At 41.7% G+C, this 57671-nt stretch carries 53 protein-coding genes (1 of these 53 running past the window's edge); 11 read left to right on the top strand and 42 right to left on the bottom strand.

The genetic code is table 11. From position 1 onward, the window contains the following. From IRB43_RS14930 to IRB43_RS14975, 10 genes are all read right to left on the bottom strand, one after another. Nucleotides 1-849: LysM peptidoglycan-binding domain-containing protein (locus IRB43_RS14930; protein ID WP_203364285.1), on the bottom strand; the 849-nt coding region annotated here is incomplete at its 3' end. Nucleotides 850-1293: 444 nt separating this feature from the next. Continuing rightward, a complete protein-coding gene (locus IRB43_RS14935; protein WP_203364286.1) occupies nucleotides 1294-1608 on the bottom strand; it encodes a hypothetical protein in 315 nt (104 codons plus the stop codon). Nucleotides 1609-1748: 140 nt separating this feature from the next. Further along, nucleotides 1749-1937 (bottom strand): hypothetical protein, encoded by a 189-nt coding sequence (locus tag IRB43_RS14940; protein WP_203364287.1) that lies wholly within the window; start codon nucleotides 1935-1937, stop codon nucleotides 1749-1751. 47 nt (nucleotides 1938-1984) lie between these two features. Next, the gene (locus IRB43_RS14945) at nucleotides 1985-3691 is read right to left on the bottom strand and encodes an ABC transporter ATP-binding protein (RefSeq protein WP_203364288.1); all 1707 of its coding nucleotides are present in this window, start codon (nucleotides 3689-3691) and stop codon (nucleotides 1985-1987) included. Continuing rightward, the gene (locus IRB43_RS14950) at nucleotides 3672-5414 is read right to left on the bottom strand and encodes an ABC transporter ATP-binding protein (RefSeq protein ID WP_203364289.1); all 1743 of its coding nucleotides are present in this window, start codon (nucleotides 5412-5414) and stop codon (nucleotides 3672-3674) included. The genes IRB43_RS14945 and IRB43_RS14950 overlap by 20 nt, the downstream gene beginning before the upstream one ends. 31 nt (nucleotides 5415-5445) lie before the next feature. Next, nucleotides 5446-6675: an MFS transporter gene (locus tag IRB43_RS14955; RefSeq protein ID WP_203364290.1), complete on the bottom strand. Its 1230-nt coding sequence runs from the start codon at nucleotides 6673-6675 to the stop codon at nucleotides 5446-5448. Next, nucleotides 6668-7111, bottom strand: a complete 444-nt coding sequence (locus IRB43_RS14960) for a MarR family winged helix-turn-helix transcriptional regulator (protein WP_203364291.1) — start codon at nucleotides 7109-7111, stop codon at nucleotides 6668-6670. The genes IRB43_RS14955 and IRB43_RS14960 overlap by 8 nt, the downstream gene beginning before the upstream one ends. 120 nt (nucleotides 7112-7231) lie before the next feature. Continuing rightward, nucleotides 7232-8149: a diacylglycerol kinase gene (locus IRB43_RS14965; RefSeq protein WP_203364292.1), complete on the bottom strand. Its 918-nt coding sequence runs from the start codon at nucleotides 8147-8149 to the stop codon at nucleotides 7232-7234. Nucleotides 8150-8240: 91 nt separating this feature from the next. Then, nucleotides 8241-9041, bottom strand: coding sequence for an arylamine N-acetyltransferase (locus tag IRB43_RS14970; RefSeq protein ID WP_203364293.1), 801 nt, complete (start codon nucleotides 9039-9041; stop codon nucleotides 8241-8243). A gap of 110 nt (nucleotides 9042-9151) precedes the next feature. After that, nucleotides 9152-9715 (bottom strand): thioredoxin family protein, encoded by a 564-nt coding sequence (locus IRB43_RS14975; RefSeq protein WP_203364294.1) that lies wholly within the window; start codon nucleotides 9713-9715, stop codon nucleotides 9152-9154. Between the two features lie 189 nt (nucleotides 9716-9904). Here IRB43_RS14975 and argC point away from each other — a divergent pair, with 189 nt between their 5' ends. The 7 genes from argC (at nucleotide 9905) to IRB43_RS15010 (ending at nucleotide 15351) form a co-directional block, all read left to right on the top strand. Further along, nucleotides 9905-10942 (top strand): N-acetyl-gamma-glutamyl-phosphate reductase, encoded by a 1038-nt coding sequence (argC, locus tag IRB43_RS14980; protein WP_203364295.1) that lies wholly within the window; start codon nucleotides 9905-9907, stop codon nucleotides 10940-10942. 12 nt (nucleotides 10943-10954) lie between these two features. Then, complete coding sequence (argJ, locus tag IRB43_RS14985; protein WP_203364296.1) at nucleotides 10955-12169, top strand: bifunctional ornithine acetyltransferase/N-acetylglutamate synthase; 1215 nt, start codon at nucleotides 10955-10957, stop codon at nucleotides 12167-12169. A 68-nt stretch (nucleotides 12170-12237) separates the two neighbouring features. Continuing rightward, complete coding sequence (locus IRB43_RS14990) at nucleotides 12238-12411, top strand: hypothetical protein (RefSeq protein ID WP_203364297.1); 174 nt, start codon at nucleotides 12238-12240, stop codon at nucleotides 12409-12411. Nucleotides 12412-12509: 98 nt separating this feature from the next. After that, nucleotides 12510-12656: a hypothetical protein gene (locus IRB43_RS14995; RefSeq protein ID WP_203364298.1), complete on the top strand. Its 147-nt coding sequence runs from the start codon at nucleotides 12510-12512 to the stop codon at nucleotides 12654-12656. Nucleotides 12657-12716: 60 nt separating this feature from the next. Continuing rightward, nucleotides 12717-13487, top strand: coding sequence for an acetylglutamate kinase (gene argB / locus IRB43_RS15000; RefSeq protein WP_203364299.1), 771 nt, complete (start codon nucleotides 12717-12719; stop codon nucleotides 13485-13487). After that, complete coding sequence (locus tag IRB43_RS15005; RefSeq protein WP_203364300.1) at nucleotides 13484-14620, top strand: acetylornithine transaminase; 1137 nt, start codon at nucleotides 13484-13486, stop codon at nucleotides 14618-14620. The genes argB and IRB43_RS15005 overlap by 4 nt, the downstream gene beginning before the upstream one ends. Nucleotides 14621-14799: 179 nt before the next feature. After that, entirely contained in the window at nucleotides 14800-15351 is a 552-nt protein-coding gene (locus IRB43_RS15010) for a hypothetical protein (protein WP_203364301.1), read from the top strand. Here the strand turns inward: IRB43_RS15010 and IRB43_RS15015 are convergent. The 5 genes from IRB43_RS15015 to IRB43_RS15035 are packed head-to-tail and all read right to left on the bottom strand — an operon-like array spanning nucleotide 15348 to nucleotide 21230. Further along, nucleotides 15348-15581 (bottom strand): hypothetical protein, encoded by a 234-nt coding sequence (locus tag IRB43_RS15015; RefSeq protein WP_203364302.1) that lies wholly within the window; start codon nucleotides 15579-15581, stop codon nucleotides 15348-15350. The genes IRB43_RS15010 and IRB43_RS15015 overlap by 4 nt on opposite strands. A 37-nt stretch (nucleotides 15582-15618) precedes the next feature. Further along, a complete protein-coding gene (locus tag IRB43_RS15020; RefSeq protein WP_203364303.1) occupies nucleotides 15619-17076 on the bottom strand; it encodes an NCS1 family transporter in 1458 nt (485 codons plus the stop codon). A gap of 25 nt (nucleotides 17077-17101) precedes the next feature. Continuing rightward, nucleotides 17102-18517, bottom strand: a complete 1416-nt coding sequence (hydA, locus tag IRB43_RS15025; RefSeq protein ID WP_203364304.1) for a dihydropyrimidinase — start codon at nucleotides 18515-18517, stop codon at nucleotides 17102-17104. 38 nt (nucleotides 18518-18555) lie between these two features. Further along, nucleotides 18556-19824 (bottom strand): NAD-dependent dihydropyrimidine dehydrogenase subunit PreA, encoded by a 1269-nt coding sequence (gene preA / locus IRB43_RS15030; protein ID WP_203364305.1) that lies wholly within the window; start codon nucleotides 19822-19824, stop codon nucleotides 18556-18558. 20 nt (nucleotides 19825-19844) lie between these two features. Beyond that, a complete protein-coding gene (locus IRB43_RS15035; protein WP_238942043.1) occupies nucleotides 19845-21230 on the bottom strand; it encodes an NAD(P)-dependent oxidoreductase in 1386 nt (461 codons plus the stop codon). 262 nt (nucleotides 21231-21492) lie between these two features. Between IRB43_RS15035 and IRB43_RS15040 the strand changes: the two genes are divergently transcribed. The 3 genes from IRB43_RS15040 (at nucleotide 21493) to IRB43_RS15050 (ending at nucleotide 23773) form a co-directional block, all read left to right on the top strand. Continuing rightward, entirely contained in the window at nucleotides 21493-22032 is a 540-nt protein-coding gene (locus IRB43_RS15040; RefSeq protein ID WP_203364306.1) for a hypothetical protein, read from the top strand. After that, nucleotides 22033-22422 carry a hypothetical protein gene (locus IRB43_RS15045; RefSeq protein ID WP_203364307.1) on the top strand — a complete coding sequence of 130 codons (390 nt, stop codon included), beginning with the start codon at nucleotides 22033-22035 and terminating at the stop codon, nucleotides 22420-22422. Nucleotides 22423-22540: 118 nt separating this feature from the next. Beyond that, the gene (locus IRB43_RS15050; protein ID WP_203364308.1) at nucleotides 22541-23773 is read left to right on the top strand and encodes a Zn-dependent hydrolase; all 1233 of its coding nucleotides are present in this window, start codon (nucleotides 22541-22543) and stop codon (nucleotides 23771-23773) included. Between the two features lie 170 nt (nucleotides 23774-23943). Here IRB43_RS15050 and IRB43_RS15055 read toward each other — a convergent pair whose 3' ends face one another. The 17 genes from IRB43_RS15055 to IRB43_RS15135 form a co-directional block, all read right to left on the bottom strand. Next, entirely contained in the window at nucleotides 23944-24717 is a 774-nt protein-coding gene (locus IRB43_RS15055; RefSeq protein ID WP_203364309.1) for an alpha/beta hydrolase, read from the bottom strand. A gap of 312 nt (nucleotides 24718-25029) precedes the next feature. After that, the gene (locus IRB43_RS15060; RefSeq protein WP_203364310.1) at nucleotides 25030-25788 is read right to left on the bottom strand and encodes an ABC transporter ATP-binding protein; all 759 of its coding nucleotides are present in this window, start codon (nucleotides 25786-25788) and stop codon (nucleotides 25030-25032) included. A gap of 3 nt (nucleotides 25789-25791) precedes the next feature. Beyond that, nucleotides 25792-28110 carry an ABC transporter permease gene (locus IRB43_RS15065; protein WP_203364311.1) on the bottom strand — a complete coding sequence of 773 codons (2319 nt, stop codon included), beginning with the start codon at nucleotides 28108-28110 and terminating at the stop codon, nucleotides 25792-25794. After that, nucleotides 28095-29405 carry an MFS transporter gene (locus IRB43_RS15070; RefSeq protein ID WP_238942044.1) on the bottom strand — a complete coding sequence of 437 codons (1311 nt, stop codon included), beginning with the start codon at nucleotides 29403-29405 and terminating at the stop codon, nucleotides 28095-28097. The genes IRB43_RS15065 and IRB43_RS15070 overlap by 16 nt, the downstream gene beginning before the upstream one ends. Next, nucleotides 29386-30048 (bottom strand): TetR/AcrR family transcriptional regulator, encoded by a 663-nt coding sequence (locus tag IRB43_RS15075; RefSeq protein WP_203364312.1) that lies wholly within the window; start codon nucleotides 30046-30048, stop codon nucleotides 29386-29388. The genes IRB43_RS15070 and IRB43_RS15075 overlap by 20 nt, the downstream gene beginning before the upstream one ends. Nucleotides 30049-30306: 258 nt before the next feature. Then, on the bottom strand, nucleotides 30307-31734 hold the full coding sequence (gene gatB / locus IRB43_RS15080; protein WP_203364313.1) for an Asp-tRNA(Asn)/Glu-tRNA(Gln) amidotransferase subunit GatB: 1428 nt from the start codon (nucleotides 31732-31734) through the stop codon (nucleotides 30307-30309). A 12-nt stretch (nucleotides 31735-31746) separates the two neighbouring features. Next, nucleotides 31747-33204, bottom strand: coding sequence for an Asp-tRNA(Asn)/Glu-tRNA(Gln) amidotransferase subunit GatA (gatA, locus tag IRB43_RS15085; protein WP_203364314.1), 1458 nt, complete (start codon nucleotides 33202-33204; stop codon nucleotides 31747-31749). A 14-nt stretch (nucleotides 33205-33218) separates the two neighbouring features. Next, on the bottom strand, nucleotides 33219-33509 hold the full coding sequence (gene gatC / locus IRB43_RS15090; protein WP_203364315.1) for an Asp-tRNA(Asn)/Glu-tRNA(Gln) amidotransferase subunit GatC: 291 nt from the start codon (nucleotides 33507-33509) through the stop codon (nucleotides 33219-33221). A 188-nt stretch (nucleotides 33510-33697) separates the two neighbouring features. Next, nucleotides 33698-34978 (bottom strand): isocitrate lyase, encoded by a 1281-nt coding sequence (gene aceA / locus IRB43_RS15095; protein ID WP_203364316.1) that lies wholly within the window; start codon nucleotides 34976-34978, stop codon nucleotides 33698-33700. Nucleotides 34979-35005: 27 nt separating this feature from the next. Further along, on the bottom strand, nucleotides 35006-36598 hold the full coding sequence (gene aceB, locus IRB43_RS15100; protein WP_203364317.1) for a malate synthase A: 1593 nt from the start codon (nucleotides 36596-36598) through the stop codon (nucleotides 35006-35008). A gap of 151 nt (nucleotides 36599-36749) precedes the next feature. Next, on the bottom strand, nucleotides 36750-37919 hold the full coding sequence (locus tag IRB43_RS15105) for a CamS family sex pheromone protein (protein WP_203364318.1): 1170 nt from the start codon (nucleotides 37917-37919) through the stop codon (nucleotides 36750-36752). A 16-nt stretch (nucleotides 37920-37935) separates the two neighbouring features. Then, nucleotides 37936-39942 carry an NAD-dependent DNA ligase LigA gene (gene ligA / locus IRB43_RS15110; RefSeq protein ID WP_203364319.1) on the bottom strand — a complete coding sequence of 669 codons (2007 nt, stop codon included), beginning with the start codon at nucleotides 39940-39942 and terminating at the stop codon, nucleotides 37936-37938. 17 nt (nucleotides 39943-39959) lie between these two features. Then, nucleotides 39960-42167, bottom strand: a complete 2208-nt coding sequence (gene pcrA / locus IRB43_RS15115; RefSeq protein ID WP_203364320.1) for a DNA helicase PcrA — start codon at nucleotides 42165-42167, stop codon at nucleotides 39960-39962. A gap of 30 nt (nucleotides 42168-42197) precedes the next feature. Further along, nucleotides 42198-42890 (bottom strand): heptaprenylglyceryl phosphate synthase, encoded by a 693-nt coding sequence (gene pcrB / locus IRB43_RS15120; RefSeq protein WP_203364321.1) that lies wholly within the window; start codon nucleotides 42888-42890, stop codon nucleotides 42198-42200. A gap of 123 nt (nucleotides 42891-43013) precedes the next feature. Then, nucleotides 43014-43319 carry a YerC/YecD family TrpR-related protein gene (locus IRB43_RS15125; RefSeq protein ID WP_203364322.1) on the bottom strand — a complete coding sequence of 102 codons (306 nt, stop codon included), beginning with the start codon at nucleotides 43317-43319 and terminating at the stop codon, nucleotides 43014-43016. A 25-nt stretch (nucleotides 43320-43344) separates the two neighbouring features. After that, complete coding sequence (locus tag IRB43_RS15130; RefSeq protein WP_203364323.1) at nucleotides 43345-44373, bottom strand: DUF3048 domain-containing protein; 1029 nt, start codon at nucleotides 44371-44373, stop codon at nucleotides 43345-43347. Between the two features lie 37 nt (nucleotides 44374-44410). Further along, nucleotides 44411-46153 (bottom strand): adenine deaminase C-terminal domain-containing protein, encoded by a 1743-nt coding sequence (locus IRB43_RS15135; RefSeq protein WP_203364324.1) that lies wholly within the window; start codon nucleotides 46151-46153, stop codon nucleotides 44411-44413. Nucleotides 46154-46506: 353 nt separating this feature from the next. On the opposite strand from IRB43_RS15135, the gene IRB43_RS18100 reads away from it, so the two are divergent. Then, nucleotides 46507-46578, top strand: coding sequence for an EYxxD motif small membrane protein (locus IRB43_RS18100; protein ID WP_343070892.1), 72 nt, complete (start codon nucleotides 46507-46509; stop codon nucleotides 46576-46578). On the opposite strand, the gene purD is transcribed toward IRB43_RS18100, so the two are convergent. The 10 genes from purD to purB all read right to left on the bottom strand — a co-directional run. Then, nucleotides 46547-47824 carry a phosphoribosylamine--glycine ligase gene (gene purD, locus IRB43_RS15140; RefSeq protein ID WP_203364338.1) on the bottom strand — a complete coding sequence of 426 codons (1278 nt, stop codon included), beginning with the start codon at nucleotides 47822-47824 and terminating at the stop codon, nucleotides 46547-46549. The genes IRB43_RS18100 and purD overlap by 32 nt on opposite strands. A gap of 22 nt (nucleotides 47825-47846) precedes the next feature. Beyond that, nucleotides 47847-49382 (bottom strand): bifunctional phosphoribosylaminoimidazolecarboxamide formyltransferase/IMP cyclohydrolase, encoded by a 1536-nt coding sequence (gene purH / locus IRB43_RS15145; protein ID WP_203364325.1) that lies wholly within the window; start codon nucleotides 49380-49382, stop codon nucleotides 47847-47849. After that, nucleotides 49382-49969, bottom strand: coding sequence for a phosphoribosylglycinamide formyltransferase (gene purN / locus IRB43_RS15150; RefSeq protein WP_203364339.1), 588 nt, complete (start codon nucleotides 49967-49969; stop codon nucleotides 49382-49384). The genes purH and purN overlap by 1 nt, the downstream gene beginning before the upstream one ends. An 11-nt stretch (nucleotides 49970-49980) precedes the next feature. Further along, nucleotides 49981-51009 carry a phosphoribosylformylglycinamidine cyclo-ligase gene (gene purM / locus IRB43_RS15155; protein ID WP_203364326.1) on the bottom strand — a complete coding sequence of 343 codons (1029 nt, stop codon included), beginning with the start codon at nucleotides 51007-51009 and terminating at the stop codon, nucleotides 49981-49983. A 60-nt stretch (nucleotides 51010-51069) separates the two neighbouring features. Beyond that, the gene (gene purF / locus IRB43_RS15160; RefSeq protein ID WP_203364327.1) at nucleotides 51070-52491 is read right to left on the bottom strand and encodes an amidophosphoribosyltransferase; all 1422 of its coding nucleotides are present in this window, start codon (nucleotides 52489-52491) and stop codon (nucleotides 51070-51072) included. Continuing rightward, on the bottom strand, nucleotides 52467-54695 hold the full coding sequence (gene purL, locus IRB43_RS15165; RefSeq protein ID WP_203364328.1) for a phosphoribosylformylglycinamidine synthase subunit PurL: 2229 nt from the start codon (nucleotides 54693-54695) through the stop codon (nucleotides 52467-52469). The genes purF and purL overlap by 25 nt, the downstream gene beginning before the upstream one ends. Next, complete coding sequence (purQ, locus tag IRB43_RS15170) at nucleotides 54679-55362, bottom strand: phosphoribosylformylglycinamidine synthase subunit PurQ (RefSeq protein ID WP_203364329.1); 684 nt, start codon at nucleotides 55360-55362, stop codon at nucleotides 54679-54681. Before purQ ends, purL begins: the two co-directional genes overlap by 17 nt. Beyond that, nucleotides 55359-55613, bottom strand: coding sequence for a phosphoribosylformylglycinamidine synthase subunit PurS (purS, locus tag IRB43_RS15175; protein ID WP_100403664.1), 255 nt, complete (start codon nucleotides 55611-55613; stop codon nucleotides 55359-55361). The genes purQ and purS overlap by 4 nt, the downstream gene beginning before the upstream one ends. Beyond that, nucleotides 55601-56326, bottom strand: a complete 726-nt coding sequence (purC, locus tag IRB43_RS15180) for a phosphoribosylaminoimidazolesuccinocarboxamide synthase (protein WP_203364330.1) — start codon at nucleotides 56324-56326, stop codon at nucleotides 55601-55603. Before purC ends, purS begins: the two co-directional genes overlap by 13 nt. Nucleotides 56327-56413: 87 nt before the next feature. Then, on the bottom strand, nucleotides 56414-57671 hold the 3' portion of the coding sequence (gene purB / locus IRB43_RS15185) for an adenylosuccinate lyase (protein WP_203364331.1). It continues 41 nt past the right edge of the window; only the last 1258 of its 1299 coding nucleotides appear in the window; its start codon lies beyond the right edge, outside the window — the gene reads right to left on this strand; the stop codon is at nucleotides 56414-56416.

Consider the following 57671-nt stretch of genomic DNA (forward strand, 5'->3'; position numbering starts at 1 on the left):
ATACTGATTGGCGATTTTCCACAGACTGTCCCCAGATTGGACGATATGCGTCACTTTCGAACTCGAACTCACTGGTGGTTTTGGTTTTTCCACTGGTTTTGGTTTTTCGACTGGCTTTGGAGCCGGAGTCGGTTTCGTTGTAGACCCTTTTGGTGTAATGATCAGCTTTTGACCGATCGTTAACGCATCCGTTTTTAATTGATTGTCTTTGCGAATTTGTTCGATCGTTGTGCCGTATTTGTTCGCAATCTTCCATAAGCTGTCCCCTGTTTGGACAATATGAGTCACTGAACCGCTCTTTCCTACTGTTTTAGGCGTACCTTGATCGACTAGTTTCCCGCCTATCTTTGTAACTGCTGCAGTGACTTCTTTTTCTGTTGGGCTTACTGTATTTACTTGAGGTGATGCGGAACTTGTTTCAACACCTTCTAATTTAATTGATTGTTCGGTCTTTTTATTAACTTCCTTATTTGTGACATCATTTTCTAGGGACTCGTCCTTCTCTTCCACTGTGGTCAAGTGCTGCGGTCGACCACTTTCATCAAGAGTTGGGACGATCATTTGCTGGCCCATGTATAAGTCATCAGAGGTAAAGCCATTTTTGCTTTTCAGTTGTTCAACTGATACTTGAAATTTTTTTGCAAGTGAATAAATCGTATCACCCGGCTTCACTGTATAAGAAGCGGCACAATCGCAAGCCTTCGCTTCCTCTGGCTGAGCAAACATCGATACAGCAGTTAGTGAAACAGCTAAAGTCGCACCAATCCATTTAGAATTTCGCTCATAAGCTTTTGCCTTTTTTAACCTAGCAATTCTCTCTTGGCGAGTTCCCATTTTCTCGTGTTCCATACTCTTCTCCCCGTGTATTCTTTTTTTTTCAAAAAAAGAGAACATTGAAATATTTGTCTTTGTATCAATATTCTCCACAATAGGAAATATTACATCTAAATTAAAAAAACGACAAACTCATAAAAATAATGTCATGACGATAAAATATATATCTAAAATACTACAAATCTAATTCGTTATGAGTCTATGTTTCTAATCGTTTCACAAACTCTTTAAACGACGAAATCGATATAAAACAAGGGATTGATCAAATCGAGTAGGTAAAAAGGGGGATTTAGTAAAATTTATCCAGTTAGGAACAATTTTAATATTTAGGAAAAAGATATTAATTTCAACACGTCCGTTCTTCTCACTGGATGTAACATAATTAATTACCTTATGATTAAACTAAAAAGACCAATATATCCACCATTTAAATAGTAGATATGTTGGTTTTAACTTGATTTAAAACTCTACCTTTTTACTATGTTTCCAAAAATAAATCACTACATTAGCTACACTTAAGCTTACTACACTAATAAACAGATAAAAAGTGACTTCATCACCGCCTAAATTCAACTCATCTACAATGATCCCTTCCAAGTAAAGAAGAAGAGCGGAGCTGAAAACGCTAATGGCACATATGCTTATCACAAACAATCCATTGACTGCTTTCTCAGTGTATTTGTGAAAAATCACGGTTAACAACAATAGAGATAAAATCACAATAAATGAAAAGAACACGGGTCTTAAATACGCAAACGTTGCAAACTGATCCATAGTATCTCTCCTTTTACAAGCACTGTTCACTTCCTTATTTTAACATGTGATTAGTAATAAAATGTTCATTTCTTTGTATTATCAAAAAAAGAAACCCACATAGATATTTAGCATCCATGCAGGTTTCCTTGGTCTTTCTGTTATTTCTGTCCTTGTTTTCGAAGCTTTACCGTCAGAGCAAGCATGACAACAGTAATGATCATAAAAGCAATCACGCTCCAAAAAACCCATGAAGTGGCTCCTTCAATTTGATAAGCGACATACGCCGCGAATCCAAGAACAAATAAGTATAAAAAACGACCGAAAATTAAAAAATAATGTTTTTCCATGTCTTGACTATAGCAAAAGCATACCGAAACGGCAATCGTTTCTAGCCTCACGCGTTCATAGGCCGAGGCTCTGATCCTAAATCAAGGATGTGATGGGCCCTGGCGATCGTATTGAGGCGATGAGCAATTGTGATCGTCGTTCGTCCTTTCATTAGGCGGTCTAGCGCTTGCTGGATATGCAGTTCAGTGATCGTGTCGATGCTGCTTGTCGCTTCGTCTAAAATTAAAATGGCTGGGTTGGCTAAAATCGCTCGAGCAATGGCAAGCAGTTGCTTTTGCCCTTGGCTGATACCGCTCCCTTCATGCTTTAGCTTCGTATCATAGCCATCAGGCAGCTTCATAATAAACGAATGGGCATTCGCTTCCTTTGCCGCCTGCTCTACCTCTTCATCTGTCGCATTTAGCCTTCCGTAACGAATATTTTCACGGATCGTTCCTTCAAATAAAAACGTATCTTGTAGCACAAATCCCATATGCTTTCGTAAATCTTGCCGCGAGATGTTTGTGCTTTCTTTCCCATCGATCAAAATCTTCCCCTCATCTGGGTCATAAAAACGAGCGAGCAAGTTAATAATCGTTGTTTTCCCTGCTCCAGTCGGTCCAATAAGAGCTAACATTTCACCAGGACGCACAGAAAAATTAATATCGCGGATCGTCTTCTGCCCTTCCACATAAGAAAACGATACATTTTGAAATTCAATCTCCCCGCGAATCGTCTCCACCTTTTCTAGTGTCTTATCATCTTGTTCTTCTGGCTTCGTATCCATAATATCAAAGACACGTTCTGCTCCGGCAATGGCAGACAATAACGTATTAAATTGATTCGCTAAATCATTGAGCGGGCGGGTAAACTGCCGAGCATACTCCGCGAATATGACGATCGTTCCAACAGAGATCATTCCTTTGAAAGCGAGCCAGCCTCCTGCGCCGGCGATTAACGCAAAGCTTAAATTATTCAGCACATTCATCAGCTTCGGAATAAACCCTGAATACGTTTGCGCCCAATACCCTGTTTGCTTTAATTGGGCATTTCGCCGAGCAAATTCCACTTCAATTTTCTCTTCTTGCGAAAACATTTTGACAATATGTTTGCTTGAAACAGCCTCTTCAATATAGCCGTTTAATTCCCCTAAATGGCGCTGCTGCTCTTTAAATAGCTTGCGCGTCCGAGTAGTGATCCACTTCATTCCAATATACATGAGAGGCACAATGAATAATGTGATTGCAGTCAGCAAAGGACTGAGCGACAACATCACAATCACCGCTCCCGTCAGCGTTAATACACTAGAAACAACTTGAATAACCGAGCTATTGAGTGTGCTGCTGACATTTTCAATATCATTGGTCACTCGGCTCATCAGCTCTCCATGTTGCCGCCGATCGAAAAAGGATAACGGCAGTTGATGCAGATGATCAAACAGCCCTGTTCTCATTTCAAATACGGTCTTTTGAGCGATTCCGGCCATCCAATAATTTTGCAAAAAGATCGTCAATGAATACAGAAAGTAGACAAGCCCTAATTGAAAGAGTAAAGAAAGTAATCCCTCTTGATTGCCAGTGACGATAAACTCATCAATCGCTACCCCGACGAAATACGGCCCAAGCAGCCCAAGTGCCGAACTGGCAACGACCATTATGACCACGAGAAAGAGCAAACCTTTTCTTTTCGCTAAATAGCTCGAAAGCCTTTTTAATGTGTGCGTCATATCTTTAATTTGCGGCTTCGGTCCGCCTCTAGCGATGTGTCTTGGCATATGGCAGCTCCTCCTCTCTCGATTGGGACGCATTCAGCTGCTGATATAATTCCTGATGTTGTAACAGCTCGTCATGAGTACCTTTTGCGAGCAGGCGGCCATTTTCTAATAACAGAATTTGATCCGCTTGCTGAGCAGTGCTAATTTTTTGCGTAATAATAAGTGTTGTACATGTTTCTTTTTTCAACGCGTCCAGCATGTTCGCTTCCGTGCGAAGATCGAGCGCGCTTGTGCTGTCATCTAACAAAAGGATGAGCGGCTTGCGAATTAACGCTCGAGCAACGGATAGCCGCTGCTTTTGCCCTCCGGATAAATTCACACCCTTTTGACCAATCATCGTATCAAACTGATCCGGCAATCCTTGAATCATGTCATAAATTTGCGCTTTCTTCGCCGCTTCGATCATTTCATCCATGGTTGCGTCCTCTTTACCCCAAGCAATATTTTCCCGAATCGTTCCGGTAAATAAATGAGCTTCCTGCGGGACAAAGCCGATTTGTTCTCGCAAGGATGCTGACTGTACCTCAGCAATATCTTGACCATCGATCTGAATCGTGCCATGATCAGGCTCATATAATCTTGGAATTAAATAAAACAACGTCGACTTCCCTGAGCCTGTAGCGCCCATAATAGCGGTTGTTTCTCCTGGCTGAACAGTAAAGGTGAGATCCTTTAACACCGGCTCCTCGCTTCCCGGGAAAGAGAATGACACGTGATCCAATTCAATTTTCCCGCCTTTTGCTTGAAAAGGACTTCCTTTTAAACGTTGGTCCGCCTGCTCTTCTGGTTCCTCCAGCAGCTCGCCAATCCGTTCCGCTGAAGCCTTTCCTCTAGAGAAGATCATTATAATAAATGTGAAAATGGATAACGAAGAAATGATTCTCGTTGCGTAATTAATGACTGCCACAATGTCTCCAGTTGTCGCCGTTCCCGCTTGAAACTCAGCAAACCCAAACCATAATATAAATAGTAAACTACTATTCATCACAAATAGCAAAACAGGCGTCGTTGTTTCCACCATTCGCACGACACGAATCGTTTGCTTCATCAATTGTTCACTCGCTTCTGTAAAGCGTGCACTTTCATGCTTCCAACGAAGAAACGCTTTAATTAAACGAATCCCTGCTAAGTTTTCTTGCATCACATTATTCACATGATCAAGCCGTTGCTGTACTGAACGAAATAAGTTTGAGCTTTTTTTCATTCTTGTTAATAAAAAAGCGACCATCAACGGAACGGTCACGAGCAAAATAAGCGTCAATTTCACATGAACGAGCAGAGCCATCACCGTTCCAAAAAGAATCATCAACGGCGCACGAAGCATAATCCGCAAGCTCATAAACACCGCATTTTGCAAAAGAGTCACATCGGTTGTCATGCGAGTAATCAGCGAGGAAGAGGCAAAACGATTGTAACTAGCAAATGAGAAGGATTGCACTTTCTCAATCATTTTCCCCCTTAAATCAAAGCCAAAGTTTTGGCCGACGTGAGCCGCGACGAAGGAATTAATAATGCCTGATGCAAAAGCGAACAACGTCGTCCCTAGCATCAATGCTCCCCACTTATAAATAGCTGTGAGATCTCCCTTCACTACGCCCTCGTCAATGATTTTGGCCATCAACAACGGATGAGTAAGCTCGACAGCTAATTCTACTAACATGAGCAGCCAGGCAAGCATCATCAAATATTTATAAGGTTTTAAATAGGAAAATACCGATCGCAAGGTAGCACCACCCTTCATTTGAAAAAAATTCTCAATTATATTTTTTCCCAGTATAGTTCACCGGTTCGTTTTTTTCAAATTCGAGCATGTTCACATTCCTTTGTTGCGTTAATACATAATAGACAACCATTCCTACTAAAATATAAAAGCAGCCATAAAAATAAAGTGTGCTAAAGCTCATCTTCGTCACAGTAAGCCCAATTACAAAAGAGCCAAGTCCAATTCCTAAATCAAATAGCGATAAAAATGTCGCCGTCGCGAGTGCCTTTTTCTGCGGCGGTGCCTGTTGAATCGCAATTGTTTGAAAGCTTGGAAATAACGTTCCCCAGCCTAGTCCAATTAATCCGGCCGCTGTCAAAAAAGCCCAGACAGTCGATACTTGGCTCAACAATAACATTCCCACAGCAAATAAAAAGATCGCTGGATAAACGATGACATGCGCTCCGTGTTGGTCAAACCATTTTCCCGTAAACGGACGTGATAACAATAATATAACGGCATAAACAACAAAGAAATAACTCGCTACTTCACCTAGCTGCAACTCTTCTGCATAGACCGATACGAAGGATAAAATGGAGGCATAAACCGCTGAGAAAAACATGCCAACAATCGCAATCGGCAACGCTGAAAATTCAAATAAATCGCGGGCGCGCAATTGGACATCAAAAATCGACAGCACTCCCTGACCAGATCGCTGTTCACGACGATCAATCAGCCCCCCTGCCATTAGAGCAAGTCCAGAAATGATGACACATAGAACAATCATCGTAAAGCTGCCCCATTTTTGCATCGCTGTCAATCCAAGAAACGGTCCAATAACCATCGCTAAATTGGTGGACATTACATAATACCCCATGCCTTCTCCGCGTCGAGAATCCGGAATAATATCAGCGACCATCGCTCCAGTTGCCGTTGTCGCCATCCCAAAACCAATCCCATGAAAAAATCGCAATGCAAGCAAGCTCCATAAAGAATCGGGCACAAAGTAGAGCACCGATGCAAGCAGAAAGACGAATTGTGAAGCGATCAATATTTTCTTTTTCCCAAACCGTTCAATCCACTGTCCTGTGAACGGTCGAACAAGAATCGCTGATAATAAGAAGAGCGTCGTCACTAAACCGGCCTCACTTGGCGAGCTGCCCATGTCTTGCAGTGCATACACCGGCATCGTCACTAACAGCATATAAAAAACGATAAATAACAAAAAATTACTTCCCGACACACTAAGAAAATCTTTTGTCCATAAAGCAGGCTTATTCATCTCCATCCCCTTCTTTCTGTTCACTCGTTAATACGAGAAGCCAATCGGACACAAGAAGATACAATTGCTGTTGCAGCTCTTGCGGAAAATGGGCTAACAGCTCTTTATTAGCCGCAAGAATCTCTTTTTCCCACACTGGGTATTCTTTCTCTGCTTGTTCCGTCAATTGAATAATTTTGACACGCTTATCCCGGCCTGGTACTTGCTTCACATATCCTTGCTTCACAAGCCGCTGAATCGTCCGTGTCATCGGCGGTGCTTCCACAGCCAAATAATCGCACAACTCAGTCTGCGTTAAACTGCCTTTCTGCTTTAAGACATACAGCACAGACCATTGTGCACTATACAGCCCATACGGCTGCAACACCGTATTCACCCGCTTCGTCAATTGCCTTGACAGCTGATGAAGCGCATGAAACAAAACATGCGAATCCATGAAAACACCCCTTTTATTTACCTAGGTAACTATTAACCATCTCTAAATTGTAGCATATTTTTCGAATGACGAAATAATGAATAATAAAAAAGCCGACCCATAAAGAGTCGAGCTTTCTAATTAATATATTCGATCTTGCGGACGTAATTGGTCAACTGGAGCAAATACCTCTAGATGACGATATAAATTTTCAAAGTCAACCGGTGACGCTCCGCCCAATTCTCCATCAAGATTAATTAATATTTTCTCCGGCGAATGAACTTTAATTCGATTAGCCTTCGTATAAATGACGTGTTCATCTTGAAGATGCTCTCCCCGTAAAGCAAGGCTGGCGATGCGAATGAATTCCGCTAAATTCGTCTTTTTCAAAATGAGCAAAGAAAATAAGCCATCGTTGACCGAGGAATCTGGTGCTAATTTCTCAAAGCCGCCGACAGAATTCGTCAAAGCGATCAAGAAGAGCATCACTTCTCCTTCGAATAGCTTGCCATCATATTCAATCGTCACTTCCGATGCTTTAATGGACGGAAGCATTTCGATGCCTTTTAAATAATACGCCATTTGACCAAGCATCGTCTTTAACTTGCTAGGCACTTCATACGTCAGCTCCGTTAAACGGCCGCCGCCTGCGATATTAATAAAATAGCGGTCATTCATGCGACCGATATCAACAGGAATCGTATCTCCATTGATGATCACATCTACTGCGGATTGAATATTATCTCGCGGAATATGAAGTGCACGGGCAAAATCATTCGTTGTGCCCATCGGAATGACACCAAATTTCGGACGATATTCCTGTTCAGCTAAGCCGTTCACTACTTCATTTAATGTCCCATCTCCACCGGCAGCAATCACGATATCATATTTGCGCTCCACAGCAATTCGAGCCGCATGCGTCGCATCTCCTTCTCCCGTTGTTGCATGAGTAGAAGTTTCATAGCCCGCCTGTTCGAGTTTTTGTAACACTTCCGGCAAACTTTTTTTAAAAAGCTCTCGGCCTGAAGTAGGATTATAAATAATTCTTGCTCTTTTCATTTGTCTCCATCCTAGTCTTCATGTAAGATTATGTTTATTTTTCCCAATATAACACTTGTGTTAATATCTTACTACTTTTCAACTAAAAAAGCTATTTTTCGAACAATTCAACGCCCCTTTGTTCCAAAAAAACAAGCGATTCTTCCACGCCCTGTTCATCGACTTGGAAAGCTTCTGCTACGGCCTTCAGCCACATTTCCTTCTCTTTAAAATGGTGAGCGCGAATATCTCGGTAATTCATCACCTTTAATGTTTCATTCCGTAAAAAATAACAGTTATTCCCCTGAAAACGAACAGCCGATATTCTCCGCATTGTGATATTGTTATCGTGATCTTGAAACGACGAAGCAGCCTCTTCGATGATTTCTTCTTCCGTTAAAGGGAGCCAATGAATGTGCTTCGTCACAAACGTTTTCCCATTCGCTCGGCGCTCTAGTAAAAATTGATTCTCTCCGCGGCTCGTAAAAATGATCTCTTCTCCAAAGCCATGGAGCACATGACAATGACGGCTCTCTAATTCAATCGGCCTAGTCATCGGCGAACCGTAACCGACATCGACATAATATCGGCTATGATCAATCGTCACCATAATGGCAGCATGACCAGGAAGAACTCGAACAAATGAACAATGAAAGCCAAGCTTTTGCAGCAGCCGGGCAAAATTGATATTTAACGAGTAGCACGTTCCGCCCCAGCCTCTCTCTTGTAAATTTCGAACAAACACATCAAAGTCCGGCACGTGCTGGCTCCCTTGATTATAATAATGAAACTTGCTGAACGTTTCATACGGAATAAATGATAAATGATGCTGTATCAGCCGCTGTAAATAATTTAGACTTGGCTTCTCTCTGCCAATTTTCAGCCGGTTTAAATAACCTGATACGACATCCATTTGTCTCCCCCCTCATAATAGTGACCAAAAAATGAGTCAAAACTAGTCGAAACAGATCACGTCTTATACAAAAAAACAGGCTAGGATTGTTTCCTGAAGCCTGTCCATCGTTAAATTAATTTCTCGGTTAGAGCTGTTTTCATACTTCGATACACTTCTTGCCATAAGCCTTTTTCCGTTAGAAAGGCTTCAGTTAACTCTTGATACATCTCTTTTTGCTTTTCCTCAAACAATTCATGATCAAGAGGCGGCAAAGCAGATCTCTTGCTAGTAACTAATTCTTGAACAGCTTGTGCACGCGGTCCCCATACCGCTTTCTCTCCATCCTCCTCGTTAAAGAAAATGATGATCGGAATCGCACGTGATGTTCCATTCGTTAAATATTGGTCCATCAACTCTAAATTTTGATCTCTATATAGAATCCGGACATCGATGTGTGCATGCCGGGCAAGCTCAAGAAAAACCGGAACATTCATCATCGCATCCCCACACCAATCCTCTGTGATGACGATGGCTTTTAAGTTCTCCTCCTGCAATCGGGACAAAAAGGATGCCTCCGTCTTCGGCAATTCAAAACTAGATTGAATGCGCTTCACATTTTCCTTATTTTGCTCCATTTGCTCCACATACTGCTCTGATGGTAGTCCTTTTTCAAACCAATCTTTCAAGGTCATAACCTGTGCCTCCATATCAATTCTAAAAATAGAATTACCTGTTATATATTCTATATTTTTTGAATAAACCCTTCAATTATCACATATTTTTGCAAAAACGGTTGATTTAATTATATAACAATCTTATAATTATAAAAAATAATTAATATTTATGTAACGAGATAAATAAAAATACACTAGGAGGTTCCCATGAAAGCTGCTGTTATTGGAGCAAGCGGATATGGTGGAATTGAACTTATACGTCTTTTATCCAATCATCCGAATTTTCACCTTGATGCTATTTATTCATCGAGCAAAGACAAGGTACCTGCAACAGAAGAGTACCCTCATTTGCTTAATATTTGCTCTTTACCATTACTGAAAATTGATACCGAAAAAATTACGCAAGAAGCGGATGTTGTCTTTCTTGCTGTACCATCTGGAGCGGCTGGGACACTCGCGCCGCAACTGCTGGCAAACAATACAAAAGTCGTTGATTTATCAGGAGATCTCCGCCTGAAAAATCCAGAAAATTATAAAAAATGGTACAAAAAAGAACCAGCTGCTGTTGAAATGCTAGAGCAAGCAGTATACGGCTTAACCGAATGGAACCGTGAAAACATTCAAGAAGCTACTTTACTTTCTAACCCAGGATGCTATCCGACAGCGACGTTATTAGGATTGGCACCAGCATTGCAAGCAAAAGCCATCGACCCTTCATGGATCATCATCGATGCTAAATCTGGTGTATCCGGCGCTGGCCGCGGATTATCACAAATGGTTCACTTTGCTGAAATGAACGACAACTTTAAAATTTATAAAGTAAATGAACATCAGCACATTCCAGAAATTCAGCAACAATTGAACTTATGGGACGAAACAACAGGACCGATCACATTCTCTACCCATTTGCTTCCGATTTCACGCGGCATCATGTCTACCATTTATGCCCCGTTGAAAGAATCGATGTCAGCAAAGCAGCTGCATCAAATATATGAAGAAGCCTATCAACATGATCACTTTGTCCGCGTCCGCCCTCTTGGAGAGTTTCCGGGCGTCAAGGAAGTTGCAGGATCTAATTTCTGTGATATCGGAATTGATATAGATGAACGAACAAACCGCGTCACAATTGTGGCCGTTATCGATAATTTAATGAAAGGGGCAGCAGGGCAAGCCATTCAAAACGCCAATTTAATGTTCGGCTTTGAAGAAACAGCTGGTTTAAAAGGCTTCCCGATGTTCCCGTAGGAGGAAACAAACATGTCAGCTATTAGTGAAATAACAAACGGCTCACTGATCTCACCAAAAGGCTTTGCCGCTGCTGGAGTGAACTCAGGCGTTCGTGAAACGAGAAATGACCTAGGAGTGGTTTTTTCAGAAGTTCCAGCCGAAAGCGCAGCGGTATATACGACAAGCCATTTCCAAGCAGCGCCTATTAAAGTAACACAAGACAGCCTTTCCGTTGAACAGAAATTGCAAGCCATCCTCGTCAATAGTGGATGCGCCAACGCTTGCACAGGAAAGCAAGGATTACAAGATGCGTATCAATCAAGAAAATGGCTGGCAGAAAAGTTTCAGCTACCTGAGCATTACGTCGCTGTTGCTTCCACAGGTGTAATCGGTGAACATTTACAAATGGATAAAATCGAAAGCGGCATTCAAAAATTGCAGCCAGCTTCTGATGAAACAAGTGCCGAGCAATTTGAAACTGCCATTTTAACAACCGATTTAATGACGAAAAAATGTGCGTTTGAAGCGGTCATTGACGGTCAAACGGTCACAGTAGGCGGAGCTGCCAAAGGTTCTGGCATGATTCATCCAAACATGGCTACGATGCTTGCCTTTATTACAACCGACGCAGTCATCTCAGCGGAACACTTGCAAACAGCTCTTCGCCAAGTGACAGATCAAACCTTTAATCAAATTACCGTTGATGGCGACACTTCAACGAATGATACAGTCGTTGTCATGGCGAATGGTTTAGCAGGAAATAATCCTCTTACACCAGACCACCCGCAATGGGATACATTTAAGGCAATGTTGAAAGAAGTAAGCGAAATATTAGCCAAGAAGATTGCTAGAGATGGAGAAGGCGCAACGAAACTAGTAGAAGTTGAAGTGGTCGGAGCACTAAATGACAAAGAGGCCCAAATCGCAGCGAAAGAAGTCGTTGGCTCTAACCTCGTCAAAACTGCTGTATTCGGCGCAGACGCGAACTGGGGACGGATCATTAGCGCAGTTGGATATGCAGATATCACAGTCAACCCAGACACGATCGATATCGCCATCGGTGACCAAACGATCTTGGAACAAAGCGAAGTGGTCCCTTATTCAGAGGAACAAATCATCGAATACTTTAAAGGAGAAACCGTCAAAATTTCGATCCACCTCCACTTAGGAGAAGGACACGGAATGGCCTGGGGCTGCGACCTCTCCTACGACTACATCAAAATTAATGCAAGCTACCGGACATAACGAAATGCGGAAGGCACCGTTTAGCGACGTATGGACTGGAGCGAGCCGCATGAGATAAAGGAAACACGGTGAACGATAGTGAACCGATGTTGACTTATCACAAGGAGGATCGTGGAAGTCCACTAGGCGCTGGTGCCTGGAGCTGGACAATCGAAATGCGGAAGCAGCCGTTTAGACTCGGCAGGCATAAGATGGACCGCCGGAGTGGCGTTCTTTGCCACACAGGCGTGACAAGCTTATGACCGAGAGTCTGGCTGCTGGAGCTGGACAACCGAAAAGCGGAAGGCACCGTTTAGCGACGTATGGACTGGAGCGAGCCGTATGAGATAAAGGCAACACGGTGAACGATAGTGATCCGATGTTGACTTATCACCAGGAGGATCGTGGAAGTCCACTAGGCGCTGGTGCCTGGAGCTGGACAATCGAAAAGCGGAAGGCACCGTTTAGCGACGTATGGAAAAGCAGAACACTCGATAACATTTTCTAAATAAAACAAAGGAGCCCATCTATCAGGCTCCTTCCTATTTTTTCTCAAGGAGGTTTCCCGATGAAGACAATTGTTGTTAAATGCGGCGGAAGTGTATTAAGTGAATTATCCGAAGCATTTTTTACTAGTATGAAAGAACTGACGGAACAAGGTTATGCGATTGTATTTGTTCATGGCGGTGGTCCAGAAATCAATGAAATGCTTAAGACGCTCAATGTGCAAAGCGAATTTAAAAACGGATTGCGCGTGACGAGCGAACAAGTATTAAGAACAGCAGAACTAGCACTGTCTGGCAGTTTGAACCGCAAGCTCGTTCGTCTTTTGGAAAAGCACGGCTTAGCTGCTATTGGATTAAATTCAAGCGACAATGGACTGCTTCAAGCCAAATTCATTGATCAAGAACAGCTAGGTTTTGTTGGCGAAGTAACAAAAGTGAACAGTGCATTTCTACAATTATTGTGCGAGCAGAAGCTGCTTCCGGTGTTAACCCCAATTGCAGCCGGCCCAGATGGTACGGTGTTAAATATTAATGCAGACCTTGCTGCAGCGGCTGTTGCCAATGCGTTAAAAGTGGAACACTTTCTTATGGTAACGGATGTTGATGGCGTGATGAAAGATGGGGAACTACTTCCAGAACTATCTGAAGCACAAACAAATGAACTGATCGCAAGCGGCGTCATTAGCGGAGGCATGATTCCGAAAGTTCAATCAGCGATCCAAACGTTTTCTGACCATGTGAAACAAGTTCATATCGTGTCTGGAAAGAAAGCCTTTTACCAAAATGGTGAATGGTATGGAACAAAATTCGTGAAAGAAAAGGTGATTTTATGAGCTACTTATTCCCTACTTACGCTCGCTGGGATGTCACACCCGTTGCCGCAAAAGGCGCTTCATTGACAGATAAGAGCGGAAAAGTATATTTAGACTTCACTTCCGGCATTAGTGTCTGCAATCTCGGTCATATTCCGGATCAAGTGAAAAAAGCAGTGGAGGAACAGTTATCTAAGTTTTGGCATACCTCTAATTTATTTCAAATTGAATTGCAAGAAGAAGTAGCTGAACAATTAACAGCTGCCTCCGGTCTTGACCTCGTTTTCTTTGCCAACAGTGGCGCTGAGGCGAATGAAGCCGCAATTAAACTTGCTCGTAAAGCCACCGGCCGCAGCAAGATTATTACATTTTTAGATTCCTTTCATGGACGGACATTTGCGACAATGGCGGCTACTGGGCAGGATAAAATAAAAACAGGCTTTGGCCCAATGTTATCGACATTTGAATACGTTCCTTTAAACGATTGGCATGCCCTTGAGCAAATGCTCGATGAAAATACCGCTGCCATCATGTTTGAAATGATTCAAGGCGAAGGTGGAATTAATTCAGGGGAAGCGGAATTTTTACAAAAAGCGGTCGAGCTTGCGCATCAAAAAGGGGCCCTTGTCATCATTGATGAAGTGCAAACGGGGATCGGCCGAACAGGAAAAGCTTTTGCCTTTCAGCACTTGAACCTCAACCCTGATATCGTATCAACAGCGAAAGGAATCGCGAGCGGTCTGCCGCTTGGTGCCATTATCGGAAAGAAAGAACTAGCAACCGCCTTCTCCCCCGGTTCGCACGGATCCACATTCGGAGGGAATCCTGTTGCTCTAGCAGCAGCGAAAGCCACTTTACAAACTATTTTTGATGATCATTTTTTAAATGAAGTCACGAAAAAAGGCGAAATGCTCGCAAGCATGCTACAATCTGCCCTTTCAGCGGCTCCACACGTGAAAAAAATTAAAGGCAAAGGGTTAATGATCGGTATTGAACTTGATGGTGAAGCGACTCCGTTTGTTACCGCTGCCCGCGAACAAGGCTTGCTCATTTTAACAGCCGGAACGAATGTCCTTCGTCTTCTTCCGCCATTGACAGTAACAGAAAAAGAGATGGAACAAGCCGTAAAAGTTCTTGCAGACATTCTTAAGTAGGGAGGTGTCCAGAAAGTCAGTTTTCATTGGCTTTCTGGACACCTCCGTTTTTTGAAATACAAAACTAAAAGAGGAGTTTTTTATAGAGGCTAGAAATGTATAGGATGAGTTATTTTTCTGAATCTCTGTGGCACATAAATGTAAGCGCTTTTATATTAAATAAAGTGGGAGGTTTTAATTTGGAGAGAAAAGCTTACCGCGGGATTAGTTATAGAGAAGCGAAAGAAGTCATCCACCACCAAAAATATGAAAGGCAGGAATTTAGAGCCTTCAGTCCTCATGTAGCTGCCCGATCATTATTCGGCTCCGGCCTTTATCTGATTAATGATTTAGAGCTTGCTGCCCGTTATGCCTTCTGCCATGCCGATACTGAACACGAACAAAAAGCGGTCGTGCTAACCCAAAAAATTCACTTACAAAATCCATTTATCTTAAATTACCGATATAGTGAAGCTCGTTTAAAGCAAGAAGCATGGCGCTGGAAATATAAAAACACGAAGCATCCCCTACCCCTAGACCCTCTAGAACGATCCATCCAACTTGGCAATGACACACGCGATTTTTTATTGGCCCATTCTCATGACGGAATCATTTATCATATCGATGATGAGATTATTTATTATGTGTTATATGATCAAGTAAAACAAGTGAAAGATATCGAGGTGGCGCTTGTCTTTAACATTTCTGGCCCTGACCCTCTTTCTGCCACCTCTCAGGAAGAGGGTCATTAAACTAAGCTTTTCTGGCGAGCAATAATAAGATTAGAAAAATATTTTCGTCCATCCGCAGTTAAAATGTGCAGCTTGATTTTCCTTGATTGATGGTTCCCTTTTCCTTTTGGCCTTTCAAATGTAATAAAGGCACCACTTAAATTTTCATGCACGTGAGTAATGACATACCCTTTTTCATACAATTGATCAATTTTCTGTTTTTCTGCTTGAAACTCTTGATAGGATGACATGTTTCTTCCCTCCTTACATCTCATGCGAATCTACTATTTACGCACCTGTTTGACTTGTGATTTCATCTTCTCTTTCAATGATCCAATCGCGCCCGACTGTAATGCCTAAATACTTCTCATCACTAGGGTCTTCTAATTCGGCTTGTTTATATTTTTTGAACCACCAATATTTTGCTAACACATAATAACTGGTGGCTGATAGTAGAAAACCTAGTATAAAAGAGTAATTAGAAAATAAAACAGAAGCTCCTCCTCCAATCGACCATGCGATCAAACCGGCCCAGTTGATGCCAAAATGATAACTATATTGTCCATTGCTTTCATACAATTCAACGACATTCACTCGACGTTTGCGTATCAAATAATAGTCCGTATATAAAATCCCAACAATTGCCGATAGTACTCCCCCGCTAATTAGCAAGAAAGGGATTAATGTGTTAAACAAATTCCAAGGCTGAGTCACCATCCCAATGATCCCAGCAAAGATCACGCCCGCATAAAAAGGAACTTTCGGGCCGCCAATGTTGGAAAACACGGTAGCCGCTGGAACTAAATTTGCGGTTGTATTCGTCGACCATTGAGCGAACACAATCATCACAAGTAATACACCTAAGATCAAGCCACCAGCCGATTCCTGTAAAGCAATAATTGGATCATAATTGCCTACAGCAATGTAAGCGACTCCACCGATCGCTACAATAAAGGTTTGAGTTAACGGCAAAGCAACGACGCTACCAACTAGCACGGATTTATTGCGTTTGATCCAATTCCGCTCATACATAGGAGCTTTAATAAACCGAGATAGCGAGGAAATATCAGCACACAAAGTGGACCAATACCCCATATTTCCTAATATAACAGTTAAAAAAGGCGCCAATAACGCAATACCCGAGATGGGGGTTTCCATCCATGTCCAAACATTTTTATCCGCTGTACTAGCTTGGTCGGTTAGCGTGTAGTACATCCAAATAGAAATTAGGATAATCGTCGGAGCCGCTAAATTAGCAAACTGTTCAACCGCCTTAATGCCTACCGATGTATTAATCACTTGAAGAGCTACAAAAATAGCAAAACAGATAAACCAGTTATCAAAACCTGTCATAATATTTAAGATGCCGTTAATGGCCGCCGCCCCAAAATAAGAATTAATTCCAAACCAAATGGATGCCACTACTCCCCTAAGAAGAGACGGCAAATGCGTGCCAACTGTTCCAAACGGTGCCCGCAAATAGATTGGAAAAGAAATGCCGTGTTCAATCCCTATATCCGCAATAACGGTAATTAAAAAACCGATAATGAGGCAGCCAAGGAAAGACGCCATCAACACCCATGTAAGCGGCATTGTCTGTACACCCGTACCACCAATGGCAAATGCCGCTAACACAACAGCCATTCCAACCCACATCATTGAAAACCCAAACGTTCCAATCTTTCTGTCTCCATGAGCAATCGGTAGAAGATCTGGTGATTTCAAATACTGATTACGTTTTCTCATGGCCACTCTCCTCATATGAATGTCACTATTCCATATTCACACTGCTTTCCGCTTTCGTATCGGTAGTTTGAAACCGCTTTCTTTTCAAAAATTGACCTGCCCCTAGTTGACCGACAAACTGTTTATCACGAATCACGAATTCTCCCCGTGATAAAACAGAGATCGGTTCTCCGGTAATTTTCATTCCTTCAAAGGCACTGTAATCGACGCTCATATGGTGCGTATCCGCTGATAAAATCCGCTCTTTATCTGGATCAAAGATAACAAGATCCGCATCGCTACCAACGGCAATCGTCCCTTTTTTCGGAAACAAACCAAATAATTTTGCAATTCTTGTAGACACAATATCAACAAATTGATTCAGCGAAATGCGCCCCTTTTTCACCCCTTCAGAAAAGAAAAGACTAAAGCGATCTTCAATAATTGGGCCGCCATTCGGTATTTTCGTAAAGTCTCCTCGTCCTAAATCTTTCTGTCCTTTGAAATTAAATGAACATTGATCGGAACCAAGCGTTTGCAGCTGACCGTTTTTCAAGGCATTCCATAACACCTCTTGATGCCACTTCTCCCGTAATGGTGGAGACCACACATATTTCGCGCCTTCGAAATTAGGCTTTTCTAAATATGATTGATCTAGCACTAAATATTGTGGACAAGTCTCCCCCCACACTTGATAGCCCTTTTGCCTAGCAGCCGCAATCTTTTCCACAGCCTCTGCACATGAGACGTGCACCACGTATAGTTGAGAGTTAGCTAGACCCGTTAATTGAGCTGCTCTTCCCGTCGCTTCTCCTTCTACTTCTGGGGGACGTGTGAGTGCGTGGTAAATCGGATCAGTCTGTTCATTTTTCAATGCTTCCTTCACTAAATAATCAATCACATCACCGTTCTCTGCATGGACCATGACAAGTGCCCCATGCTCCTTCGCTGTCACCAGTGTGCGGAAAAGCGTCTCATCATCCGCTTGAAAGACATTTTTATAAGCCATAAATACTTTAAAAGAGGTGATTCCATCTTCAATGATTTGCGGAATTTCTTGTAATACCTTTTCATTGACCTCGCCGATCATTAAATGGAAACCATAATCAATGACTGCTTTATCCTTTGCTTTATTATGCCACGTTTGAATAGCTGTTTGGAGCGGCTCTCCTTTATTCGTTAAACAAAAATCAATAATCGTTGTTGTTCCGCCATAAGCTGCTGCGATCGTTCCCGTTTCAAAGTCATCAATGGTGACTGTTCCACCAAAAGGCATATCTAAATGGGTATGAGGATCAATTCCGCCAGGAAAGATATACGACCCTTTCGCATCAATCACTTCATCAACCGCTGTATTTAGTTGACGTCCAATGGCACTAATTACTCCATTTTCAATGAGGAGATCCGCTTCATATTGATCTGTTGCAGTCACAATCATTCCATTTGTAATCAACTTTTTCATTTTCGCCTGTCCTCCTCTTTCATCCTCGTATTGTTTCTTTATGATTGACACATTGGTAGTTTAATCGCTGCTTGACGTTCATTCCATGTCATCGGCTCCCCATTCGGTATCTCCACCATATCAATCGCTCCATCCACTGGACAGACGATGGAACAAAGGTTACATCCTACGCAATCTTCTTCACGGACTTTCAAATACGCCTCGCCATTTTTATTAGTCAGCCTTTCAATACATTGATGCGATGTGTCTTCACAAGCGATATGACACTTATTGCAATTGATGCAAACATCCTGGTTAATTCGAGCGACTACTTTATAATTCAAATCAAGGTTGCCCCAATCGGAATAGTTTTTGACCGCCTGACCGATGAGACCATCCAGTGTAGAAATCCCTTTACTGTCTAAATAATTATTTAATCCATCTACCATATCCTCTACAATACTAAACCCATGGTGCATCGCGGCGGTACATACTTGAATGCTTCCTGCTCCCATCAGCATAAATTCCACCGCATCTCTCCAACTAGAGACACCGCCCATCCCTGAGATGGGAACATTGATTTCGCTATTGCGGGCACATTCCGCGACCATATTTAATGCTATTGGTTTAACAGCCGGTCCACAGTATCCACCATGAGCCCCTTTTCCACCAACATGCGGAATCGTGTTCCACGAATCAATATCTACTCCTGCTAAACTATTAATCGTGTTAATCATGCTAATCGCATCGGCGCCCCCTTGCACAGCTGCATAGGCGGTCGCCGTGATGTCTGTAATATTTGGAGTCAATTTAACAATGACAGGCGTTTTCGCTGCTTCTTTCGCCCAATACGTTTGCTTCTCGACTAATTCTGGGACTTGCCCTGAAGCAGACCCCATGCCTCGCTCTGCCATTCCATGAGGACAGCCAAAGTTTAACTCCAGCCCATCCACTCCAACAGCTTCAACCTTCTTCACAATTTCATGCCACTTTTCTTGCTTCGGTTCAACCATCAGCGAAACAATTAAGGCATGGTTAGGAAATTTCTTTTTCGTTTCATAGATTTCTTTTAAATTGACTTCAAGCGGCCGGTCTGTAATCAATTCAATATTATTAAATCCAGCCACTCGCTGACCGTTAAAATGAACACCAGCAAAACGAGAAGAAACATTTAAAATTGGATCTCCAAGCGTCTTCCACACAGCTCCTCCCCAACCAGCTTCAAATGCTCTTTGTACTTGATAGCCAGAGTTAGTTGGCGGTGCAGAAGCCAGCCAAAAAGGATTAGGTGCTTTAATGCCGGCAAAGTTTACTCGTAAATCTGCCATTTGGATTCCCCCCTACCTTTTTATACATTTTCTAAAGAGACATGATCGGCAATGAATTGCTGATGAATGGCATAAGCGGTTTGTTTCCCTTGTTGAGCTGCCGTAACAACCATTGCCTCTCCTTGCCCATCTCCAAAAATAACATCCCCCGCCGCAAATACTTTAGGATTAGAAGTTTGATGCGTGTTTGTATTAATTTTGACGATTCCTTTTGTATGCTCCAATCCTAACTGTTCAATCAGATTGATGTAACGAGTTTGACCGATCGCTTTGATGACGACATCCACTTCCATAATAAATTCGGAATCAGCTACTGGAACTGGACGTCGGCGCCCTGACTCATCAGGTGCTCCAAGCTCCATACGTGTGCAAGCTAAAGCCTTCACTTTTCCTGTCTCGTCTTTAATCATTTTCACCGGCTGTGTCAACCATCTAAATTCCACTCCATCCTGCTTCGCAAACTCATATTCAAATTCATAGGCCGTCATTTCTGCTTCTGTCCGGCGATAAATCATCTTCACATCGCTAGCTCCTAATCGAACGGAACAAGTGGCCGCATCAATGGCTGTATTTCCCGCTCCGATCACTGCAACCCTCTTGCCAATAAATTGCTGATCGAGAGGAGGCGTTTTTGTCCTTTCCACAAAATCAATCGCATCATACACATTTTCTGCTTCTTCTCCATCAATGCCTAGCATCGGCACTTTGGACATTCCAACGGCTAGCACAATCGCATCAAACTGATTTAATATTTCATCGACTGAAATATCTTTTCCAACCTTTGTATTCATACAAATGGTCACACCTAATTTCTCCACTTGCTCTACTTCCCATAACGAAACTTCTTGAGGTAAACGGAATGAGACAATTCCATGTGTATTGAGCCCTCCTGCTTTCTCCTTTGCTTCAAAAATTGTTACGTCATAGCCTAATCGAGCGAGTTCACGAGCAGCTGCTAATCCGGCTGGTCCACCGCCAATAATCGCTACGCTCTTTCCAATTTTTTCGCCTGCTTCAAATAGCTGCACCTCATTTTTCATCGCCCAATTGGTTGCGTGACGCTGTAAATTACCAATCATAATCGGCAAAGAGGCTTCATTGAGAACACACGCTCCTTCACACAGTTCTTCTGTTGGACAGACGCGCGCACAACTGGCGCCAACAGGATTTGCTTCCATAATGACTCGTGCTGAACCTTTCATATTTCCTGAGGCAATTTTTTTAATAAATGATGGAATGTTAATACCAGTCGGACAAGCTTTTATACACGGAGCATCATAACAATACAAACAACGATTGGACTCCTCAATCGCTTCCTTCGCTGTCAAATCTGGCTCCAATTCATAAAAATTGGCTCTTAAATCATCTAAGGAGATACCTTTCTTCTTCATTCGATTTAAGTGCATACGACTTCCCTCCTCACTGATTTCCATACCACTAAAAAACGATAATTTTCTAAATATTATTAAAATTTATAGTATGATATCATTATTGTTTTGTCAATTAAATGATTGCGTTTTTATTATTTGTATTTTCATCATTTTTTGTCATTTTTCAATGATTATTCAACAATAAATTCATCATAAAATTGTGGATGATTTCTCTATCAATTAAAGTGTTGTACAATAAATACATGTCTGTATCAGCAAAAGGAAGGCGTGACTGTATTTGAAGCGATCGGAATTAGAATGGCTTATTCAGAAAACAGAAGCAAAGCTCAAAGAACAGCAAGAGCTTCTGCAAGAGCTATATCAGCGCTTAGAAGCTTTAACTATTCAAGAGAAAGAGCGCCAAAAATATATCTCTTCGAAAGAAATAATCGACTTAATTGAAAGAAAAGTGGGGAAGAAAACAAACATGTCCACGATTAAAAGATGGGCCGATGAAGGGTACCTTGGTGAGGTTGTTGATGAGAAAGATAAATTTTGGGCATTGCAATCTAAACAAGGAAAGAAAAGATATTTATACGCAAAAGTAGATACATATCGCTTTTTGTACGAAGAAAAAGGTTATTTATTGCCAGAATATGAAGTGCTTGATCGCGTACTTGTCACGCAATCAAAAGGAGAACCATTGATTGGCATCATCATTGACTCTCACCTGCACGAGGATGAATTTCACTATGTCATTCAAATAGAAGGATCATTTGACACATTGAAGAATGTAAAGGAAAGAAATATTCAACTGATGCAAGGAGTTGACGAGTAATTGAAAGTCAAAATCGCACTGGAAAATAACGTTCCGAATCAGACAATCGCCCGGAAAATTAAGCAAGCTAACCAACAAGCGAATCATTTTTTAACTATTTCATTTGAACAGGATCTATCAAAAATATATTTTGAAGGCGACATAATCATCATTCCTGATAAGTCCTTCTTTTCTGAAGCAATAATCATAGAAGGACAGGCCAAAGAAATAGAAAACGGCTACGAAATTAGACCGAAAGATAAAGGCAAAACGATTAACCTTCATCTCGATGCAGACTTAGTGGCCGAATTAAACGAAATTAAAAACCATGTCATCAGTAAAACACAGCATGATATCATTCTTGATTTATTCAAAAAAGGACTGGATCAATACAATCAAGAAAAGAAATAAGCAATCATTTATCATATTTTTATTTATTGATTCAGAATTCATCTTAAATATTTTTGTGGAATTTTCAGAATATTAATGCTATCATTTTTTCTATAAAAAGTATGAAGGAGTGAGCAATTTGAAGAAGCAAAAACTGTTGATCAATGGGGAACGATTGAAAGACACATTGGAACGTTTTGCTGATTTTGGACGCACACCCAAAAATGGTGTCACACGACTCGCCCTCTCAGAAGAAGATCGCTTAGCAAGAGATTATTTTTGTTCCTGTTGCAAAGATCTCGGCATGAACATTCAAGTGGATGATATGGGGAATATTTACGCTACATTAGCAGGAATAGAACCCAAACCACCTATCGTGATTGGCTCGCATATCGATACGGTGAAAAAAGGCGGCCGTTTTGATGGCATTCTTGGAGTTGTCGCAGGTCTCGAAATTGCTCGCACACTTGTCGAAAATAATATTAAACCTCAAATACCGCTTACCATTGTCAATATTACAAATGAAGAAGGCGCTCGGTTTGAACCATCTATGATGGCATCCGGTGTCCTTTCCGGCAAATTCGATAAAGACACGATGTTGCAAAAAACCGATATGGATGGCATTACTTTTAGTCAAGCGCTTCAAGACATCGGTTATGCCGGAGATCAGGCGGCTCGTTTAAAAGAAGCCACCGCTTTTTTAGAGCTGCATATTGAACAAGGCCCGATTCTTGAACAAGAATCACTGTCTATTGGCGTCGTCGAGTGTGTGCTGGGAATGGTCTGTTACGAATTTACGGTGACTGGGGAATCCGATCATGCCGGCACAACGCCGATGCATATGCGAAAGGATGCTTTATTTACCACTAATGAATTAATCATGAAAGCGCGCGAACGACTAAGTGCCCTAGATTCCGACTTAGTCTTTACCATGGGACGGATGAATGTCTTTCCTAATATCCACACCGTCATCCCGAACCGCGTTGTCTTCACATTAGAAGCCCGCCATAAAGAAGCAAAAATTATCCAGCAAGTCGAAGCCATCATCCAAGAGTTAACTCAACATACCTCCGAGCAAAATTGCACCATACAAGCAGAAAAACTTTGGGACCGACAAACAGTTTGGTTTGACGAAGAAGCTTGCCAGCGACTTGAACAGTCCACTCAATCATTAAGTTACTCCTACAAACGAATGGTAAGTGGCGCGGGTCATGATGCCCAGTTTCTCGCCAGCTACCTTCCTACCGCCATGCTTTTCGTACCTAGCATCAACGGAAAAAGCCACTGCGAAGAAGAACGAACAACTTGGGAAGACTGTGGAAAAGGGGTAAATGTACTTTTAGAAACCGTTCTTTCTTACCTTAATGAATAATTCTCTTTTCCAAAAGGGGCCCGTTCAATAAGCCCCTAAAATAAAAGAAGTGGAGGAAAATGAATCGTTTTTCTCCACTTCTTTTTGTCTGTTTCCAATATTTCTCTGAAAGTAGCTGGCGGATGCCGGCTACTTTCAGAAGGTTGTGGGCTAAAGCCACCATCCCTTGTTTATTTTACATTAGCGTATGTTGAAATGTTGGTGGCATGCTTCCAAATAAAACGAGTCACATAATCAACAATCATTTCTTTATCATTGTCCATCGAAGCGACATGATACGAGTTAGGCAAAGTGACGAGTTGCTTGTTTTTTGACGAAATATATTTATAAATAAAGGTTGTATTTTCAGGCGGAACGACATGATCAATAAACGATTTAATGCAAAGCGCAGGGACGCTAATAGTGGATAATTTGCTTGGAACCTCTATCATCAAGCTCTGCAATTCACGAATCGCTCGAACTGGTGCTTGATCATACGTAATTTCCTCCACATTTTTTGCCTTTATATCCGGAGCTCCTTCATCGATAAAACGAGGAACTGGCGCTTTTTTTAAATATTCAAGTTCTGGAATCGTAAGGGCTGCATTAATTGTAATAATCCCTTCGATATCCTTATACTCCGATGCTAACTTAAGCGTTAACGTGCCCCCCATCGATTGTCCCATCACAAATATGCGTTTGCCACGAGCTTTTAATGTTTGATAGCCTTGTTTAAAGCTTTGATACCAATCTTCATGCGTACATTTTTCCATATCTAAGTAGTGCGTTCCATGTCCTTTAAGGCGAGGAGCAAGAACAGTAAACCCTTTAGCTGCCAAGCTTTCTCCTAAAAAACGAACACTTTGTGGTGTGCCAATAAATCCATGCGAAAGCAAAATTCCAATTTCATTTCCTTCAAAATAAAATGCCTCAGCACCCGGTATTACCTTATACTGTTCTTGCATGCTCGTCCCTCCCACTTTTAATTCCGATTATTCTCATGTGTTTATTTTATGTTTTTATATCCTACATGTCAACTATGAATTGAATCTTTATAGGCAAAACAACCTCTTTCATAGGACTAGAACTTGATAGTTTCATTGAACCTAATAAATAATAAGCGAACTGGTTACAAGAGGTATAAAACAAATTTAAACAAGATTGATCAAAATACGATATATAAACATATTCAGCTCATCCAAAAACTTTCTCCAACATGTGCTTATTTTGAATGATGTGTCATATATCAGTAAAAATTGTGATGATGAAACAACATATTATATTCCTATTTCCCGCATTTTTGCCGTGATTTTTTTCATCCTGTCATCCATATCTGTGCCATTGAATTTGTTAAACCGCATTTCGCTCACAATTTTTCCATCGCACATAAACATAATACGCTCAGTCCTAGCTGCAACCTTTGCATCGTGAGTTACAAGCATAACCGCCGTACCTTCTGTATTAATTTCGGAAATTGTGTCCATAATTTCCTGTGCAGATTTTGAATTAAGCGCGCCAGTCGGCTCGTCACCGAAGATAATTTTAGGATTACTAATAAGTGCGCGACATATTCCTGCACGCTGAAGCTGTCCTCCCGAAACCTGGGTAATATCACGCTTCTCCAGTTCCGCAATACCAACTTTTTTCATAAGCATTTTTGCTTTTTCAATAACCTTCGTAGCGCTTTTTCTGTTATCCCGCATTGAAGGAAGAATAATGTTATCTAGAATGTTCAGGTTTTTAAGCAAAGTCGGCTGCTGAAAAATAAACCCCATTTTTGTTCTGCGTATGTCGGCAAGTTCTTTTTCACTAAGTGCTGACAGATCCCTACCATCAAAAGAAACCTTGCCATCGTCAATGCCGTCCATTCCACTCATCGCATACATCAGCGTCGATTTTCCTGAACCCGAAGGCCCCATAACCGAAACGAACTCTCCCTCGTTTATTTCAACGGACACTCTATCGAGAACATTGTGCTTTTCATTGCCTACTCCGAAAGATTTTACTATATTTTCACCGATAATAATCTTCTTCATAATCTACTCCTTTATATTTTCAGATATTTTTATTTCTCCTGCTCTCGATGTACCGATAATGGTTGCGATAAGCACTGAGCATATCATCATCATTGGACATAATAGATACGCAGAAAGTGGACTAACAACAAACTCAAATGATGACGCTCCAAACGATGAGATAACCGCGCTCGCAAGTATCTCCCCAAGAGTGTTTGCTAGAAGCGTCCCAAGAACAATTCCGGCAATCAGAACAAATACCGAACGTGAAACATACTGTATTGTAATATCCGAGTTTGTAAAACCTAAAGATTTCATTACGGCAATGGAGTATTTGTCCTTTGCGACAAGCATTTTCATAAACAACAGTGTAACTAATACCGCTATAATCAGTGCAACGACAATTGCAGTATAGGATGCCTTTCCGACGGAGCTTATTGTTGAGCCGAATGTCTGTGTAATATATTCATCAATACCCGAAATCTTTGCAAAGCTGAAATTGTCTGTATATTCCGAAGTCTTTTCTTCGACAAGAGATTGATCCGAAAGCTCCACATAAATAACGCACCACATCATATCCGCCGAATTGTCAGCGAAAACAGCTTTTGCGGTTTTACCACCGTTAGTAATGTCGGAATAAGTTCCGCATACTGTGAGATTCTTCTCCTTCCCCTCAATCATCAATGTAATGACATCGCCGACCTTTTTGCCCAACTCATCAGCGTTAATAGCTGAAAGCGCAATTTCGTCTTCTGAGGTGGGTGCTCTGCCTTCGGAATATTCTACTGGGAATATTGAATGGTCGCCAAGCTCTATTTTTATTCCTTCCTCCGTCCCAGATTCTGTCTTTACTTTGAATGTTTTGGTCGTAAGTACAGCATATTTCGCTACAGATTTATCACGCTCCAGCGTCTTGACAACTTCCGCTGCTTTTTTAGAAAGATTGTCAGTCTGCTGAATATCGATACGCATATCACTACTTCCTATCCCCATATATGTGATGAAGTTTTTCGAGGAAATAGTGTTGTACAGGTTTTGCGGAACGATAATGATAAATGTCGAGATCACAAGCACTACAAGCATTGTGACGTAAAGACTTTTTCTTACAAGGACATCTTTTACGCCCAGAAAAATATTCGTGTTAAACAGCCTATTTCCACTCAGGCAAAAAGATTTTGCTTGTGCGGATTTTTCCTGTGAAGTACCAAATCGTATGGCTTCCGCTGCTGATATTTTCTGAAAACGTTTCAGCACTTTGCTTATATAGGCAATAATTGCAAGGAACACAAACAATATACCGATTATTCCGAACAATAGAGTGGAAGAAGACTTTTCACTTTCCCCCATATAAAGCCGTATATTTTCAAGCAGCATACCTTTGAACACAAAGGAAAGTACAAATCCGAGAGTACAACCAACTGCTGCAATGACTGCATATTTCGCAAAATAAATCTTTTTTATGTCGGAAACACGTAGCCCTATTGCTTTCATAACACCTATTTCTCGGTAGTCGTCTTCGATTTTCGCAAAGAGTGTAAAGCGTATGCACATAAATGAGATGGCAACGACAAGTGCACTTACAAGAAGTATAACTGCAATCATCAGCCCATCCGAAATGGCATTAAGCATTTTGAAAAGCGGATATGTAATTGTCGGTCCGTTTGCTTCAAGTCCTGCGGAAGTGTAAGCAGTTTCGAATGCGCCAATTTCAGACAAGTCCTTTAATCTGAACTCAATCAGATATTCCGTGCTTCCGAGATCCTTTATTGCCGCATAATCACTTTCGCTCACAAGAAATCTCTTTGACGAGGCAAGTAACGAATTCATCTGTGAATCTCGGAGAAATCCCGCAATGGTAAATTTCTTTCCACCTACCACAACTTTGTCACCGACTTTTGCAATGCCATCTTTCATATAACCTACTGGAACATAAAGCTCCCCATCGGATACATTTATAACATTTCCGTCAAGATCAAGGAGATAATCAAATTTCTCACTTTGTGTACTGAAGCCATTATCTTGAACCGTGTCCGCAAGCGAGTTTCCATCAATTATAATTTGCGCACCGTCAACATTGAGAAATTCAACCACTTGAAATTCATGGACATTGCTGTTCTGCTCCGCGAAATCCGCAAGCCGTCCAATATCAATATCACCTGAATGCATTTGCATAAAATGTGGGGTTTTCGCCTGCTTCATGAGTGTATCTATCGCACCCGAAAGATTTACGACAAGTATCGCCGAAAGAGCAACAAGCATAGCCGCGGCAGCGACAAATATCGTTGTTGTCAGCGTTATCAGCTTGCTTTTTAAAATATCATTACGAATTATTCTGTAATACATAAGTCACCTCTGTTTTCAAGCTTTTTAACCGATTTCAAGTTGTACAGAATTACTGAAGTAACACATAACAAAATTCCAGCGATAATAATGAGTAATCCCATTCCTCTGCCACTTCCCGTGCCGATGATCTTTCCTACACTGTCAGCAAGCACCCCGCCGTCCACTAACAAAGGCGTGAACACATAATCCGCCAGCACACCGGAAAGCGTATAAGCAGCAATAAATCCAAACTGTGAAATTACCCCTATAACTGACCATGCTCTGCCCTGAACAGAATTATCAATGTTGGTGCGAACAAGAAAATCAAGGGTTGTGTTTGCAAATGGCATCATGGCAAAGAAGAGAAATCCTGAAATGCAGAGAAGTACAATATTTTCGCGAAGTCCGAATACCGCCATAAATATTCCTTCACAAAACAGCGAAATAGAAAGAATTTTTATAAAGCCTTTTTTTATCGGAAGAATTCCTATAATCACACTTGATACAAGCATCCCTGTAGCCACAATTGTTTCAATTGTTCCTACTACGGCACTGTTTGAAAAAGCAAGTATCATCGGCACGGAAAGTGTTTCTATGAAGCCAAGGAAAAAAGTCATTACCGATGACATTATTACAAGAACCAGTACACCTCTGTCTTTAGAAATGGCGCTCCAACCGTCTTGGAATTCTTGGATAAACGATTTTGCCTGTTCGCATTTCTTTGTAACAAGACCTTTACGTACAACAAGAGTTGAAATAACTGTTACAAAAAATGTACAGATGTCGATTATAAGTAGCAGCTTTATATTCGAAACGGTGAGCAGAAATCCCGCAATTATAGGGGAAATTAGGTATTTTGCCGAGCCTGCAACTTGAACAAAACCACTTGCCTTTGTGTACTCCTCTTCGGTAAGCAAATCTGTAACCGTAGCCTTGTATGCGGGATCAAGCAGCGATGAAAAACACGAGCTTATTGTCACTCCCACGCAAATCTGCCATAGCTGCGCTTCTCCACTAAGCATACAAATCAAAATGAATATAAGTCCTATCGCAGAAAGACTGTCGCCCAGCACCATTAGAAGCCTGCGATCATAGCGATCTGCCAGCACTCCTGACACGGGACTTAAAAGAAGCGACGGCATAAACGCAAGTAAGGTTACAAGTGCCATTGCCGATGCCTTTCCCGTTTGCTCAAAAACATAAATCCCAAGTCCGAATGAAGTCAGCCCATTTCCTATCGTTGAAATAAGCTGTCCTGACCATAGAAGAAGAAATTTCCTGAATGATCCCCCTGACTTATTCATTGCTGTTTCCATCTCTTCTATCTCCATTTCCGCTGTCAAACATCTTCATCATATGTGTAAGACTTCCGCTTTCGACACCGAGCAGCCTTTCTACGTTGAAAATAAACGCCTTTATACGTGAAACACGCTCTTCATTCGTCATATTCACCATATCATCATCAAAAACAGTATTCGTATACGCCACAACCATTTCCATACATTCATACGGATACGGCGTATTGAATAGTCCTTGTTCAATGCCCTCGCGGATTATTTCCGTCAGTATCGGTGGAACGCCATTGATTATGACCTTTTGTATTTTCTGATGCATAAGCGCGTTTTGCGGCCTGTGAATGTGCTCCATTATTTCCTGACTGCTTCCTCCACTGATGTTCAGTGACATGACAACGCGGATAATACGGTCGAATACGAGTATGCTCTTGTCTGCGGCAATTTCCTGCGCCACATCTAAAAGACGGATACTATACCGCTCAATCAACGCATCCATAATATCCTCCTTCGACTTGAAGTGATGATATAATGTTCCCCGCGCAATTCCGACTTTTTCGAGAATATCGTTCGTACTTGTACCATCAAAGCCCTTCTGACCGAAAAGCTCGTCTGCCACGTCAAGAATTTCGTTCCTACGTTCCTCGGCTTTTTTTGTAACTCTCATTTTGACAACCTCCATATAGACCGACTGACTGTCGGTTTTATGTTATCATATTACCATACTGTCGGTTTAAAATAAAGTTCAATTAAAAATCCGCTAGAAAAATTAGATTTTTAACAGATTAAACTTAAACATTTTGAGCTTGTTCAAAATTCGAAACGAGGGCTGATTTAACTCGGGAGATTTGATGATTTGTTTTTCTTTTTTACTGCCCCCACCACGAAAAAAACCTCCCAAGCATTCACTTGGGAGGTCCATTCATTATCGTTTTTTGATTTCTTCTAATAATAATTTGTTCAGCACAGCTGGGTTGGCTTGTCCTTTGGAGGCTTTCATGATTTGACCTACTAGGAAGCCTGTTGCTTTGCTTTTTCCGTTTTTGAAGTCTTCGATTGATTGCGGGTTCGCATCTAATGCATCATTGATGAATTTCAACAACACACCTTCATCAGAAATTTGAACAAGGCCTTTTTCTTTCACAATTGTCTCCGCATCGCCACCGTTTTCAATTAATTCTTTGAACACTTTTTTGGCGATTTTTGAAGAAATTGTGCCTTTTTCGATTAGACGGATCATGCCGGCTAAACCTTCTGGCGTCAATTCACACTCATCTAACTCTTTGCCTTCTGCATTTAAATAAGCAGATACTTCACCCATTAACCAGTTAGAAGCAAGTTTGGCATCAGCGCCTGCTGCCACCGTTGCTTCGAAAAAGTCGGCCATTTCTTTCGTGATTGTTAATACGTTCGCATCATGTGAAGGTAAGCCAAGCTCGTTCATGTAACGCTCTTTTCGCTGATCTGGAAGTTCAGGAATCGACGCACGTACACGCTCTTTCCACTCGTCATCGATATGGATGTCGACTAAGTCTGGCTCAGGGAAGTAACGATAATCATCGGAGCCTTCTTTCACACGCATCAATAATGTTCTACCAGTTGCTTCGTCAAAACGGCGAGTTTCTTGATCAATCACGCCGCCCGATAATAACACATCTGCTTGGCGTTTTTCTTCGTATTCTAATCCTTTACGAACAAAGTTAAAAGAGTTTAAGTTTTTCAACTCGGTTTTTGTACCGAACTCTTCTTGACCGTATGGGCGCAACGAAATGTTGGCGTCACAACGAAGAGAACCCTCTTCCATTTTACAGTCGGATACTTCTGTATATTGGATGATCGATTTTAATTTCTCTAAGTAAGCATACGCTTCTTCTGGTGTGCGAATATCCGGCTCAGATACGATTTCCACGAGCGGAGTTCCTTGGCGGTTGTAATCGCATAAAGAGTAGTTGCCCGCATGTGTTAATTTTCCTGCGTCCTCTTCCATGTGAATACGAGTGATCCCGATTTTTTTCTTTTTGCCGTCTACTTCAATTTCGATCCAGCCGTTCTCACCGATTGGTTGGTCGAACTGCGAAATTTGATAAGCTTTCGGATTATCCGGGTAGAAATAGTTTTTGCGGTCAAACTTAGTAACAGATGCCACTTCACAATTCAGTGCCATTGCTGCTTTCATCGCAAATTCAACAACGCGTTTATTAACAACTGGGAGTACGCCTGGGTAGCCTAGATCAACGACAGTTGTATTTGTATTCGGTTCTGCTCCAAAGTGAGCAGGCGCCGATGAAAAGATTTTTGAATTCGTTTTTAACTCTACATGGACTTCTAATCCAATGACCGTTTCAAAGTTCATTTTGTTCACCCCTTACAATGTTGGTTTTTGTTTATGAAAGTCTGTTGCTTGTTCGAACGCGTGAGCAACACGGTATACTGTTTTCTCTTCAAAATGCTTACCGATGATTTGCAGACCAAGCGGCATACCATTTGAGAATCCGCATGGAACAGAAATACCTGGTACACCCGCCAAGTTCACAGGAATTGTTAATAGGTCGTTCGCATACATCGTTAATGGGTCATTAATGATTTCACCGATTTTAAACGCTGGTGTTGGCGTTGTTGGACCGATGATGACATCATAGTTTTCAAAGACATCTTCAAAGTCCTTTTTAATTAATGTGCGGACTTGTTGCGCTTTTTTGTAATATGCATCATAGTAACCGGAACTTAAAGCGAAAGTTCCAAGCATAATGCGGCGTTTGACCTCATCGCCAAAGCCTTCCGCACGCGTTTTCTTGTAAAGGTCGATTAAGTTTTCCGCATTTTCAGCGCGGTAACCGTAGCGAATACCGTCAAAGCGAGCTAAGTTAGAAGACGCCTCAGAAGACGCTAATAAATAATAAGTCGCAACGCCATACTTAGAATGTGGCAAAGATACTTCATCCCAAGTTGCGCCCATACCTTCTAGTACTTTTAATGCATCAAGAACTGATTGACGTACATCTTCTGATACCCCTTCACCAAGGTATTCTTTCGGCACAGCAATACGAAGACCTTTCACATCGCCTGTTAATGCTTGAGCATAAGAATCAACTGGGATATTCGCAGATGTCGAATCATGCGGGTCGACACCAGAAATCGCTTCCAGTAAATAAGCGTTATCCTCAACATTGCGTGTGATTGGACCAATTTGATCCAATGACGAAGCGAAGGCGATTAAACCGAAACGAGATACACGTCCGTATGTAGGCTTTAATCCCACGACACCACAGAACGCAGCTGGTTGACGAATGGAACCACCTGTATCCGAACCAAGTGAAAATGGCACTTGTCCTGCGGCTACAGCTGCTGCTGAACCACCGGAAGATCCGCCAGGTACGCGATCTAAGTCCCATGGATTACGCGTTTTTTGATAGCTGGAGTTTTCTGTAGAAGACCCCATTGCAAATTCATCCATGTTTAATTTACCGATCGTAATCGTGTCTGCTTCATGAAGCTTGTTCATCACTGTTGCATCATAGATCGGATCGAAGTTGTTTAAAATTTGGCTTCCGCTCGTTGTGCGTAATCCTTTTGTGACGATATTATCTTTAATTCCAATCGGCATCCCAAATAAAAGGCCTTTCGCCTCATCCGTTCCGACTTTCGTTTGTAATGCCTCTGCTTGCTTGCGAGCATTTTCTTCATTTAATGTAATAAAAGCTTGAACCTTGTCTTCTACTTCTTGAATTCTTTTAAAAGACTCATCCACTAAATCCGGAATGGATACTTCTTTTTTATGTAAAAGATCGTGAAGCTCCGTTAGCTTATGATCAAATAATGACATTCTGTTTTCCCTCCCTACTCAATAATAGATGGCACGCGAATTTGCCCATTTTCATGATCTGGGGCATTTTTCAATACTTCCTCTTGCGGAAGGCCTGGTTTCGCCTCATCTTCGCGCATAATATTTTTCATATCTAAAACATGGGACGTTGGCAATACATCCGTTGTATCTAATTCATTTAGTTGTTCAGCAAAAGAGATAATCGCATCAAGATGAGATGTAAACTTCTCCACTTCTTCATCTGTCACGGCAAGGCGCGCTAAATTCGCCACATGTCTTACTTGTTCTTCTGTAATACGTGTCACTTTCCTTCACCTCCATAAAAATTAAAGCATGTCACAATACTATTCATCTTATCAAATTTCCCGGTTTTATAGCAATTCGCACAAAGTTTATTTTACCATGCTCATCTCCTTTCTAGTAGCTTCGTATAAAAGAAATCAAAAGAAATAACCTCCGAGCCTATTGACCCAGAGGTTATTTCTCACTTTGATTACTGCTTTTGGAATTGCTCCTCTTCTGTTGAACCTTTCAGAGCGGTTGTAGAAGATTCTCCACCAGTAACAACCATTGATACTTGGTCGAAGTAGCCTGTTCCTACTTCACGTTGATGGCGTGTTGCTGTGTAGCCATCTTTTTCAGCCGCAAATTCAGCTTGTTGAAGCTCAGAGTAAGCACCCATGCCGCGATCTTTGTAGCCAAGAGCCAATTGGAACATACTGTGGTTAAGCGCATGGAAGCCAGCCAATGTTACGAATTGGAATTTGTATCCCATTTTACCGAGTTCGACTTGGAATTTCTCAATTGTTTCGTCATCCAACTTTGCTTTCCAGTTAAATGAAGGAGAGCAGTTGTAAGCAAGTAATTTACCAGGGAATTTCTCATGAATTGCTTCTGCGAAACGACGTGCTTCTTCAAGGTTCGGTTCAGATGTTTCACACCAAATAAGGTCAGCATATGGAGCATAAGCAAGCCCACGAGAAATCGCTTGATCTAAACCAGCATTTACTCGATAGAAGCCTTCAGATGTACGCTCACCCGTGATGAATGGCGCATCATAAGGATCGACATCACTTGTAATTAAATCCGCTGCGTTCGCATCTGTACGTGCAATCAATACAGTTGGTGTACCCATCACATCCGCAGCTAGACGAGCGGCAATTAAATTGCGAACCGCTGTTTGTGTTGGAAGAAGAACTTTTCCACCTAAGTGTCCACATTTTTTCTCTGAAGAAAGTTGATCTTCAAAGTGAACGCCAGCCGCGCCTGATTCAATCATACCTTTCATTAGTTCGAATACGTTTAACTGCCCACCGAAGCCGGCTTCTGCATCAGCAACGATTGGTGCGAAGTAATCAATCGAATCATCGCCTTCCATATGAGCAATTTGATCTGCACGTTGAAGCGCTTGGTTAATACGTTTTACGACATGTGGTACACTATTTGCCGGATATAAGCTTTGGTCAGGATACATATGACCAGAAAGATTCGCATCCGCTGCTACTTGCCAACCGCTCAAGTAGATCGCTTTTAAACCAGCTTTCACTTGTTGAACCGCTTGGTTACCTGTTAGTGCGCCAAGTGCATTAATGAAGTTTTCTGTTTTCATATAGTTCCATAGCTTTTCAGACCCGCGACGTGCTAGTGTATGCTCGATATCGATCGATCCACGAAGCTTAATTACTTCCTCTGCAGAGTATGGACGAGTCACTCCTTGCCATCTTGCATCGTTTTCCCAGCTTTCTTGTAATTGTTGTACGCGTTCGTTTGTCATGATAATTCCTCCCCAAAGTTTTTTATATTAAAGAATTTTGTAACCTGGTAAAGTTAAAAACTCCTCAAATTCATCTTGAACAATTAATTGGTCAAACAACTCAGCCGCTTCTTCAAAGCGATTAGCAGCAAATACTTCTTCCCCTACTTCTTGTTTCAGCTTTTGTACTTCTTCTTCTTTCATTTCTTTATATAATTCCATTGTGACTTTGCGGCCATCGGTTAACACACCTTTTGGATGTCTAATCCACTGCCATAATTGAGCACGTGAGATTTCCGCAGTCGCCGCATCTTCCATTAAATTATGTAGCGGTGCTGCTCCACGTCCGCTTAACCAAGAGGCAATGTATTGAATGCCTACACTAATATTGACGCGGATCCCTTGTTCAGTAATATTTCCATCTGGTACAGCAAGAAGTTCTTCAGCAGAGACTTGAACATCCTCACGTTTTTTCGACTCAATCTGATTCGCTTCTTTCATTTCTGCATTGAACGCTTCAAGAGCAACTGACACTAGCGCTGGATGAGCTACCCAAGTCCCATCGTGTCCATCCTTCGCTTCACGCTCTTTATCCGCCCGTACTTTTGCATAGGCTTCCTCGTTTTTCTTCTCATCATCCTTCACTGGAATTTGGGCCGCCATTCCACCGATAGCTGGGGCTTTTCTGCGGTGACATGTTTTGATTGTGAGCTGTGAATACGCTCTCATAAATGGAACCGTCATCGTTACTTCGGCGCGATCTGGTAAAATGACATTCTCTTGATTTCTGAACTTTTTAATATAGCTGAAAATGTAATCCCATCGTCCGCAGTTCAAACCAGCGGAATGCTCGCGAAGTTCGTATAAAATTTCATCCATTTCAAACGCTGCCACAATCGTTTCGATCAATACAGTCGCTTTAATCGTTCCTCTTGGAATGCCGATATACTTTTGTGCAAAAAGGAAGACATCATTCCAAAGTCTTGCCTCTAAATGGCTTTCGAGTTTCGGTAAATAAAAATATGGGCCCGTGCCGTTTTCTACTTGTTTCACAGCATTATGGAAGAAAAATAGGCCAAAATCGAACAGGCTTCCTGAAATCGGCTTTCCATCGAGCTGTACGTTCTTTTCTTCTAAATGCCAGCCTCGTGGGCGAACGATGAGTACAGCTGTTTTCTCTTTTAATTCGTATTTCTTTCCGTTAGGGTTTTCAAAACTAATTGTGCGGTTAACCGCATCTCGCATATTGATTTGTCCTTCGATGATGTTATCCCATGTTGGTGAAGTTGCATCCTCAAAGCAAGCCATGTAACATTTGGCGCCCGAGTTTAATGCATTAATGACCATCTTCCGGTCAACTGGTCCAGTAATTTCTACTCGGCGGTCTTGGAGATCTTTCGGTAGTGGAGCAATGGACCATTCGCTGTTGCGGATATGTGCTGTTTCTTCTAGAAAACTAGGTTGTTTCCCTTGGTCAAACTCTTTTTGTCTTTCTTGACGCTTTTGCAGAAGTTCGAGTCTACGTTCTCCAAAACGCCTTTCAAGCTGTTCAATAAACTGCAGTGCATCGGGAGTCAAAACTTCTGCATAACCCGGTCGCATTGCACCTGTTACGTTAATGCCAGCTGTTTGAGTGGCCATAGATTCCATCTCCTTTGTTATATTACAGTTGTTAGTTCTGTTATTTGTATTATATAACAGATAATAATGAAAGTGAATATATTTTTCAAACAATTTCAAATTTTCTTTCGACAAATTTCTGCAAAAAAAAGAGAGCGGTTCCCCCGCTCCTTTACTCGTAAATATGAACATATGGTTTATCTGCATTCGGTTTTTTCACAATTAACGCTTCTGGCCCATTTGTCGATGTGATTGTCACTTCAATTGGTGTATAAGCCGGAAAGCTGTCCATTGTCAATCCTGTAACAAATTGAGTAAAGCCGATCGCTTCCGCTTTTCCATAAAATTGAATAGGGATTTCAATGCTTAAACTTACCAATTCATCTCCGTTATATAAAGCTTTTCCGATTACGCCATTATAATTTTTAAAATATTTTTCCACATCTTGCTTGAAGTTTAAAAAGTAAGTCATATCGTCTCTTCGCTCTTCTTCTGCTTTTGGTGAAGGGAATAAATAATATTTTTCGTTTACTTTTTCCCACTCACTAATTGTATCCTCATCTTCATCTAAATGGGTATAAGCGATGAAATTACCTGGGACAACGGAGTTTTGAGCCTGCTGTTTAAATAAAGCAATCGTCACGGGCACATCCTTGATCCCTTTCATTGTCCGAATCCGCTTCGCTACTTCCTCCGCAATTTTCTTTCCTTCCCGTTCTATCTCTTCATCTGAAATCTTATGTTCATACTGCGCACCATATTTTTCTTTTGTGTAATAATGAACGGAATTTAAAGCTAAACCGATGACCACTCCGCTAAGTTGCAGTGAATTCTCTTTTGTTTTCGTTAAATAATCATGTTCCATAATATGAGCCAAATAGATAGGGCTTTTTTCATTGCGCTCTTGCACGGAACCATTGCCGCTATCAACGGGGTTTAACCCTACATTTTCTTCCGGCTTCATTTTTTGTTCTTTCAATTGTGCATCAGTATACTTTCGCTCTAACCAAGATTGTACCGTTTCTTTATCAAGCATTTGACCTTCTTGGAATAAATATTTTTCCGGAGAAAAGTTCTCTTGGGCAATTCTCATTAAGCCTGTTTCAAACTCCACAATATCATAGCGTGTATTTAAATTTGAAACGACCAACCCTCTAGCCTTTCCAGGTTTAAATGGTGTCAGCGTCCGATAAAAATCCTCAGAGATTTGATAATTCGGAATGATCGCTTTCTCCCCTTTGCCATCACCTTTAATAATTTCTTCTGTTTTTTCTAATTTCGGCGCACACCCGCTAATAAGCAAAGAAGCGGTCAGTGCCGCCAAAAATATTTTCGTTTTCAAACGAGCCACCTCTTATTTAATTAAGTTCGTCCAATAGCTTTTGTTCATCCCATACTTCAATGCCTAACTCTGTCGCTTTCGTTAATTTCGAGCCTGCTTCTTCTCCAGCAATGACAAGATCGGTTTTCTTACTCACACTACCTGATACCTTTCCGCCAAGCGTCTCAATTCGCTCCTTCGCTTCATTGCGCGTCAATTGATGGAGCTTTCCAGTTAAAACGACCGTTTTTCCTGCAAAGAAAGAATCCGATTGTTCGACAACAGCCAGCTTTGGTCCTGTATATACCATATTGACACCAGCAGCCTTCAAGTTTTCTATCAACTCGGACACTTCCGGCAAGTGAAAATAAGCAACAATTGCTTCCGCCATCTTATCTCCGATTTCATGAATAGCCGTTAGTTGTTCAACAGTCGTTTCAGCCAATACATCCATCGTTTCAAAATGCTGAGCTAACGTTTTCGCCGCTTTCGCCCCAACATGGCGAATACCGAGACCAAACAATAACTTTTCTAATGAATTTTGTTTAGATGCTTGAATTGCTTGGAGTAGATTATCGGCTGATTTTTCGCCCATGCGCTCTAAATTGACTAACTGCTCTTTTGTTAGCTTATAAAGATCTGAAACATCCTGAATAAGATGTTCCCTATACAGCTGGGCGACCACTTTTTCACCTAGACCATCAATATTCATCGCATTACGGGAGACGAAGTGAATCATCCCTTCTCGAATTTGCGCCGGGCATTTCGGATTCATACAACGAAGAGCCACTTCTCCATCTAACCGAATAAGCTCACCGTCACATTCAGGACAGTGCGTTGGCATATGAAATTCCTTTTCTTCCCCTGTTCGGCGTTCCGCAATGACATTCACCACTTCCGGAATAATGTCACCCGCTTTTTTGATCACGACGTAGTCTCCAAGCTGAATATCTTTCTCTCTAATTAAATCTTCATTATGAAGAGAGGCCCGCTGCACCGTTGTTCCCGCTACGCGTACAGGCTGTAAAATCGCGGTTGGTGTGACGACGCCAGTTCGCCCGACACTTAACGTAATGTCTATCAGCTTCGTCACAACTTCTTCTGCTGGAAACTTGTACGCAATAGCCCAGCGAGGACTTTTCGCCGTCGCTCCAAGCTCTTGTTGCTGCTTGAGTGAATCCACTTTAATCACAATTCCATCAATTTCATAAGGCAAGCTAGGCCGCTTATCCATCCAGCTAGCGATATATTCAATCACTTCATCGATATTATCGCACACTTTTCGCTCTTTGTTCGTTTTAAAGCCTAGTTCATCCAGCAAATCAAGACCAGCACTATGTGACGTGACTCCTGTTTCTCCTGGATTGGCTACACCATATAAGAATATATCAAGATTACGAGAAGCAGCAATGCGAGGATCGAGCTGACGTAACGACCCGGCTGCCGCATTGCGTGGATTGGCAAAAGGCTCTTCTCCCTTTTCATCCCGGACAGCATTTAACGCAATAAAGGACTGCTTTGGCATAAATGCCTCACCGCGAACTTCCAACGTAAAAGGCTGATTAATCCGTAAAGGGATCGAGCGAATCGTCTTTAAATTTGTAGTAATATCCTCACCTGTCGTTCCATCCCCGCGAGTCGCCCCTTGAACAAATAATCCTTGTTCGTATTTTAACGACACAGCCAGTCCATCAATTTTAAGCTCACAAACATAGGAGTATTCTTCTTCTTTGAGCGCTTGTTTTATTTTGCGATCAAAATCCCGCAAATCACCCTCATTAAAGGCGTTACCGAGGCTGAGCATCGCCGTATCATGACGTACCTTCTGAAACATATCCAGCACCTCTCCTCCCACGCGCTGGGTAGGAGAGTCTGGCGTCTGTAAATCAGGAAACTCATTTTCTATTTTCATTAATTCTTGTATTAAGCGGTCATATTCAGCATCGGGTACTGACGGCTGATCTAGTACATAATACTCATAATTGTATTGATTCAATACATGATGCAACTCCTGTACTCGCTGTGCGGCTTCCTTTCTGTCCATTAAAACACCCTTTCTTTTTACACTTTTTCAATTGGAGCAAATTGAGCCAGCAGACGTTTAATACCAATCGGACTTGGAAAAGCAATGTCTAATTCCACGCCATCTCCGCTTCCTTTTACGCTCACGACCGTGCCTGTTCCCCATTTTTTATGAATGGCTTTATCGCCTACTTTCCAATTAGTTCCGCCGCTAACTGAATTGATTCGCGGACGCACTGCTGGACGGCGCGGCGCTTGTGACTGAGCGCGTAATCCAAATGGTGTATTAACTTTTTCAGCCGCTGCTAGGTTGTCGATTAAATCAGCAGGAATTTCACTAATAAAACGGGAAACAGGATTCATATTTGTGCGGCCATATAAAGTACGCATTTGGGCATTTGTTAAATAAAGCTCTTCTTCTGCCCTAGTAATTCCAACATAGGCCAAACGTCTCTCTTCCTCCATCTCGTCTTCTTCCATCAACGAACGGCTATGTGGGAATACCCCTTCCTCCATGCCCATTAAAAAGACAACCGGGAATTCAAGACCTTTTGCCGAGTGAAGCGTCATTAATACAACCGCATCCTGCTCTTCCTCTTCTTTGCCAAGCTGATCGATATCCGCTACAAGCGCTAAATCGGTTAAAAACGCGATTAAGCTTTTATCATCGTTCGCATCTTCAAAACTTTTCGTTACTGATAAAAACTCTTCAATATTTTCAAGTCGGCTTTGCGATTCAATCGTTTTTTCCGCTTTTAACATATCGCGATAACCGGTGCGATCTAACACTTCTTCTACTAATTCAGACACAGATAAATATTCTTGTTGTTGAGTATATGTTTCAATTAAGCGGCGAAATTCAATCGCTGTTTTCGCCGCTTTCCCACTAAGACCGATAAAATCCGCTTCCGCTAATGCTTGATACATCGTTAAATCATTTTCTTGGGCGTAACGAGAAATTTTATCGAGAGAAGTAGAACCGAGGCCACGTTTCGGCACATTAATAATCCGCTGTAAGCTAATATCATCATCCGGATTAGAGATTAGACGTAAATAAGCAAGCAAATCCTTAATCTCTTTACGATCATAGAACTTAATGCCGCCGACAATCGCATACTCGATATTCGACTTCATCAATACTTCCTCCATCACACGAGACTGGGCATTCGTGCGATATAAAATCGCAATATCCGACCGCTTACGCTTTCCGCTATCTGTCATTTCTTTAATTTTCCCAGCAACAAACTGCGCCTCGGTTTGCTGATTATCTCCGCGATAATAAGACAGTTTACGTCCCTCTTGATTTTCTGTCCATAATTTCTTCGGTTTACGATTAGAGTTATTTTTGATTACTTCATTCGCCGCTTGTAAAATCAATTTAGTCGAGCGGTAATTTTGCTCAAGAAAAATCGATTTGGATTGCGGGTAATCCTTTTCAAATGACAAGATATTCGCAATATCTGCGCCGCGCCAGCGATAAATCGATTGATCTGAGTCCCCAACCACACATAAATTGTGGAAGCGGCTCGCTAATAGTTTCACTAACATATATTGGGCTCGATTCGTATCCTGATACTCATCAACGTGAATGTATTGAAATTTCCGCTGATAAAACTCAAGTACTTCTGGTACGCGCTGGAACAATTGAATCGTTACCATGATTAAATCATCGAAGTCTAACGCATGATTTTTCTTCAAGCGTTTTTGATATTCGGTATACACTTCGCTGACAACTTGGTCCATGTAACCGCCTTGACGCTTGCTGAACGTTTCAGGATCAATTAATTCATTTTTGGCTGAGCTAATGGAGGCCAATAAACCGCGTGGATCAAATTTCTTTGGATCCAGATTCTTTTCCTTTAAAACCGCTTTAATGACTGATTGCTGATCGGTCGTATCTAAAATGGTAAAGTTGCGGTTATACCCGATGCGATCGATGTCTCTTCGTAAAATCCGCACACACATCGAGTGGAAAGTGGAAATCCAAATATCCTCTGCTGCGCCGCCAAGCAGTCGGCCAATACGCTCTTTCATTTCACGCGCTGCCTTATTGGTGAAAGTAATCGCAAGAATATTATAAGGATTGACTCCTTTCTCCACCATTAAGTAAGCAATTCGATGCGTCAACACTCTCGTTTTACCAGAGCCAGCCCCTGCCATAATCAACAGCGGCCCTTCCGTTGTTTTCACGGCTTCTTGCTGTTCGGGATTTAAACCTGTTAACAGTTTTTCTGTTAAAAAATTCATTTTTTCACCACCTACAAACATATGTTCCTATTATACATTATTTTTAACCGCTGCAACGGTTTTTATTGCTTCCTCTAACTGTTCATATACCACATTGCCGACTACAACGACATCCGCATATTGAGCCATTTCCTTTGCTTGAATAGATGTACGAATGCCTCCGCCGTAAATAAAGGTCGTGTTCTTTAATATTTCTGCTACAGCTTGAACAGCTTCAACATCTCCATATGCTCCGCTGTATTCTAAATAAAACAAAGGCAGACGCATCATATTCTCTGCCATCATCGCATAAGCAACAATATCTTCTTTCGATAGTGGAGATTTGGCTTCTGTTAACGCAGCCGCTTTACACTCAGGATTGGCTATACAATATCCTTCAGCATAAACCTCTTCCCAGTCCATCAATTCACCGAACTCTTTTAGTGCCTCATGATGAAGACCGGTAATCCATGCCGTATTTTGACTATTTAATACCGTTGGAATAAAATACAAATCAAATCCCGGCGTAATCGATTCTATATTAGACACTTCCAAGACACACGGCACGGTATATCGACGAACTCGCGCCATTAAATCCAGGACATTTTCAAGTGTCACTCCATCGCTTCCGCCAATTAAAATGGCGTCTGTACCTGATTCACATAATGTTTCTAATGATTGATCATCTATCTCTTTATTTGGATCTAACTTAAACACATGACGCCATTCGCGCACATCATACATCTAATTTGTCCTCCCATTCTATATTCAAAAGCTATCAAACCTTTGGCATCCTTCATTATATCATTAAAACAAGGGCCTGACTCCCATCGCATCATGTATGCAGTGGAAATCAGACCCTTCACTTTATTCGCACGTTTCTTTTTCTTTAATGCGATCCAAAACAAGCTGATACGCATCATTTCCATAGTTTAAGCAACGTTTTACACGAGAAATAGTAGCGGTAGATGCACCGGTACCTGATTCAATTTTATGGTAAGTCTTACCTTCCTTGAGCATACGAGCAACTTCAAGGCGTTGAGCAAGTGACTGAATTTCATTGACTGTACAAAGGTCATCAAAAAATAAATAACATTCTTCTAAATCACGAAGAGACAAGATTGCCTCAAATAGCTGATCTAGCTCTTTTCCACGTAATTTTTCAATTTGCATAGGATGCTTCAAACCCCTTCGCTAATTATTTTGCAAATTCAATTATTTGGTTAAGTCTTTTGGAGGCAGGAATCACTTGAACCCATGTATTACCAGGTACAAAATCAAGCATTGTCCCTTTTTTAAAAGGAATGATTCGCCCATTGACATTAGACCACTCGACTTGCTGTACAATACCGCGTTGAATCAAATAAGCGGAACCACCTGATGATAGATCAATATCTAATCGACCTTCTGAATCAACGACGCGATGGTCCGCTTCAATGATGAAAATATTATCGGCTAAGATCGGCTCTTGCGTTTCTCGATCTAGCTCTTGCTCTTGGCTAATCCAGCGTTCGTAGCTCTTTTGCTTGGAATTATACTTGTACTCTACTTGAAAAGCAGCTTGATCAGAATATCGAATCTGAACATTTTCCGCTTTTTGTCCAACAAGCTCTTTCACTTCTTTTGGCTTCATGAAATTCAGACTGCCAGGAGCTATCTTCAGATCATACCCCTTCTTCTTGGCGATGTTCTTCATTTCATCAAACCACATATAAGAATTATGAGGTGCGACCCTAGAGGAATCCCTTTGAAAAATGGTTCCATCATATTGCATACCATTGATCTGGTCAACTGCTCCACTTTGAAGTCTCTCCTTCGCATCTGGACTATATCCATGAGCGATAAACAGACTATCGTACCCCTCCGCTAAATCAATAAAATATTCTCTCGCGCTTCGCACAGGTCCTACTTTTTCCGGCTGTTCGCTTTGATAAATAGCTAAAAATCGGGTCATATTTCCTTCAACCATTACCTCATACACAAGATCCGCTTGTGCTAATCCGGTTTGCGGACGTGCCTTTGGATGATTATTAATGACAACAGCTGTAGCTCGTTGATTAGGCTTTGACTTTGTTTTCTCACCGGTAAGCGGAAGAACATAGTTGCCTTTTTCATCTCTCAAGATCGCTTCATTTTCTTTCTGAGCTTCACTGTTTTCTTTCTCTCCCCAACAGCCGCTTAATAATACAGCGCTTGTTAATAGAGACACGATGGTTAAATTTCTCATACACAACTCCCATATAGATTCTCTTCACTTTACTATTTTAACGCATTATAGTCGGAAAGAGTACCGTTTTCTTCATCACATCATACATTCCATAAGAAGTAATGCGAATGTATGGTAAATGTGTAGATGATAAAAAGAGCAGTGTATAAATCGGATCATCAAATGGATAGCCGCGCTCCACTAGTAGCTTTTTCAATTGAAATTCTTCCTTAATTAATTCCTCTATTGGCTTTGCAGACATCATGCCTGACAGCTCTAAAGGAATTTCATGAAGAATTTGTTCATCTTCAGAAAGCACTAGCCCTCCGCCAATTTCCTTCATACGATGAAAGGCTCTTTCCATCTCTCGTTTACATTTCCCAATAAGAAGAATATCACCTGTATTAGAAAATGAGGAGGCAAATCCTTGAATATTCGTCGCAAAACCTTTGATCGTTGTATTCACACGCCACTTGCCACCACGATCCAATAACACTAAAAAGTTTTCATCTTCCGCTTGGTAAAGCTCCTCACCTGAAACATCTGTTTCTAGAGAGTAAGGTTTCGTGATCACATTGTTCACCATTTCAATTCCAAATGGCATCGAGAATTGTAAATCTTCCTCTTGTAACTCCCATTCTAACTGCAACGGACCAAATCCATACTCATTCCAATCAATGGCTGGAAAAGATGGTACTGACCCATCCAGCTTTTTGACCCACTGTCCTTTGGAAAGAACGGCGACTGGAGTTGGCTTGTATTCATCTTCTAATATATTGATATTGGCCACTCTTCCAGGGGCTATTACACCGTGTAAATGATCCAGCCTATAATATCTTGCTACATTATAACTAGCCATATGATAAGCATCCATTGGCGGCACACCATGTTCAATCGCTTTAGCAATCATCCAGTCTAAAATTCCATTTTCATAAAATGAAGGAGGAGAACCGTCTGTCGTGAACATCATCATATCATATTGGTTCAATTGCATTTCTTTCATTTCTTGAAGCAAAATTTCCAGATCTGGACGAATCGAAGAGTGACGTAAAGACACCATGTACCCAGCCATTAAGCGTTTCTTAATATCTTGTCCACTCATTGATTCATGATCACTGTCCGCACCAAGCAAAGCCATCTTTGTGAGCGTTTTTTCAGAAGCACCTGGAAAATGACCCTCTATTCTTTTTCGCATGCGCTTTGTTTCTTGAATCCAATGCAGCATCATATCATCACCAGCTAAAAGCTTGGGCCATCCAGTCAGCTCCCCACCTTGTACAACCGCCTCATGCTCCAGCCACGACTTTACTGCTGTATTCGAAAAAATTTCTTCCTCATTCGCCAACTCTGTCTGCGCGTCATAGCGGCACCACCAATACATGCTGATAGGCAGCGACCGCAATTCTTCAAGTAAAGAAAACGCTTTCTTTTCTTCTAACAGCAAAAATAGCATTAAGTTATCATTGATGAAAGTAGTCGTTCCTGTCTTCACTGCATATTCCGCAAAAGTTTGGGGATTATAAAGCTGAAATGGATGAACATGCGGCTCAATATAACCGGGAACCAATGTTTGGCCGTGACAGTCGTATATTTCATACGCCCCTTTACTTTCTGGCAATTCTTCACCGACATAAACGATCCGATCTTCATAGATCCAAATATTAGCTGTCACCCATTGCTTAAGAATGGAGTGCAAAAAACGGGCGTTAGTCAAAACGAGTGTAGGTGAAATTTCTCCATTCACCACTGCCACATGTTCTCTAAGCTGCCTGTTTCGCCAGCGATATCTTTGTTCTAACATTTATACAAGCCTCCTAAAAGGAAGTTATCATTCCATTTATTAAATTATTGATTATAGTAACATATTTTATGATTTAGCGCTCTAAAGAACTACAATTTTTATGAACAAAATGTGAACTTAAAAAGCGGAAGGTGCTGTTCATCAGTAACTAGCAAAAGATAATGCAAAAACAATACATCGAACAAAAAAGCGGTTGGAAAGTGAAGGAAGCAATCTGAATGTCGAAGAAACTGCTCGTAAGGTGAAAGAAATGTCCAGAAAGTCAGTTTTCACTGACGTTCTGGACAGCTCATAAAAAGGAGTTGAAAATAATGTTTATGGAATATATAACCGATATGTCATTTGTAATGGCAATGATTATTGGCAGTGTGATTGCCATCCTTTTTGTTTATGTTAGACGTTCGAAGAAGAAGCGCGCGCAATAGCACGATTGCCGATGTCATTACGATAGAAGAAGTGATCTTTTTCGATTGCACTTATTTGATCGTACGCTTTTTGCTGGGCTTGTTGAATCGTCGGTGCTTTTCCTGTCACAAGGAGAACTCGCCCTCCATTGGCACAAATTATGCCTTCTTCATTCTTAAATGTTCCAGCATGAAGCACAGCAGAAGCCTCTACTTGGTCCATCCCTTGAATCGGATGACCTTTTTCATAGCTTTCCGGATAACCATTAGCAGCTAATACGACACCAAGCACAGATTCATCGTTCCATTGGAGCTCAGGGTTTTTCCCATCTAACACATCAAGGAATACTTGAGCAAGGTCCGATTGCAAACGCGGAAGCACTACTTGTGTTTCCGGGTCGCCAAATCGCGCGTTAAACTCAATCGTTTTCGGCCCCTCTTCTGTTAGCATTAAGCCTGCAAAGATCACCCCTGTAAAAGGACGCCCTTCTGCCACCATTCCTTTAGCGATCGGGATTAAAACCTCTTGGACCGACTGTTCAATGATTTCTTTAGAAATGTGAGGAATAGGAGAGTAGGCTCCCATGCCTCCAGTATTCGGACCTTCATCATGGTCAAATGCCCGTTTATGATCTTGGGCTGCTTCCATTGGATACACATTTTCTCCATTCACAAAAGCCATTAAAGAGTACTCTTCGCCTTGAAGGAATTGTTCAATCACCACTTTACTAGAAGCCTCGCCAAATTTTTTATCTAGCATCATTTCGTCAAGAGCGGTTAAAGCTTCTTCCATTGTCATCGCGACCGTTACGCCTTTGCCGGCAGCCAGTCCATCCGCTTTAAGAACGATCGGCGCTCCCTGCTCTTCAATATACGCTTTTGCTTCTTCATAAGAATCGAAAGCTTTGTAGCGGGCTGTTGGAATATTGTATTTTTCCATCATCATCTTTGCAAAAGATTTACTGCCTTCAAGAACAGCGGCTGCTTGGTTAGGACCGTACACTTTGAGCCCTTTCGCTTGAAGATGATCAACGATTCCGGCATGCAGCGGATTTTCAGGGCCGACTACGGTTAAGTCAATGTTGTTGTCTACTGCAAAGGCTGCTAGCTCTTCAAAGTTCATCTCATCGATCGCCACTAACTCTGCATCATAAGCAATCCCCGCATTACCTGGTGCACAAAATACTTTTTCTACTTGAGGACTTTGTGCAAGCTTTTTACAAATGGCATGCTCTCTGCCGCCTCGTCCAATCACAAGTACCTTCATTTCCATTCACCCCGCTGAAAAATTAATGTTTAAAATGTCTAACGCCAGTGAAGACCATCGCAATGCCGTATTCATCTGCTTTTTTGATGGAATCCTCATCGCGGATCGAGCCTCCAGGCTGAATGATCGCTGTAATGCCTGCTTTCGCTGCTGCTTCCACCGTATCATTCATCGGGAAGAACGCATCGGAAGCAAGTGCAGCACCTTTTGCTTTTTCTCCCGCTTGTTCAAGAGCGATTTTCGCTGCGCCCACGCGGTTCATTTGCCCTGCACCTACACCTAATGTCATCTCGTTATTCGTCACAACAATCGCATTCGATTTCACATGCTTCACGACTTTCCAGCCAAGCTTCATCGCTGCCCACTCTTCTTCTGTTGGCTCGCGCTTCGTAGCTACGTGAATATCTGCATCCTCTAGTGAATAATTATCTAAATCTTGCAGCAACAGTCCGCCTTCTACAGATGTTAATACTTTTTCTTTTGATTTTTCTCCATCAAATGGAAGAGTTAATAAGCGAATATTTTTCTTTGCTGTTAACACGTTAAGTGCTTCTTCTGTAAATTCCGGCGCGACAATAATTTCAAGGAAAATTTCATGAAGCTTTTCCGCTAATGCTTTGTCCACTGGACGGTTTAATGCGACAATGCCACCAAAAATGGATGTTGGATCCGCTGCATATGCACGATCATAAGCTTCCTCTATTGTTCCACCAACTCCAACACCGCATGGATTCATATGCTTCACTGCAACCGCAGCTGGTTCACTAAACTCTTTCACAATTTGCAGTGCTGCATCTGTGTCGCGAATGTTATTGTAAGATAATTCTTTTCCATGCAATTGTGTTGAACGGGCCACAGAAAACGCGGATCCAAGCGGCTCTTCATAAAAAGCAGCCTGCTGATGCGGGTTTTCTCCATATCGAAGAGATTGTTTTAATTCATATGTAAATGTCATTGTTTCTGGCTGTTCTTCACCAGTCAGTTCTGTCATATATTTCGCAATCATCGCATCATAAGAAGCTGTATGACGAAATACTTTTGCTGCTAGCTTTCTTCTTGTTTCCTTTGTTGTTTGACCCTCTGCTTTTAATTCAGCTAACACTTGATCATAATCAGCCGCATCAACAACAACCGTTACATACTCATGGTTTTTAGCGGCTGCACGCAACATCGTCGGACCGCCAATATCAATGTTTTCAATCGCATCCTCTACCGTTACATCCGGCTTAGCAATTGTTTGTTGGAAAGGATACAAGTTGACACAAACAATATCAATTGGTGCAATATTTTGTTCTTCCATCTGCTTCACATGATCCGCTTGGTCGCGTTTAGCAAGAAGTCCTCCATGAATGAATGGGTGCAATGTTTTTACGCGGCCTTCTAAGATTTCAGGAAACCCCGTTACGTCACTCACACTCATAACTGGCACGTTTGCTTCTTCTAGCATTTTCTTCGTTCCACCTGTTGAAATGATTTCAATATCTAAAGCAGCTAGCTCTTTCGCAAAATCAACAATGCCACTTTTATCTGATACACTGATTAACGCACGCTTTTTCATTATTTTCCTTCCTCTCTTGAAGCTTCTGTTACAAGCTGTCTGATTACTTTCGGATATAGTTGATGTTCAACTTGCTGAATTTTCACTTGTAAAGATTCTCTCGTATCTTCATTTGCGATTCGTACTATTTCTTGATCAATGATAGGCCCTGTGTCCATGCCTTCATCAACAAAGTGCACCGTCACTCCCGTAATTTTGACACGAGCAGCAAACGCCTGCCCAATCGCATCCTTTCCTGGAAAAGCCGGAAGCAAGGATGGATGAATATTCACAATTCTTCCCCCGTAAGCATCGAGCAATGTCTCGCCAACTAAGCGCATATAACCGGCTAGAAAAACAAAGTCCACTTCTGCTTCATGCAGCTTCTTTACAATTTCACGTTCAAACTCCGCCTTTGATGAATAGTCTTTTGCTCGAAAAGCAAACACTGGAATTTGAAGTTTTTCCGCACGCTTGATCACATATGCATCCGGCTGATCACAAACGAGCAGTTTGATTTCAGCTGGAATTTCCCCTTTTTGAACCGAATCAGCAATCGCTTGAACGTTGCTTCCGCTTCCAGAAGCGAACAAAGCAATATTTTTCATTTCCCCCATCTTCATGACTTGAATTGAACTCCTTCACCAGCCACAATTCTGCCAATCGTATAAGCTTTCTCCCCTGCTTGCTCAATTAGCTGTTTTGCTTTTTCTTCTTCATCAGCCGCTACAATCATCACTAAACCAATGCCCATGTTGAAAATATTGTACATTTCGCTATAGTCAAGCTCTCCATACTTTTTCAACACATGAAAAATGTCAGGAATCTCCCATGTTCCTTCCATAATTTCAGCGCCAAGACCTTCTGGCAATGCACGCGGAATATTTTCAATAAAACCGCCGCCGGTAATATGCGCCATCCCTTTTACTTCGAGATTCTTTAATACTTCAAGTACCGGCTTCACATAGATCTTTGTCGGTGTTAACAGCACTTCCCCTAATGGTGCTGTTAAACCTTCTACTTCATCCGTCAATTGAAAATCATGTGTATCAAAAAAGATTTTCCGCACTAAAGAAAAACCATTGCTATGCAATCCGCTCGACGGAAGCCCGATGATGACATCGCCTGCTTGAATATTCTCACCTGTAATGACCTTGCTTTTTTCAACCACACCTGTTGTATAGCCAGCAATGTCATATTCGCCATCGCTGTACATCCCTGGCATTTCCGCTGTCTCTCCGCCGATCAACGCACAGCCTGCCTGCTCACATCCATCAGCAACCCCTTTAACAATTTGCTCAATCTTTTCAGGTATTGCTTCTCCACAAGCAATATAATCTAAAAAATAAAGCGGCTCTGCACCTTGAACAATCACATCATTGACGCACATCGCCACACAGTCAATACCGATTGTATCGTGGCGATTCATACCAAATGCGAGCTTTAATTTCGTGCCGACTCCATCTGTACCGGAAACTAAAATAGGCTCCTTAATATTTAAAGCAGACAAATCAAACATGCCGCCAAAGCTGCCTAGCGCTCCCATGACACCTGAACGGTTTGTCCGTTTCACATGCTTTTTCATCCGTTCTACTGCTTCATAGCCCGCTTCAATATTGACTCCTGCTGCTTCATACGCTTTTGCCATTCGTCGCTCCCCCTTAAAATCGTGCATAGAAAAACTGTCTCACTAGACAGCTTTTCCTGCTTAACACATTATTTCTTTATCACGCGGATGCATCGTATCTGGATAGATTTCCGTCGGATATTGACCTGTAAAACAAGCGAGACATTGTCCACAATGATCATTTTGCTTTTCATGACCGATCGCTTCTACCATGCCATCAAGGCTAAGAAACGTTAATGAATCTGCTCCAATGGCATCTCTCAGCTCTTCTTCTGTATAATGAGCCATAATCAATTCTTCTTGTGTGGATGTATCAATGCCATAATAACAAGGATTTTTAATCGGAGGTGAACTGATGCAGACATGAACCTCTTTCGCGCCAGCATCCTTTAACATCTTCACAATCCGCTTGCTCGTTGTTCCGCGTACAATGGAATCATCCACCATGACGACCCGTTTTCCCTCAATCACACCACGAACAGGTGAAAGCTTCATTTTCACTCCTTGCTCACGAAGTGCTTGGGAAGGCTGAATAAATGTTCTGCCTACATATCGGTTTTTAATTAAGCCCATCTCGTATGGAATACCTGATTCTTCCGCATAACCAATCGCAGCTGAAATACTCGAATCTGGAACACCTGTGATAACATCTGCTTCAATTTTTGCTTCTTTCGCCAACTGAATGCCCATACGTTTTCTGGCACTATGAACATTGATCTTATGAATATCACTGTCCGGACGAGAGAAATAAACGTACTCCATTGTGCAAATCGCCTGATTTGTCGCTAATGAGAAGCGTTCAGAGTGTAGGCCATCTTGATTGATAATCACAAGTTCTCCAGGCTCCACATCACGCAAAAATTTTGCCCCAACAATATCAAATGCGCAAGTTTCTGAAGCGACAACATAAGCATCACCTAATTGGCCAATCGATAATGGGCGCAAGCCATTAGGATCTAGTGCGACCATTAATTCGTTCTCTGTCATGACTAGGAAAGCGTAGGCTCCTTTTAACATCGAAAGCGCATTTTTCACACGATCCTTCATTTCGCCAAAGCCGCCGCGGCGAATTAAATGGGCAAGCACTTCCGTATCTGAAGTCGTTTGAAAAATACTACCTTGAGCTTCCAGTTGATGCTTTAGTGCTGTAGCATTAATTAAGTTGCCGTTATGAGCCAGAGCTAAACTTCCTGTTTGTGAGTGAAAAAGCAGCGGCTGAACATTTTCATAGCCTCCGCCTCCTGCTGTTGTATATCGAACGTGACCAATCGCACCTGTACCATTCAGCTCATTGATTTTCTCTTGGGTAAAGATTTCTGTCACTAGCCCTTCACCTTTTAATCCACGAAGTCGCTTGCCATCTGTTACGACGACACCTGCTCCTTCTTGACCGCGATGCTGCAAGCTTTGTAATCCATAATATGTGATTTGGGAGGCATCTTCATGCCCCCAAACCCCAAATACACCACATTCTTCGTTTAATCCTCTGATTTCAGCAAGCATGGGATTGCTCCTCTCCAAGCATCTTCAAGCTCACCAACCTCCGCTTGAATGATCGCCTCGTTGTTATGCTTAATCGTCAAATTCGCTTCTTTTGTTACTTCTCCGATCAACTTCGCTTCTGGAATAATCGCTTCAAAAGCCTCGCATTTCTCTTTCGAAACCGTCACGATAAAACGTGATTGCGTTTCACTAAATAGTGCCGCTATTTCATTTCCTTCAATCGTTACTTCTGCTCCAAAGCCTGTACGGAAGGCTTTTTCCGCTAAAGCAACCGCAAAACCACCTTCTGCTACATCATGTGCAGATTGAACCGTTCCTTGCTGGATCGCTTGAAGCAACGCTTTTTGGCGCATTTCTTCAACTTCTAAATCTAACTTCGGTGCTCTTCCGAAGATTTTGCCGTCGTTATGCAATTTTTGAAGTTCGCTTCCGCCAAATTCTTCTTCTGCTTCTCCAATTACATAAATCAGATCGCCCGCTTGTTTAAATATTTGTGTCGTAATATGAGACAAATCTTTAATTAAACCGACCATCCCAACAACCGGTGTCGGATAAACAGCGACTCCATTTGTTTCATTATATAGAGAAACGTTTCCACCAATAACCGGTGTGTGTAACACGCGACATGCTTCACTCATGCCATCTGTTGCTTTTTCTAACTGCCAGAAAATTTCCGGTTTCTCTGGATTTCCGAAGTTTAAGCAGTCAGTAATCGCTAACGGCTCACCGCCAGAACAAATGATATTACGCGCCGCTTCTGCTACGGCAATTTTGCCGCCTGTTTCTGGGTCAAGATAGATATAGCGGGAGTTGCAATCTGTTGTCATCGCTAATGCTTTCTCCGTATCGCGCACGCGGATGACCGCTGCGTCTGAACCAGGTGAGACAACGGTGTTTGTACGTACTTGGTAATCGTATTGTCCATACACCCATTCTTTGCTCGCAATCGTTGGCTGAGAAAGAAGTTGTATCAATGTTTCTTTATAATTTGTTACTTCAGGAATAACCTCGTCCATTTCCTGAAACTCACGATAATACGCTGGCTCTGAAGAAGGCTTGTAGTACACTGGTGCATCTTCTGCTAACGCATCCGCTGGGACCTCTGCTACCACTTCTCCTTTATGCACTAAACGAAGCATGCCATCATCTGTTACGCGACCAATCGCTGCCGCTTCAAGACCATATTTCGCAAATAGATCTTCAATTTCTTTTTCTCTGCCTTTTTTAATAACGATCAGCATGCGCTCTTGAGATTCAGATAACATCATTTCATAAGGTGTCATGCCTGTTTCACGTTGAGGAACAAGATCCATATTCATCTCAATACCAGAGCCTGCTTTACTTGCCATTTCAGCTGAAGAACTTGTAAGTCCTGCTGCTCCCATATCTTGAATACCGACAAGCGCATCGTTTTGAATCAGCTCTAAACATGCTTCAAGCAACAGCTTTTCCATAAATGGGTCTCCAACTTGTACTGCTGGACGCTTTTCATCAGATGCTTCACTCAGTTCTTCTGATGCAAATGTCGCTCCATGAATACCGTCACGGCCTGTTTTCGCGCCGACATACATCACCGTGTTGCCGACCCCTTTTGCTTGACCTTTTTTAATATCTTTATGATCAATTAATCCTACACACATCGCGTTAACTAGCGGGTTGCCTTCATAAGAGTTATCAAATTGGACTTCCCCGCCCACTGTTGGAATACCGATACAGTTGCCATAGCCAGCGATTCCTGCTACGACTTCTTCAAATAAGTATTTCACGCGGCTTGTTTTTAACTCACCGAAACGAAGTGAGTTTAGTAGCGCAACTGGACGAGCTCCCATAGAGAACACATCGCGAATGATTCCGCCAACACCTGTTGCTGCTCCTTGATAAGGCTCAATTGCAGATGGGTGATTATGACTTTCAATTTTGAAAACAACCGCTTGTTCATCACCAATATCGACAATTCCTGCACCTTCACCAGGACCTTGAAGAACTTTCTCACCTGAAGTTGGGAATTTACGAAGTACAGGCTTAGAGTTTTTATAACTACAGTGCTCAGACCACATAACAGAGAATAAACCTGTTTCTGTGTAATTAGGTGTACGTCCTAAAATCTGTTCCACTTTAGTAAACTCTTCATCTGTTAAACCCATTTCACGATAGATTTTCTCTTCTTTAATTTGGGCTGCATTTGGCTCAAGCATTAACGACATGGGATTCCCTCCAATGTTTCACAATTGATTGAAATAATTTTAAACCGTCCGCACTACCTAGTAACTCATCCACAGCACGCTCTGGATGCGGCATCATGCCAAGAACATTTCCTTGTTCATTGATAATACCGGCAATATTAGCTAAACTGCCATTTACGTTTTCTTTATAGGTGAAAACAATTTGATTATTTGCTTTTAATGATTCTAACGTTTGCTCATCACAGTAGTAGTTTCCTTCTCCGTGAGCAATAGGGATCGTAATTTCTTCACCTTTTTCATACGCAGATGAAAACATCGTTTCATTATTTGCTACTTGTAAAGTAGTTGGTCCACAAATAAATTTTAAATCTTTGTTGCGAAGCATTGCTCCTGGCAATAAGCCAGATTCCAATAAAATTTGGAAACCATTACATACGCCTAGTACAGGTTTTCCAGCTTCTGCTGCTTTCTTGACTTCATTCATCACCTTTGATAGATGAGCAATCGCTCCTGAACGAAGGTAATCTCCATATGAAAAGCCACCAGGCAATAAAATACCGTCATAGGCGCTCAGATCATCAGCATCATGCCAAATATAGTCCACTTCTTCCCCTAGCTCATCTTTAATCGCATGGAACATATCAATATCACAGTTAGAACCTGGGAATACAATCACCGCGAATTTCACTGACCAACACACTCCTCAATCTCATATCGGTAGTCTTCGATGACTGGATTGGATAGAAGTTTTTCACACACTTCCTTCACTGTGCCTTCTACATCCGGGTTGGAGCCATCAATTGTTAATTCCATATACTTTCCGATGCGAACATCTTCTACACCTTGATAGCCAAGGCTCGTTAATGATTGTTGTACCGCTTTTCCTTGTGGATCTAATACACTTTCTCTTAACGTCACGTATACTTTTACTTTGAACATGTTGAATTTCCTCCTAATCTCTCGAATACCTCGGTATAAGCTTCAATTAAATTTCCTAAATCGCGGCGGAATACATCTTTGTCTAATTTACGATTGGTATTTTTCTCCCATAGGCGACAAGTGTCTGGTGAAATTTCATCCGCTAGCATAATTTGTCCATCCTGGTCTTTCCCAAATTCAATTTTAAAATCGATCAACTCGATGCCCATTTCAGCGAATAAAGGAATCAATGCTTCATTAATCTTTAGTGCTTGTTGTTTCATCGTGGTTACTTCCGCTTCTGTTGCAATTTCTAATAGTTTAATATGATCATCGGTTAATAGCGGATCGCCTAGCTCATCTTTCTTGTAGTAAAACTCAACTAGCGGTTCAGCGAATCGTGCTCCTTCTTTAAACCCAAGACGTTTCGCCAAGCTGCCTGCTGCTTTATTACGAACGACGACTTCAAGCGGAATAATTTGAACATGTTTGACAAGTTGCTCATGCTCTGAAAGCTGCTCAATAAAATGAGAAGGAATACCAAGCTCTTTAAGCTTTAAAAAGATCAAGCTGCTGATTTCGTTATTCAATCTGCCTTTGCCGGAGATTTCCGCTTTTTTCTCTCCATTAAAAGCAGTTGCTGAATCCTTGTATTCAATCAATACAATATCTTCATTCTTGGTTGCATAAATTCGTTTCGCTTTTCCTTCGTAAAGCATCGAGCCTTTTTCCATTATTACTCCCCCTATTAAGGAAAATTAGCAATCTTCAGTCATTAATTGATAGAGAAGGTGCGGATGTTCACCGCACACTTCTGTTATTTACTTATCAAGCCCTAAACGAGTAAAAATTGTATCGACATGTTTTAAATGATAGTTGTAATCAAAACAGTCAGCAATTTCCTCTTGAGATAGCTTAGACGTAATTTTTTCATCTGCTTCCACTAAGCTGCGAAATGGTACTTGTGTTTCCCATGCTTCCATCGCTTTCGGTTGCACTGTATCATACGCTTCTTCACGAACCATGCCTTTATCAATCAGGGCTAACAGCACTCGTTGAGAATAAATTAAACCTAGCGTACGATCCATGTTACGCTTCATATTTTCTGGGAATACCGTTAAGTTTTTTACAATATTTCCAAAGCGATTTAGCATATAATTTAACGCAATCGTTGCATCTGGAAGAATGATGCGCTCCGCAGAAGAATGAGAAATATCACGTTCATGCCAAAGCGGCACATTTTCATACGCTGTTAGCATATGTCCGCGAATCACGCGAGCAAGCCCCGTCATATTTTCTGAACCGATTGGGTTACGCTTATGAGGCATTGCGGATGAACCTTTCTGTCCTTTTGCAAAGAACTCTTCCACTTCGCGCGTTTCACTTTTTTGTAATCCGCGAATTTCTACTGCAAATTTTTCAATCGATGTCGCAATTAAAGCAAGTGTGCCCATGTAATGAGCATGGCGATCACGCTGTAATGTTTGTGTAGAAATCGGCGCTGGCTTTGTCCCAAGCTTTTTGCACACATACTCTTCAACAAATGGATTAATGTTGGCGTACGTGCCAACTGCCCCAGAAATTTTTCCGTATTCTACACCTTCTGCTGCTTGATTGAAACGCTCCAAGTTACGCTTCATTTCCTCGTACCAAAGTGCCAGCTTCAATCCGAACGTTGTCGGCTCTGCATGCACACCATGTGTACGTCCCATCATCACCGTATGCTTATGCTCTTTTGCTTTATTGCGAAGAATCTCTATAAAATTCTCTAAATCTTTACGTAAGATGTCATTCGCTTGCTTTAACAAATAAGATAATGCTGTATCCACGACATCCGTTGACGTTAATCCGTAATGCACCCATTTACGCTCTTCTCCCAGGGTTTCAGATACGGCGCGAGTAAAAGCAACTACATCGTGGCGCGTTTCTGCTTCAATCTCTTGAATGCGCTTGATATCAAAGCTTGCATTTTCACGAATCTTTTGCACATCTTCTTTTGGAATATCTCCAAGTTCAGCCCAAGCTTCACAAGCTAAAATTTCTACTTCAAGCCATGCTTGAAAGCGATTCTCCTCCGTC

The sequence above is a fragment of the Bacillus sp. REN10 genome (assembly GCF_016820555.1).
Lineage (GTDB): Bacteria > Bacillota > Bacilli > Bacillales > Domibacillaceae > Bacillus_CE.

Bases quoted from the DNA above. Each gene is read 5' to 3' on its own strand.
- purM (WP_203364326.1), bottom strand. From the start codon at position 51,009: ATGGCAAAAGCGTATGAAGCAGCAGGAGTCAATATTGAAGCGGGCTAT.
- IRB43_RS15015 (WP_203364302.1), bottom strand. From the start codon at position 15,581: ATGTCATCCTATCAAGAGTTTCAAGCAGAAAAACAGAAAATTGATCAA.
- ligA (WP_203364319.1), bottom strand. From the start codon at position 39,942: ATGGACAGAAAGGAAGCCGCACAGCGAGTACAGGAGTTGCATCATGTA.
- IRB43_RS15070 (WP_238942044.1), bottom strand. From the start codon at position 29,405: ATGGAAACAGCAATGAATAAGTCAGGGGGATCATTCAGGAAATTTCTT.
- IRB43_RS15075 (WP_203364312.1), bottom strand. From the start codon at position 30,048: ATGAGAGTTACAAAAAAAGCCGAGGAACGTAGGAACGAAATTCTTGAC.
- pcrA (WP_203364320.1), bottom strand. From the start codon at position 42,167: ATGAATTTTTTAACAGAAAAACTGTTAACAGGTTTAAATCCCGAACAG.
- IRB43_RS14955 (WP_203364290.1), bottom strand. From the start codon at position 6,675: ATGAATAAGCCTGCTTTATGGACAAAAGATTTTCTTAGTGTGTCGGGA.
- IRB43_RS15125 (WP_203364322.1), bottom strand. From the start codon at position 43,319: ATGCAAATTGAAAAATTACGTGGAAAAGAGCTAGATCAGCTATTTGAG.
- gatA (WP_203364314.1), bottom strand. From the start codon at position 33,204: ATGTCATTATTTGATCATAAGCTAACGGAGCTTCACGATCTTTTACAT.
- IRB43_RS14960 (WP_203364291.1), bottom strand. From the start codon at position 7,111: ATGGATTCGCATGTTTTGTTTCATGCGCTTCATCAGCTGTCAAGGCAA.
- IRB43_RS15060 (WP_203364310.1), bottom strand. From the start codon at position 25,788: ATGAAGAAGATTATTATCGGTGAAAATATAGTAAAATCTTTCGGAGTA.
- purL (WP_203364328.1), bottom strand. From the start codon at position 54,695: ATGTCGTTAATGCTTGAGCCAAATGCAGCCCAAATTAAAGAAGAGAAA.
- IRB43_RS15065 (WP_203364311.1), bottom strand. From the start codon at position 28,110: ATGTATTACAGAATAATTCGTAATGATATTTTAAAAAGCAAGCTGATA.
- purS (WP_100403664.1), bottom strand. From the start codon at position 55,613: ATGTTCAAAGTAAAAGTATACGTGACGTTAAGAGAAAGTGTATTAGAT.
- argJ (WP_203364296.1), top strand. From the start codon at position 10,955: ATGTCAGCTATTAGTGAAATAACAAACGGCTCACTGATCTCACCAAAA.
- purF (WP_203364327.1), bottom strand. From the start codon at position 52,491: ATGCTTGCTGAAATCAGAGGATTAAACGAAGAATGTGGTGTATTTGGG.
- IRB43_RS15135 (WP_203364324.1), bottom strand. From the start codon at position 46,153: ATGTTAGAACAAAGATATCGCTGGCGAAACAGGCAGCTTAGAGAACAT.
- IRB43_RS15035 (WP_238942043.1), bottom strand. From the start codon at position 21,230: ATGCACTTAAATCGAATGAAGAAGAAAGGTATCTCCTTAGATGATTTA.
- purH (WP_203364325.1), bottom strand. From the start codon at position 49,382: ATGAAAAAGCGTGCGTTAATCAGTGTATCAGATAAAAGTGGCATTGTT.
- purN (WP_203364339.1), bottom strand. From the start codon at position 49,969: ATGAAAAATATTGCTTTGTTCGCTTCTGGAAGCGGAAGCAACGTTCAA.
- preA (WP_203364305.1), bottom strand. From the start codon at position 19,824: ATGGCAGATTTACGAGTAAACTTTGCCGGCATTAAAGCACCTAATCCT.
- hydA (WP_203364304.1), bottom strand. From the start codon at position 18,517: ATGAAAAAGTTGATTACAAATGGAATGATTGTGACTGCAACAGATCAA.
- argC (WP_203364295.1), top strand. From the start codon at position 9,905: ATGAAAGCTGCTGTTATTGGAGCAAGCGGATATGGTGGAATTGAACTT.
- IRB43_RS14935 (WP_203364286.1), bottom strand. From the start codon at position 1,608: ATGGATCAGTTTGCAACGTTTGCGTATTTAAGACCCGTGTTCTTTTCA.
- aceA (WP_203364316.1), bottom strand. From the start codon at position 34,978: ATGACAAACGAACGCGTACAACAATTACAAGAAAGCTGGGAAAACGAT.
- IRB43_RS14975 (WP_203364294.1), bottom strand. From the start codon at position 9,715: ATGACCTTGAAAGATTGGTTTGAAAAAGGACTACCATCAGAGCAGTAT.
- gatB (WP_203364313.1), bottom strand. From the start codon at position 31,734: ATGAACTTTGAAACGGTCATTGGATTAGAAGTCCATGTAGAGTTAAAA.
- argB (WP_203364299.1), top strand. From the start codon at position 12,717: ATGAAGACAATTGTTGTTAAATGCGGCGGAAGTGTATTAAGTGAATTA.
- IRB43_RS14945 (WP_203364288.1), bottom strand. From the start codon at position 3,691: ATGCCAAGACACATCGCTAGAGGCGGACCGAAGCCGCAAATTAAAGAT.
- purD (WP_203364338.1), bottom strand. From the start codon at position 47,824: ATGAAGGTACTTGTGATTGGACGAGGCGGCAGAGAGCATGCCATTTGT.
- pcrB (WP_203364321.1), bottom strand. From the start codon at position 42,890: ATGTATGATGTGCGCGAATGGCGTCATGTGTTTAAGTTAGATCCAAAT.
- purC (WP_203364330.1), bottom strand. From the start codon at position 56,326: ATGGAAAAAGGCTCGATGCTTTACGAAGGAAAAGCGAAACGAATTTAT.
- IRB43_RS15055 (WP_203364309.1), bottom strand. From the start codon at position 24,717: ATGCAAGAACAGTATAAGGTAATACCGGGTGCTGAGGCATTTTATTTT.
- IRB43_RS14940 (WP_203364287.1), bottom strand. From the start codon at position 1,937: ATGGAAAAACATTATTTTTTAATTTTCGGTCGTTTTTTATACTTATTT.
- IRB43_RS15005 (WP_203364300.1), top strand. From the start codon at position 13,484: ATGAGCTACTTATTCCCTACTTACGCTCGCTGGGATGTCACACCCGTT.
- IRB43_RS14970 (WP_203364293.1), bottom strand. From the start codon at position 9,041: ATGGATGTCGTATCAGGTTATTTAAACCGGCTGAAAATTGGCAGAGAG.
- IRB43_RS15130 (WP_203364323.1), bottom strand. From the start codon at position 44,373: ATGAGAAATTTAACCATCGTGTCTCTATTAACAAGCGCTGTATTATTA.
- IRB43_RS15020 (WP_203364303.1), bottom strand. From the start codon at position 17,076: ATGAGAAAACGTAATCAGTATTTGAAATCACCAGATCTTCTACCGATT.
- aceB (WP_203364317.1), bottom strand. From the start codon at position 36,598: ATGGCCACTCAAACAGCTGGCATTAACGTAACAGGTGCAATGCGACCG.
- IRB43_RS14965 (WP_203364292.1), bottom strand. From the start codon at position 8,149: ATGAAAAGAGCAAGAATTATTTATAATCCTACTTCAGGCCGAGAGCTT.